Source organism: Paracoccus sediminilitoris (assembly GCF_003259195.1).
GTDB lineage: Bacteria > Pseudomonadota > Alphaproteobacteria > Rhodobacterales > Rhodobacteraceae > Paracoccus > Paracoccus sediminilitoris.
In genome coordinates, this window is sequence record NZ_QJPK01000011.1 from 1 (window position 1) to 57671 (window position 57671).

The 57671-nt window shown below is 65.1% G+C and carries 45 protein-coding genes and 1 tRNA gene (1 of these 46 running past the window's edge); 14 read left to right on the top strand and 32 right to left on the bottom strand.

The window, feature by feature from the left end; all coding sequences use genetic code 11:
- Positions 1-158 precede the first annotated feature (158 nt).
- From DKT70_RS10715 to DKT70_RS10745, 7 genes are all read right to left on the bottom strand, one after another.
- Complete coding sequence (locus DKT70_RS10715; protein WP_111559129.1) at positions 159-1436, bottom strand: NAD(P)/FAD-dependent oxidoreductase; 1278 nt, start codon at positions 1434-1436, stop codon at positions 159-161.
- A gap of 1 nt (position 1437) precedes the next feature.
- Positions 1438-1758 (bottom strand): thiosulfate oxidation carrier complex protein SoxZ, encoded by a 321-nt coding sequence (gene soxZ / locus DKT70_RS10720; protein ID WP_111559130.1) that lies wholly within the window; start codon positions 1756-1758, stop codon positions 1438-1440.
- Positions 1755-2180 (bottom strand): thiosulfate oxidation carrier protein SoxY, encoded by a 426-nt coding sequence (locus DKT70_RS10725; protein WP_111559131.1) that lies wholly within the window; start codon positions 2178-2180, stop codon positions 1755-1757. Before DKT70_RS10725 ends, soxZ begins: the two co-directional genes overlap by 4 nt.
- 122 nt (positions 2181-2302) lie before the next feature.
- Positions 2303-3064: a malonate transporter subunit MadM gene (madM, locus tag DKT70_RS10730; protein ID WP_111559132.1), complete on the bottom strand. Its 762-nt coding sequence runs from the start codon at positions 3062-3064 to the stop codon at positions 2303-2305.
- 3 nt (positions 3065-3067) lie between these two features.
- A complete protein-coding gene (gene madL, locus DKT70_RS10735) occupies positions 3068-3460 on the bottom strand; it encodes a malonate transporter subunit MadL (protein WP_111559133.1) in 393 nt (130 codons plus the stop codon).
- A 66-nt stretch (positions 3461-3526) separates the two neighbouring features.
- Positions 3527-5035, bottom strand: coding sequence for a malonate--CoA ligase (locus DKT70_RS10740; RefSeq protein WP_111559134.1), 1509 nt, complete (start codon positions 5033-5035; stop codon positions 3527-3529).
- A 17-nt stretch (positions 5036-5052) separates the two neighbouring features.
- Positions 5053-6372 carry a malonyl-CoA decarboxylase gene (locus DKT70_RS10745; protein WP_111559135.1) on the bottom strand — a complete coding sequence of 440 codons (1320 nt, stop codon included), beginning with the start codon at positions 6370-6372 and terminating at the stop codon, positions 5053-5055.
- Positions 6373-6491: 119 nt separating this feature from the next.
- Here DKT70_RS10745 and DKT70_RS10750 point away from each other — a divergent pair, with 119 nt between their 5' ends.
- Positions 6492-7160, top strand: a complete 669-nt coding sequence (locus DKT70_RS10750; RefSeq protein ID WP_111559136.1) for a GntR family transcriptional regulator — start codon at positions 6492-6494, stop codon at positions 7158-7160.
- A gap of 10 nt (positions 7161-7170) precedes the next feature.
- Here DKT70_RS10750 and DKT70_RS10755 read toward each other — a convergent pair whose 3' ends face one another.
- The 3 genes from DKT70_RS10755 to DKT70_RS10765 form a co-directional block, all read right to left on the bottom strand.
- The gene (locus tag DKT70_RS10755; RefSeq protein ID WP_111559137.1) at positions 7171-8112 is read right to left on the bottom strand and encodes a DMT family transporter; all 942 of its coding nucleotides are present in this window, start codon (positions 8110-8112) and stop codon (positions 7171-7173) included.
- 168 nt (positions 8113-8280) lie between these two features.
- Positions 8281-9381, bottom strand: coding sequence for a ParB/RepB/Spo0J family partition protein (locus tag DKT70_RS10760; protein WP_111559138.1), 1101 nt, complete (start codon positions 9379-9381; stop codon positions 8281-8283).
- Positions 9378-10682, bottom strand: a complete 1305-nt coding sequence (locus tag DKT70_RS10765) for an AAA family ATPase (RefSeq protein WP_111559139.1) — start codon at positions 10680-10682, stop codon at positions 9378-9380. The genes DKT70_RS10760 and DKT70_RS10765 overlap by 4 nt, the downstream gene beginning before the upstream one ends.
- Before the next feature lie 434 nt (positions 10683-11116).
- Here DKT70_RS10765 and DKT70_RS10770 point away from each other — a divergent pair, with 434 nt between their 5' ends.
- The 4 genes from DKT70_RS10770 to DKT70_RS10785 are packed head-to-tail and all read left to right on the top strand — an operon-like array spanning position 11117 to position 14501.
- Positions 11117-11791, top strand: a complete 675-nt coding sequence (locus DKT70_RS10770; protein ID WP_111559140.1) for a DnaA N-terminal domain-containing protein — start codon at positions 11117-11119, stop codon at positions 11789-11791.
- A gap of 59 nt (positions 11792-11850) precedes the next feature.
- Entirely contained in the window at positions 11851-13071 is a 1221-nt protein-coding gene (locus DKT70_RS10775) for an acyl-CoA dehydrogenase family protein (RefSeq protein ID WP_111559141.1), read from the top strand.
- Positions 13061-14077 (top strand): phosphotransferase family protein, encoded by a 1017-nt coding sequence (locus DKT70_RS10780; protein ID WP_111559223.1) that lies wholly within the window; start codon positions 13061-13063, stop codon positions 14075-14077. The genes DKT70_RS10775 and DKT70_RS10780 overlap by 11 nt, the downstream gene beginning before the upstream one ends.
- Before the next feature lie 58 nt (positions 14078-14135).
- Positions 14136-14501, top strand: coding sequence for a hypothetical protein (locus DKT70_RS10785; protein WP_111559224.1), 366 nt, complete (start codon positions 14136-14138; stop codon positions 14499-14501).
- Here DKT70_RS10785 and DKT70_RS10790 read toward each other — a convergent pair.
- The 3 genes from DKT70_RS10790 to putA all read right to left on the bottom strand — a co-directional run bounded on the left by DKT70_RS10790 (position 14498) and on the right by putA (position 18390).
- Positions 14498-14866, bottom strand: a complete 369-nt coding sequence (locus tag DKT70_RS10790; RefSeq protein ID WP_111559142.1) for a hypothetical protein — start codon at positions 14864-14866, stop codon at positions 14498-14500. The two genes, DKT70_RS10785 and DKT70_RS10790, sit on opposite strands and share 4 nt — an antisense overlap.
- A gap of 21 nt (positions 14867-14887) precedes the next feature.
- Positions 14888-14983: transfer RNA gene (locus DKT70_RS18030), tRNA-Sec, on the bottom strand.
- Between the two features lie 71 nt (positions 14984-15054).
- Positions 15055-18390, bottom strand: coding sequence for a bifunctional proline dehydrogenase/L-glutamate gamma-semialdehyde dehydrogenase PutA (gene putA / locus DKT70_RS10795; RefSeq protein WP_111559143.1), 3336 nt, complete (start codon positions 18388-18390; stop codon positions 15055-15057).
- Between the two features lie 110 nt (positions 18391-18500).
- Between putA and DKT70_RS10800 the strand changes: the two genes are divergently transcribed.
- Entirely contained in the window at positions 18501-18965 is a 465-nt protein-coding gene (locus tag DKT70_RS10800) for an Lrp/AsnC family transcriptional regulator (RefSeq protein WP_111559144.1), read from the top strand.
- Here the strand turns inward: DKT70_RS10800 and selB are convergent.
- From selB to fdnG, 6 genes are read right to left on the bottom strand one after another with little or no spacing between them, the layout of a single operon-like run.
- Positions 18962-20863 (bottom strand): selenocysteine-specific translation elongation factor, encoded by a 1902-nt coding sequence (gene selB / locus DKT70_RS10805; protein WP_111559145.1) that lies wholly within the window; start codon positions 20861-20863, stop codon positions 18962-18964. The two genes, DKT70_RS10800 and selB, sit on opposite strands and share 4 nt — an antisense overlap.
- Positions 20860-22236: an L-seryl-tRNA(Sec) selenium transferase gene (gene selA / locus DKT70_RS10810; protein ID WP_111559225.1), complete on the bottom strand. Its 1377-nt coding sequence runs from the start codon at positions 22234-22236 to the stop codon at positions 20860-20862. The genes selB and selA overlap by 4 nt, the downstream gene beginning before the upstream one ends.
- On the bottom strand, positions 22236-23150 hold the full coding sequence (gene fdhE / locus DKT70_RS10815) for a formate dehydrogenase accessory protein FdhE (RefSeq protein ID WP_111559146.1): 915 nt from the start codon (positions 23148-23150) through the stop codon (positions 22236-22238). The genes selA and fdhE overlap by 1 nt, the downstream gene beginning before the upstream one ends.
- A gap of 53 nt (positions 23151-23203) precedes the next feature.
- A complete protein-coding gene (locus DKT70_RS10820; protein ID WP_111559147.1) occupies positions 23204-23893 on the bottom strand; it encodes a formate dehydrogenase subunit gamma in 690 nt (229 codons plus the stop codon).
- Positions 23893-24879, bottom strand: coding sequence for a formate dehydrogenase subunit beta (gene fdxH / locus DKT70_RS10825; protein ID WP_111559148.1), 987 nt, complete (start codon positions 24877-24879; stop codon positions 23893-23895). Before fdxH ends, DKT70_RS10820 begins: the two co-directional genes overlap by 1 nt.
- Positions 24876-27959, bottom strand: coding sequence for a formate dehydrogenase-N subunit alpha (gene fdnG, locus DKT70_RS10830; protein WP_267895648.1), 3084 nt, complete (start codon positions 27957-27959; stop codon positions 24876-24878). The genes fdxH and fdnG overlap by 4 nt, the downstream gene beginning before the upstream one ends.
- Positions 27960-28284: 325 nt before the next feature.
- On the opposite strand from fdnG, the gene DKT70_RS10835 reads away from it, so the two are divergent.
- From DKT70_RS10835 to DKT70_RS10845, 3 genes are read left to right on the top strand one after another with little or no spacing between them, the layout of a single operon-like run.
- Positions 28285-29151, top strand: coding sequence for a putative selenate ABC transporter substrate-binding protein (locus tag DKT70_RS10835; RefSeq protein WP_111559150.1), 867 nt, complete (start codon positions 28285-28287; stop codon positions 29149-29151).
- Between the two features lie 4 nt (positions 29152-29155).
- Complete coding sequence (locus DKT70_RS10840; RefSeq protein WP_111559151.1) at positions 29156-29815, top strand: ATP-binding cassette domain-containing protein; 660 nt, start codon at positions 29156-29158, stop codon at positions 29813-29815.
- Entirely contained in the window at positions 29805-31313 is a 1509-nt protein-coding gene (locus tag DKT70_RS10845; RefSeq protein ID WP_111559152.1) for a PhnE/PtxC family ABC transporter permease, read from the top strand. The genes DKT70_RS10840 and DKT70_RS10845 overlap by 11 nt, the downstream gene beginning before the upstream one ends.
- A 2-nt stretch (positions 31314-31315) precedes the next feature.
- Here DKT70_RS10845 and DKT70_RS10850 read toward each other — a convergent pair whose 3' ends face one another.
- Together DKT70_RS10850 and DKT70_RS18035 are read right to left on the bottom strand one after the other, a co-directional pair.
- Positions 31316-31939 (bottom strand): acyl-homoserine-lactone synthase, encoded by a 624-nt coding sequence (locus tag DKT70_RS10850; protein WP_111559153.1) that lies wholly within the window; start codon positions 31937-31939, stop codon positions 31316-31318.
- Positions 31940-31948: 9 nt separating this feature from the next.
- Positions 31949-32155, bottom strand: a complete 207-nt coding sequence (locus tag DKT70_RS18035; RefSeq protein ID WP_158530001.1) for a hypothetical protein — start codon at positions 32153-32155, stop codon at positions 31949-31951.
- A 142-nt stretch (positions 32156-32297) separates the two neighbouring features.
- Between DKT70_RS18035 and DKT70_RS10855 the strand changes: the two genes are divergently transcribed.
- Complete coding sequence (locus DKT70_RS10855; protein WP_158530003.1) at positions 32298-32915, top strand: helix-turn-helix transcriptional regulator; 618 nt, start codon at positions 32298-32300, stop codon at positions 32913-32915.
- Here DKT70_RS10855 and xylB read toward each other — a convergent pair.
- The 4 genes from xylB to DKT70_RS10875 all read right to left on the bottom strand — a co-directional run bounded on the left by xylB (position 32906) and on the right by DKT70_RS10875 (position 40642).
- Positions 32906-34357 carry a xylulokinase gene (gene xylB, locus DKT70_RS10860; RefSeq protein ID WP_111559155.1) on the bottom strand — a complete coding sequence of 484 codons (1452 nt, stop codon included), beginning with the start codon at positions 34355-34357 and terminating at the stop codon, positions 32906-32908. The two genes, DKT70_RS10855 and xylB, sit on opposite strands and share 10 nt — an antisense overlap.
- Positions 34358-34470: 113 nt before the next feature.
- Positions 34471-36318 carry a monovalent cation:proton antiporter-2 (CPA2) family protein gene (locus tag DKT70_RS10865; RefSeq protein WP_111559156.1) on the bottom strand — a complete coding sequence of 616 codons (1848 nt, stop codon included), beginning with the start codon at positions 36316-36318 and terminating at the stop codon, positions 34471-34473.
- A 14-nt stretch (positions 36319-36332) separates the two neighbouring features.
- The gene (locus tag DKT70_RS10870) at positions 36333-39512 is read right to left on the bottom strand and encodes an efflux RND transporter permease subunit (protein ID WP_111559157.1); all 3180 of its coding nucleotides are present in this window, start codon (positions 39510-39512) and stop codon (positions 36333-36335) included.
- Positions 39509-40642 (bottom strand): efflux RND transporter periplasmic adaptor subunit, encoded by a 1134-nt coding sequence (locus DKT70_RS10875; protein ID WP_111559158.1) that lies wholly within the window; start codon positions 40640-40642, stop codon positions 39509-39511. The genes DKT70_RS10870 and DKT70_RS10875 overlap by 4 nt, the downstream gene beginning before the upstream one ends.
- A 225-nt stretch (positions 40643-40867) precedes the next feature.
- Between DKT70_RS10875 and DKT70_RS10880 the strand changes: the two genes are divergently transcribed.
- Positions 40868-41341 (top strand): DUF421 domain-containing protein, encoded by a 474-nt coding sequence (locus tag DKT70_RS10880; protein WP_111559159.1) that lies wholly within the window; start codon positions 40868-40870, stop codon positions 41339-41341.
- On the opposite strand, the gene DKT70_RS10885 is transcribed toward DKT70_RS10880, so the two are convergent.
- Genes DKT70_RS10885 through DKT70_RS10910 form a run of 6 tightly spaced genes read right to left on the bottom strand, consistent with a single transcriptional unit; the run spans position 41293 to position 47651 of the window.
- Positions 41293-42747, bottom strand: a complete 1455-nt coding sequence (locus tag DKT70_RS10885; RefSeq protein ID WP_111559160.1) for an amidase — start codon at positions 42745-42747, stop codon at positions 41293-41295. The genes DKT70_RS10880 and DKT70_RS10885 overlap by 49 nt on opposite strands.
- A 28-nt stretch (positions 42748-42775) precedes the next feature.
- Positions 42776-43582, bottom strand: coding sequence for an ATP-binding cassette domain-containing protein (locus DKT70_RS18375; protein ID WP_111559161.1), 807 nt, complete (start codon positions 43580-43582; stop codon positions 42776-42778).
- Positions 43579-44370 carry an ATP-binding cassette domain-containing protein gene (locus DKT70_RS18380; RefSeq protein WP_111559162.1) on the bottom strand — a complete coding sequence of 264 codons (792 nt, stop codon included), beginning with the start codon at positions 44368-44370 and terminating at the stop codon, positions 43579-43581. Before DKT70_RS18380 ends, DKT70_RS18375 begins: the two co-directional genes overlap by 4 nt.
- The gene (locus DKT70_RS10900) at positions 44367-45176 is read right to left on the bottom strand and encodes an ABC transporter permease (RefSeq protein ID WP_199559574.1); all 810 of its coding nucleotides are present in this window, start codon (positions 45174-45176) and stop codon (positions 44367-44369) included. The genes DKT70_RS18380 and DKT70_RS10900 overlap by 4 nt, the downstream gene beginning before the upstream one ends.
- Positions 45177-45181: 5 nt before the next feature.
- Positions 45182-46150, bottom strand: coding sequence for an ABC transporter permease (locus tag DKT70_RS10905; protein WP_233490533.1), 969 nt, complete (start codon positions 46148-46150; stop codon positions 45182-45184).
- A gap of 7 nt (positions 46151-46157) precedes the next feature.
- Positions 46158-47651, bottom strand: a complete 1494-nt coding sequence (locus DKT70_RS10910; protein WP_111559227.1) for an ABC transporter substrate-binding protein — start codon at positions 47649-47651, stop codon at positions 46158-46160.
- A 440-nt stretch (positions 47652-48091) separates the two neighbouring features.
- Between DKT70_RS10910 and DKT70_RS10915 the strand changes: the two genes are divergently transcribed.
- Positions 48092-55072 carry an ExeM/NucH family extracellular endonuclease gene (locus DKT70_RS10915; RefSeq protein WP_111559164.1) on the top strand — a complete coding sequence of 2327 codons (6981 nt, stop codon included), beginning with the start codon at positions 48092-48094 and terminating at the stop codon, positions 55070-55072.
- A gap of 63 nt (positions 55073-55135) precedes the next feature.
- Here DKT70_RS10915 and DKT70_RS10920 read toward each other — a convergent pair whose 3' ends face one another.
- Positions 55136-55795: a GntR family transcriptional regulator gene (locus DKT70_RS10920; protein ID WP_111559228.1), complete on the bottom strand. Its 660-nt coding sequence runs from the start codon at positions 55793-55795 to the stop codon at positions 55136-55138.
- Between the two features lie 213 nt (positions 55796-56008).
- On the opposite strand from DKT70_RS10920, the gene DKT70_RS10925 reads away from it, so the two are divergent.
- Positions 56009-57235 (top strand): NRAMP family divalent metal transporter, encoded by a 1227-nt coding sequence (locus DKT70_RS10925; protein WP_111559165.1) that lies wholly within the window; start codon positions 56009-56011, stop codon positions 57233-57235.
- Positions 57236-57246: 11 nt separating this feature from the next.
- Positions 57247-57671: the 5' portion of a LamB/YcsF family protein gene (locus DKT70_RS10930; protein ID WP_111559166.1), read on the top strand. Its footprint extends 343 nt past the window's final position; only the first 425 of its 768 coding nucleotides appear in the window; it begins with the start codon at positions 57247-57249; its stop codon lies off the right edge, out of view.

Consider the following 57671-nt stretch of genomic DNA (forward strand, 5'->3'; position numbering starts at 1 on the left):
GTGAAGCGGTGTTTAGGCAAACCAACAAACAGACGCAAGCAGGTTTTTGAAAGTTTCATGAAATGAAACCAGACGATCACCGCAATCACCTGAAATCAAACAAAGAATTCATGCAAAAATCTGAAAAACAACAACGCAGACGTACAAGAAATAACGAATCACGCCTCTGATTCACCAAAGAGTTCGGTGGTGATCCCGTCATACCAGGATTCGGCTTCGACCGCGGTGGCCTTTCGACGGTCGTCATCCTCGGACGGTTGGCTGACAAAGTTCTCCGTCGCCACGATCCGCCCATTTTGGGCCACGTATCTTGCCCCGACCCGCACTGCGTCCCCGGGCGCCAGCAGTGACCAGCAGATATTGGCATAGGTCGGCGCGAAAGACGGTGCATCGGTCAACTGGGCTGCAATGCTGTCGGCGACGACCCGCGCCTGTGAATTCGCGGCATAGGCCGATTTCGGCATGTCACCCTGATCTGCGCTGTCACCCAGCACATGGATGTTGGGGTCCGCTAGGGCCGTCATGGTGGTACCGTCAACGGGCGCCCAACCCGTGTCGTTCGTCAACCCTGCAAGATCGGCGATCATGCCCGCCTTTTGTGCCGGGATGACATTGCACAGATCGACTGCTTGCGCCTGTCCATCCACAATGACCTGGCGGTCGGCGGGGCGCAGCTGCAGGTCGGCCCCGCCGAAATCGGGGCCGATGCGTTCAACCATTCCGGGATAATGATGCTGCCAGCCCTCCATGAACAGGGCCTGCTTGGCAAAGGCGGGCTTGGGGTCGAAGATCAGGATCTTGGCCGTCGGATTGTGGCGCGCGAACAGATGGGCGACCATGCTGACCCTTTCATAGGGTCCGGGCGGACAGCGATAGGGATTGGGGGGCGCGACCATCGCGAAAAGGCCACCATGTGGCATGTCGCGAAGCAGGCGCGCCAACAGCTGGGTCTGAGGCCCCGCCCGATAGGCATGTGGCATCGTCTGCGCGTCGTCCATCGTCCAGCCCGGAACCGACCCTTCGACGAAATCGATCCCCGGCGACAAGACCAGCCGGTCATAGGAAAGCCGGGCGCCCCCGGCCAGTGCAAGGACGCGCCGGTCGCGATCGACGGCAATGGCGCGGTCGTGGATCACCTGAACCCCTGCGCCCGACATGCGGTCGTATCCGAACTGCAGGCTGTCGAAGCTGCGCAACCCGCCCAGATAGAGGTTTGAGAAGAAGCAGGTGGTGTAGACCGGCTTCGCCTCGACCAGGGTCACCTGAATGCCGGGGGCGGGGGCCAGCATCCGTGCGACCGAAGCCCCCCCTGCCCCGCCGCCCACGATCACCACCCTGGCGGTCCCTTTCGCAAGCACGGCCGGGGCGGCCAGCAGCGTCGCGGCGCCGGTGGCAAGAAACAGGCGTCGCGATACCGGAACGGCCCTTTGGATCATGTCATATCACCTTCAGATGACGACTGGCACTGTGAACCTCGCCGGATTCGTCATGCCAGTGAAACTGCAGCACGCCCGAACGTTCGGCCACGGCGTCGAATTCGACAAAGGGATCGGCTGAAATCGCAGGCTCGAACGCGATGTCGATGACGGGAATGTCGTCGAGGGTGCAGACAAAGCGGTGGATGATGCGGCGAGGCACTGTCAGGCCTGTCCGATCGAGGCGCAGGCCGGTTTCCATCGGATGGGTGATCAGCGCGCGGATCGTGAAGGCTTGTCCCGCCGGGACAAGATCCGGCATGCGGATGCGGATCCGTGTCATCCCGCGCACCCTGCGACCAGAACCGCGACCGGCGCTGTCGCCTGCATGACCGTCCCGTCGGGGTGGCGGGCCAGCGCCATGATGTCTTGGCTCTCTGCAAGGCGGATGCGCGTTGCCAGACGGGCCGTCCCGCTGGCGGGGCCGAAATCAGCCGTCGCGACCAGAGGCGATTTGCGTGCCAAAGCCAGCAGCATGATGCGAGTCGCCCCTTCGGCCTGGACCTGGACCGGCACCGCGAACCCGTCTGGCGCCTCGGCGGGCAGGGTCAGCAAGATCCCCCGATCGACGGGCACCGCCCCCTGCGCAAAGGCAGTGATCAGATCCTCGACCGACCCCGCCATCACCTGCCCCGGCAGGACCGATGCGACACATCCGGTCAGACCCAACCACAAGGCATCACGGCGCGACAAGGTCACGGTCATGGCTGTCCCTCCTCTGAAGGAAAGCGTAGCGCCCTGTTCCCGCGTCGCGCAACATCCCTGAGGCCGGACCCATCCAAAGGCCGCAGATCGCAACCGCGATCCACGCCCCCCGGACTGGCGCGTCAGTTCCCGAACATCGCCAGCAGCACCAGATAGAAGACCGACGGGCCCATCAGGCAGCCAAGCCCGGTATAGAAGGTCGCCGTCATCGCGCCATAGGGCACCAGACGCTTGTCGGTGGCAGCCAAGCCACCGGCAACCCCGCTGGTCGTGCCCATCAGACCGCCATAGGCCATGGCGGATTTGGCATTGTTCAGCCCGATATAGGGCGCCACGAAGGGCGTGCCGATCATCACCAGAACCGCCTTCAACAGGCCTGCGGCGACCGACAGCGCAATCACCTCGGAACTGGCGCCAAGGGCCGTGCCGGTGACCGGACCCACGATATAGGTCGCGGCCCCGCCGCCGATCGTCGCCATGCTGATCGCATCGGTATAGCCGAAGGCAGCGGCAACCAGCGCACCCACAACGAAGGACACGATGATGCCAAGCGCCAGCGCGGTCGCGCCGGCAAGACCCGCCTTGCGGATCTCTCGCATGTCGACGCCGTAAGCGGTCGAGACGATGGCCAGGTCGCGCAGCATGGAGCCGCCCATCAACCCGATGCCCGAAAACAGCGTCAGATCCGCCAGTCCCTTGGACCCGCCGCTGATCGTGCCGCCCAGCCATGCCAGGAGCAGGCCGATGATGATGGCAATGGCGGACCCATGCAGCCGCCCTGCCGACAGCTTGTCCGACAGCTGATAGGACACCCACATCACCAAGCCGATGACGACGAAGGCAAAGACCAGACCGTTCTTCTCCAGGATTTCGACGATCTCCATGGCTCAGGTCTCCTGCGCGGTCAGGGGCGGCAGGGCTTCGTCCTGTCCGCCGATCCGGGCGACGACGGGAACCAGCGCCATGCAGGCGACGGTCGCACCGACACCGGCGATGATGGCGATGGGCCCGCCGGCCAAGGCAGCGACGACATTCTGCTGGGCTGCCATGGCCACGACGATGGGGATGTACATCGCGCTCCAGAACAGGATGCCCTGTTCGCTGATGGCGGGCAGGCGCCCGGTTCGGCGCATCCAGTCGGTGGCGAAGATCAGCAGCAGCATGGCAAAACCCACGCCGCCGACATTGGACTGGACGCCCAGAAGACTGCCCAGCAGGTCGCCCAGGATGACGCCTGCCAGATGGCAGGCGGCCAGGGCCGCGACTCCGAAGATGATCATGTTTCCTCCCATGTGATCTGTCCCCCCGTCCCGCACCCTCCTCCGGCGCGGGCGGGGGGCTGTAAGTCAGGCGTAGGTGTCGGCGTATTCCTTGCGCAGCTGTGCCTTTTGAACCTTGCCCATGACGTTGCGCGGCAAGGCGTCCGCGACGAAGACGCGCTTGGGCTGCTTGAAGCGGGCCAGGCCGTCGGCCAGCAGGGCGCGGATCGCGTCGGGATCGACGGTCGCACCGGCACGGGGCACGACGATGGCGGTCACGGCCTCGCCCAGATCCGGATGGGGCAGGCCGATCACGGCGCTTTCCAAGACGCCGGGAAGGGCATCGATCGCCTCCTCGACCTCCTTGGGATAGACGTTGTAGCCGCCCGAGATGACCAGATCCTTGTCCCGCCCCACGATGCGCAGATAGCCGTCATCGCCGATCTCCCCCAGATCGCCGGTGATGAAGAAGCCGTCATCGCGGAATTCGGAGGCAGTCTTTTCGGGCATGTTCCAATAGCCTTCGAAGACATTCGGGCCCTTGACCTCGATCAGGCCGATCTGACCCTTCGGCAGGACCGCCCCGCTGTCGCGATCCGCGATGCGTAGCGTGATGCCGGGCAGCGCCATGCCCACGGCGCCGGGAATGCGGTCGCCGTCATAGGGGTTCGACGCGATCATGCAGGTTTCCGTCATGCCATAGCGTTCCAGGATCGCCATGCCGGTGCGTTCCTGGAAGGCACGATGATCCTCGGCCAGCAGCGGTGCCGATCCCGACACGAACAGCCGCATGTTCGCTGTCGCCTGTTCGGTCAGACGGTCCGATTTCAGCAGGCGGGTATAGAAGGTCGGCACCCCCATCAGCACCGTCGCATCCGCCATCAGGTCGATCACCTCGTCGGCGTCGAACCGGGTCAGGAAGATCATCGTGGCGCCGGCCGTCAGCGCCATGTTGGCCGCGACGAACAGACCGTGAGTGTGGAAGATCGGCAGGGCGTGGATCAGCCGGTCGTTTTCAGTGAAGCGCCAGTGGTCCAACAGCGCCTCGGTGTTCGACACCAGGTTGCCGTGGGTCAGGACCGCTCCCTTGGATCGGCCCGTCGTTCCCGAGGTATAGAGGATCGCCGCGCGGTCATCGGGCCCTGCGATATGGCTGTCCGCGCGGGGTGCGGCGCCGGCCGCCTTGTCCATCAATGTGCCGTCACCCGCCGCCCCAAGCGTCTGCACCGTCAGCGCGTCCCCCGCACGATGGGCATGGGTCTGTTCCTGCGCAGGGTCGCAGACGAACAGGCGCGGCGCGGCGTCACCGATGAAATAGTCGATTTCGGGGCCGGTATATGCGGTGTTCAGCGGCAGGAAGATTGCCCCCACCCTCAGCACCGCCAGATAGAGCGCGATGGCCTCGGGCGATTTTTCGACCTGGACGGCCACGCGGTCGCCAGGGGCGACGTCGAGGTCGCCCAAGACCGTGGCCAGTCGCCCGACCAGATCCTGCATGGCGGCAAAGCTGATGTCGGGTTGGCCGGGCCTTATGAAAAGCGGCTTGTCGCCATGCGTGGCAGCGGCCTTGGTGAAATTCTGTTCTATGGTCTGCATCGTCAGGTGCCTTTCCTTCAGCTTTTCAACGCATCGGCCAGCTGGTCGCCATGGGCCACGGTCTGGTCGCGGACGAACGCCTCGTGTCGCGCCTCGATCTGCGTCACTTCGTAAAGATAGTTGATCATCAAGCCATGCGCCGCCTTCATGGCCGAAGGGGCCATGTCACCCGGCCAGTTCAGGCGATGGGCGGATGCGCCGTTGCCAAGGTGGAAGCGGGCCACCGGATCGGCGGGCATGCCCCCCCTGCCCCGCTCGACCACGATATAGCGGGCGGCAAGCGCCAGCACCTCGGGGCGCAAAGCCTCGATCCGGTCGGGATCGTGCTGCCAGTCCGCTGCCTGCAGAGCCTGCGACAGCACGCGGGCGCGTTCGTCGTCTTGCGCCGCCAGCCAGCGGGCAAAGCCCGGCACCGGGGACAGCGTGACGAAGGTCTTCAGCTGCGGCAGCTCGGCCGACAGTTCGGCGACCACCTGCTTGATCAGGAAATTGCCGAAGGACACGCCCTTCAGGCCTGCCAAGCTGTTGTTGATGGAATAGAAGACCGCCGTATCGGCCTGCGCCTGCGCCTCACCCTCGGGTGCGGTCAAGATGGGGGCGATGGCATCGGGAATGCCACGGGTCAATGCGACTTCGACAAAAATCAGCGGCACGTCACCCGTCGCCGGATGAAAGAAGGCGTAAAGTCTGCGATCCGCCGGTGCCAGACGCCGTTTCAGGTCATCCCAACCCTGCATTCGGTGCACGCTTTCATAGCGCATGATTTGTTCCAGGATCGCCGCAGGCGCATTCCAGTCGATCCGTCGCATCGACAGGAACCCGCGATTGAACCACGAGGCCAGCAGATGCGCGAAATCCTGATCGATGGCGGCAAGCGAGGCGTCTTGTTCGATCGCCTGCAACAGGTCGCGACGCATGGCCACCAGTTGTGGCGTGGCACCGGGGGCCAGGTTCAGGCGGCGCAGCAATGTCTGGCGGGCGGGCTCGACCACGCGAAACAGATCGGCCACGGCGGCGGCATCGGGGTTGGCATCCCATGCACCATAGGCTTGGCGGATGCTGTCTGCATCGACACCGTAATCATCGCGAAGCCGCTGGAAGAAACGCAGCTTTTCGTCGGCCTGCAATTCCGCATAGGCCCGCAGCGCCTGTTCCGCGACCGCCACCCGCGCGGCGTCCCCGATGCGACCCATCAGCACCGAACAGGCGGCGGCGATACGTTCGGATGCCGGGCGCGCCAAGGCCTTCAACGTATCGGCCTCATCGCCCGAATTGCGACCGCGGCGGGTCACTGCCTCGACGAAATCGGTCAAAAATGCCAGACGCTGTTTCACCATGTTCCGATCCTCCCCCTCGGTTGATATACACGGTACATGAGTTGATGTATATAACAAGCTGATTGGTGGACTTTTGCTGCGGCGAAGCGTGCAATCGCCGCAGGGAACGGGACGGACACATGACACTTCCGACTGCGGTACGGATCAGGCTGGCCTTGGAAAACGCTATCGTCGACGGGGAATATCACCCCGGTGACCGGATCGACCCCGACCGTATCGCGGCCGATTACGGGTGTTCCCGCACGCCCGTGCGCGAGGCGTTGCAGGCGCTGGAAACGTCGGGCCTGTTGGTCGTCCAACCCAAGCGCGGCACTTTCGTCACCAAGCTCACCGTGACCGAGCTGATGCACCGTTTCGAAGTGATGGCCCAGCAGGAGGCATTCTGTGCAGCTCTTGCCTGTCGCCGCGCCGATGCGGATGATCTTCAAGCCATCCGTACAAGCCTGCAGGCCTGCGAAGAGGCGGCGCAGGCGGGGGACAGCGACGCTTATTACGCGCGGAACACGCAGTTTCACCAAGCCATCTATGCGGCCGCCCACAATCCCTTCCTCAGGGCCGAAACGCTGCGCCTGCAGGCGATGCTGCAGCCTTACCGTCGGCGTCAACTGCAGGCGCGCGGTCGCGTGCAGAGGTCGATGGCCGAACATCGCTCCATTGCCGATGCCATCAGGACGGGCGACAGCGCCGCGGCATCACAGGCGATGACTGATCACGTCCTTGTCCAAGGAGAGAGGTTTCGCGACTTGGTGGCCATGCTGGACAGCCTGTCCTCGCGGCAGGCGGGCTGACCCCCCTGCCCTATCCCGGCGGCGTGCCGGCGCGACGTTGGCGTGTCCGTTCAAGCCCCAGCTTATGTTCACGCCAGATGATCAGAATGCCGGCCAAGATCACCACCGAAGCGCCCCCCAGAACCGTGCTGGACGGCATTTCCCCAAACACCGTCCAGCCTATCAGCACCGCCAGGATCATCGAGGCATAGTCGAAGGGCGCCACCACCGAGGCATCGGCAAACCGATAGGACGATGTCAGCAGGATCTGCCCCAGACCGCCCAGCACCCCGGTCAGGACCAGCATCGCCAGCGTTCCGCCTGTGGGCATCACCCACCCGAAGGGCAATGTGATCAGCGAAAGCAGGGTTGAGGTGATCGAGAACCAGAAGACGATCGCCGAAGTCCGTTCCTGCTGGACCAGCTTGCGCACGAAGATCTGCGCCAGTGCCGCGCATGACGCCCCCATCAGTGCCACTACTGCGCCCAACATATGGGCAGGATCAGACGGCCCTACGCCGGTCAGTTGTGGTGACAGGACAATCAACACGCCCGCCAGCCCCAACGCGACCATTCCAAGTCGGAATGCGCGGACGTCTTCGCCCAGAAACATCCCCGCAAAGATCACCACCAGCAAGGGCGCTGCATAGCCGATCGCCGTCGCTTCGGGGAAGGCCAGCAGGGATAGCGCCCAGAAGTTGAAGCCCATGGCCGCCGTGCCGACGATACCACGATAGAAGTGGCCCATCGGACGAGAGGTGGTCAGCCCGACCCGAAGTTCGGATCGGAAGACCAACCACAGCAGGATGACGGGCAGCGCAAAAAACGAACGAAAGAACACCTGTTGACCGGGCGGAACGGGCACATCCTCGATCGAGGTCGCCTTGACCAGCGCCGCCATGACCGTGAAGACGCTGACACTGGCGCATTTCAGGACGATACCCCGCAAAGGGGCCGCGTTTGTCTGGATCATGGAAATGCCTTTGCTGGGTCGCAGAATTGCTAACGCCAGTTTGCACGATGTGCAACTGCTATCTCGCAGATTCAGGCACGCTCAGCATCGCTATGTTATTGAAATAAATCGTCTATTTTTTTCGCGACACTGGCTCTGTCAAGCGGATCTTCCCCGTGGGGAAGACCGCTACTCTAATTGGTCCAGCATGGATGCCACGGCAATTTCCAGTTTGCGGCGGTCAACGGCAGAGAAATCACGCGGCAAACGGATCTCCAATCGCCCGTTGGCGGCTGTGCACTTGGCGCTGCCCTGGGGTCGCTGCAACTGGAAAGTTGTCTTGGCCTTGGCAGCGGGTGCAGGCCTCTCGAAGCCGGGATCCCGGCTTGGCGCAATTGCATCTTCAGAACCCTGCCCCGCATAGCGGCGCAGCAAATCAACCTCATCCTTGGCGCTTCGCTTATCCCAGCTTTTCAACTCGGCCTTGATGGCCGCGGCTATTCCCGGCACATCTTGAAGGCGCTGCGCCAAGGCGAGACCCAAAGCACGGGATATTTCCTGCGGAAACATCAAGACATCGCCCAGATGCTGAACCAATGGGATAAAATTGCGGATATAGCTACGCTTCTGATATCCTGCCGACTTGAACAGAATTGCGACAGCCTTTTCGGCGTCAGGCTCGGCAGTCTGCGGATCCTGCGCATAACGCAGGGCCAGCTGCGCCATTTCCGCGAACGAGATATCCTTGCGGATCAGGTTCTCGTCGACCATCCGGCGGTACAGCTGTTCCAGCTGGTCGCCGCGAGCAGAGATGCCGGCCGGAATGCGTCCCCATTTATCCACCTGCCCTGACTCATCGCGTAGTTTGCGATAGGCCGACAAACGGCGATACCCTTGGATCAGCTGATATCGTCCGTCACCCGATGGTTCGACCTGAATGGGATTTGACAGCCCGATATCGCGGATCGATGCCATCAGTTCCACCAGTTCAAGATCAGCCTCCGGCTTGCGGTCGCGCACCAGCTTCGAACTGTCGATCAAGTCGAGCTCAATCATGTCGGTGATCAGCCCAGCCCGCTTCAGCCGGACATGCTCCTGCGCAAGCGCATCGTTTTCCGCTCTGATCTGGGCTTCGATGGCGGCGCGATCACGGGTCGATTCAGCAGTCTCAACGATGGCAGTTGCCATGGGCCCCCGGCGCTGGTCGGCCTTTTCCATCTTCCCCGCGGGGAAGTCTGCGTTGTCGTCCTCGGGGATATCGATGTCGAACATGCGGCGTTTGCGGCTCATGCGTTATCCTCCAGCTGATCCCAAGCGGTCAGGACGTGACCCCTGAACTCCTCATAGGCCTGATCGAATGTTGCCCGTGCGCGTCGCCAGGTTCCCCGGGTCATCTCTCGATAGTCGATTTCATAAATTGATGACAGGAAACGACCCGATTGTTCAACCGCCCGCGTCAGTTCAATGGGGTGTTCGGCCATGCGCTCGCCAAAGACCTGTCGGAAAGCGCCCAGCATCGCTTGGTGCAGCTCATTCGACGGTTCGTACCGGGTCATCAGGAAACGAATGTCCGTGAAGGTCTTGGGCAACGTGATCTTCCCCGTGGGGAAGTTTTCGAACCCGTGCGACAAATCCTCGAGCGCCTCGGACAGCTGGCCGATGAAGCTGGTCGTACTGTCATACTCCCAGTATCCGGGGCCGGAGGGCACGTAGAGCATATCGGCCGCAAAGACCGCGTTCATGGATTGGTAGCCAATGGCCGGCGGACAATCGAACAGGATCAGGTCATAGGCATCATCTGCCAGGCTATCCAAAAAGCGCGACACGGCACCAAAGAAAGTCCATTCTGGATTGAGGTGGCGATATTGGGCGCTGGCAAACTCCACGAAGGCGGCATTCGCGCAGCTGGGTACGATGTCGATCGTGGGCCAAGCGGTAGGCTTGATAAAGTCGGCCGGGCGCAGAGTTCCCAATCCCATGTCGCGAATCGAGGCCGGCAACTTTCGTTGGGGCAGGGCGGTCCCTGACTCGGCACCGGCGCTGGCGACGTTCATGCGATCCGTCTCGCGTTCCAGATCGCGGGCCATGATGCCCCAAACCGTGTGATCCTCGCCCACATCCGACAGGCCCATGGAATGCGACAGCGTGGCTTGGGGATCGAAATCGACGACCAGCACGCGATAGCCGTCCAAGGCCGCAGCATGGGCGAAATGCAATGCGACGGTCGATTTGCCCGCGCCGCCCTTGAAATTGGCGATGGCGGCGCGGAAGGCACGCTTGCCCTCGGGGCGCGGGGGCATGAGACTTTTCTTGTTAATCCTGACACGGCGACGCAGTTCGTTCACCTCTTCCAGGCTGAACCAGCGTTGACGACCGTCTTCCTCGACTTCCCCGAGGGGAAGGTTCGGGTCCGCGGCTAACTTGCCTCGGAAGGTCGACTGGTTGATTCGGAAGATCAGTTCGGCGACCTCCCAGCTAGAAAAACGGCGCAACGTCTTCTCATTGGCCGGGCTGAAGGTCTGACGACGGATCCAGCCTTGCATCTTCAAGGATTGCGCTTGCAACCGGGCGAGGTCTTCGTGGGTATACATATTGTGCCTGTCTTCAAGAACGCTAAATGTCTTCATTTCCGCTTTTACGCTTGATTTGCTTTTTTGGCAAAAGACAACTTCACTCAAAGCAGGAAAAAGCGAACTTCAAGCTGGACTGACCGAATCGCCCCAGAAAACGGGAATCGCTAAAAGAACCAGACCCTGCCAGAAGTGGGGGACAGCTTATGGTCGAATGCGCCGAAATAGGGGACATTCGTACCCCAAAAGGGGACACTTACCTTGTCCCCCTATACCATTGAAACCTGTTTTTATCTTGATCAGAAGGCAGCCAGAAAGAACCAGTGACCTACCTGCTTGACAGAATCGTGCTTTAGGACGCAAATGCGGTGAGGATGCGGAAAAACGTTGGGGCGCCCCAAGAACCCGGCCCGCATCCAAGCAGTCAGCCGAGCAATCCGGCAGCAGGAGCGACGATGCAGGTGAACAAACCCGTCGGCCGAGAGGCGGCGGCGCGGAAATACGACATCCTGTCGGCGCTGACGGCGCATGGGCTTGCGGGCGACCAGAACCGGCAACGGCTGGTGCTGCGGCTGATATCGCTGATCACCACCCGCTACAACTGGCAACGCAACGAACTGACTATGGGTCAAAAAGAGATCGCGCGGCTTTGGTGCGTGGATGAGCGCACCGTCAAGCGCGACATGGCGCGGCTGCGCGCGCTTGATTGGATCACCGTCAAGCGCCAAGGTGCACGCGGACGCGTCTCGGTCCTGGGGCTGGACCTGGAACGCATCCTCCTGGATACGCGTCCGGCATGGAAGAATATCGGCGAAGACTATGTCAGCCGCATGACGGATCAACCGGCATCGCCGACAGTGGCCAATGTCGTGCCATTTCGACGCGCCGAGATCGGACCCGCTGAAGGCTGCTGGGCCAAGATGCGTATTTTACTGCAGGCCGAAGACCCTTCGATCTTCGATGCATGGCTGGCGCCCCTGACCGAAGCCGGCCAGGAAAACGACATCCTGCACCTGACCGCCCCGACGAGATTCCACGCGGCCTATGTCCGTTCGCATTTCATGGCTCGGCTGACCGTTGCCGCCAACCGTTCCGAGCCCGGTCTGCGCGGGGTAAGACTTCTGCCATAGCCGCCGACGGCCCAAGGGGAACCGGACAGGACCGAGAGTTCAAGAGAGGAGGGGCCGTCATGGATTTCACCATCACGCCGCAATTGGACGATCTTCGCAGGCGCATCGCCGCCTTTGTCGAAACGCGCATCATTCCGCATGAAGGCGACCGGGCCGCCTATGACGGCCATGGGAATATCAGCGACACGCTGCTGCAGGACCTGCGCATCCAGGCCAAAGCGGCAGGATTGTGGTGCCTGCAACTTCCCGAACGCGATGGCGGGCTGGGGGTCGGCATCCAGGGCATGGCCGTCTGCTATGAAGAAATGAACCGATCGATCTTCGGGCCGGTGGTCTTCAATTCCGCCGCGCCCGATGACGGAAACATGATGGTCCTGTCGAAACTGGCCAGCCCCGAACAGCGCGCCCGCTGGCTGGCGCCCATCGCGGACGGCCGGGTCAGATCGGCCTTCGCCATGACCGAACCTGCACCCGGCGGGGGATCGGACCCGTCGATGATCCGCACCCGTGCGGTGCGGCAGGGCGATCATTATGTCGTCACCGGACGCAAATGGTTCATCACCGGGGCGGAGGGCGCGCAGCACTTCATGCTGCTGGCCCGGACTTCGGACGGACCCAGGGATGCCCTGACGGCGATGATGTTCGACGCCGACCAGCCGGGTTGGCGCATCCTGCGCCGCATCGGCATCATGGGCCCCGAAGAACATGGCGGCCATTGCGAACTGGAATTCGACGGCCTGCAAATCCCTGTTGAAAACGTCATCCTGGCCGAGGGTAAAGGCATGCGCGTGACCCAGACCCGGCTTGCCCCTGCCAGGCTGACCCATTGCATGCGCTGGCTGGGTCTTGCCAAGCGGTGCATGCAGATTGCCCAGGACTATGCCGAAACCCGCGAAGGCTTCGGGATCCGGCTGGCGGATCGCGAAACCGTGCAGGTCGCGACCGGTGATCTGGCCATGCGGATCGAGATCGGCCGCCTGCTGGTCATGCGCGCCGCATGGGAACTGGATCAGGGACGGCGGGCGGGGCCACAAATTTCGATGGCCAAGATCCACGTGGCCAACCTTCTGCACGACGCCGCCGACAGGGCGATCCAGGTGAATGGGGCGCGCGGCTACTCGACCGATACCGTACTCGAATGGATCTATCGCTATGCACGCCAGGCCCGCCTGGTCGACGGCGCGGACGAGGTTCACAAGATGGTGTTGTCCCGTGCCTATGCGGGGCAGGGGGGTGATTTTTGGTCCTGGCCGGTCGCGGGGGCGGATCATGACGTCTGAGAACCGTTTTTCGGGGCTGCAGCCTTGGCTCCACGCGAGGTTCGGTCCTGCAAACTACGACCTGCGCCCAATCGCGGGGGGGCAGTCGAATCCCACCTGCATGGTCGACCACGGTGACAGGCGGATGGTCCTGCGCACGCAGCCCTTGGGTCCGATCCTGAAAGGCGCCCATGCGATCGACCGTGAATATCGCGTCCTGCAGGCCTTGCAGGGGCAGGGCGTGCCGGTTCCCGAGCCGATCCTCTATTGCGCGGATGACGGAGTTATCGGGCGCCCCTTCTATCTGATGCAGCGGTTGGACGGGCGGGTGTTTCACGACAATTCCCTGCCGGGGATCGCGCCTTCCGAACGCGGTGAAATCTTCGCCGAGATGGCCCGCGTGATGGCCGCGCTCCATGCCGTCAACCCGATGCAGGTGGGGCTGGGTGATTTCGGCCGCCCCGAAGGGTATTACCCCCGACAGATCGCACGTTGGTGGCAGCAATGCCAGGATTCGCAGCTTCTGCGGCATGACCCCATCACGGCCTTGGCGCCCTTGCATGACTGGCTGTCGGAAAACCTGCCCGATCAGGACGAACGCGTGTCCATCGCGCATGGCGATTTTCGTCTTGGCAACCTGATCTTCGCCCCCGACGCCCCCCGCGTGATCGGTATTCTGGACTGGGAGCTGTCGACCCTTGGCCCGGCACTGGCCGATCTGGGCTTCGCCTGCATGGCATGGCGTACAAGGCCGGACCAGTTCGGGGGCATCGCCGGCCTGGATCTAAATGCGATGGGGATCCCCGACAGGTACAGCTTCGTGGCGCATTATTACGACCACGCAGCCCCGACGCCCCCGTTGCAGCCCTTCCACGAGGCTTTTGCCCTTTTCCGCTTTGCCGCCATCTTCGTGGGCATCGCCGACCGGGCTGCGGCTGGAAATGCGGCGGGGCAGGGGGCCAGCAATCTTGCGCCCTTGGCCGCGACATTTGCCGAACGGGGCCTGCAGATCGCGACGCAGGCCTGAAAGGGAACCGCTACGCAAGCATGGCGTTTTACCCATGATTCACAAGGAAGGTTCCGCCATGTCCCGCCCGTTCTTTCAGTCTGCAATCGGCATCACGGCCCTGATGATCGGCCTCTCGGGGCCGGTGCTTGCGCAGGACAATCCGGGCAAACCGTCGGCTGTCTCCTCAGTAGCGACGAATGACAGCGCCGAACCCGCCTGCACCGACGAATCCGGCCAGGCCGAACCCGCCACCAATCCCGCCCCCTCCGAGGACGGCACTGCCCCGGAAAACACCGGCACCACGGGTTGGAGCGGCGGCACCGGCGGATCGCAGTTGGGCACGAACACCCAAGGGGCGGTCGAACGGTCGCCCACCTGGCAGCCCCCGACCGCCCGTGGCCTCGATCTGAAGGGTCAGCCCGAAGATACGCAGACCTGCTAAGCGTCGTCGAGGCGCAGGCGCAGACCGTCGCGGTTCAGGAATTCCCCGTCGCGGATCAGGGTCCGATCAGCGTGCATGGCCTTGACCAAGGCGTCCAGCCGGGTCTTGGCCACGTCATCGGCTACGATCCCTTCGCGCCCCGCCCGGAACAAGGCAACCGCATCCCAGGAAACGCCGGCACAGTCCAGGTGCTGCGCCAAGACGGGCCAAGCCAGTTCATCGCCGATGACGTGCAGATGCGCCGACCGTAGCAACGACACCCGCCCATCCGACAATCCGATCAGCACCACGAGCATGGTGAAGCCATCGGAATCGGCCATTGATTTGGCCAGCCATTCGTCGAAATCGGTCGCGTGATCTGTCATGTTTCCCGGCATCGGTCGGATTGGCGGAGAGGAATGGGAGTCGAACCCACCCGGGACAGGCTCGCTGCCCCAACCGGATTTGAAGTCCGGCCGCCCCACCAGAGACGATTCCCCTCCGAAGCCGATCTGATGCACGGCCCGCCCCACATTTGGACCGGGCCGCCCGCCTTGGCAAGGGGAGCATAGGCTCAGCTGGCCAGCAACGCGGCGTTACCACCGGCAGCCGTGGTGTCGACGCAAAGATGCCGTTCATGGCAGACATGGGCGCGGTCTGGCATCGCCGTGATCAGCGCCACGATGGGCCCCTTGCGTTCGGCCAAGGCTTGCGCTTGGGCACGCCCTGTCTCCTCGTCACCCCACCACAGCACTGCCGCCAGATCATCCCTGTGCGTCAGGGCCTCGGCGTCGCCGGTGACGGGCATGCCGCCCAATGCCTCGACGGCAGCCATCTGGTCTTGGACATCCTGTTCACTGGGGCCCAGGCACAGAACCGGACCGCGTGGAAGGATGCTCAGCCGGTTCAACTCGCCCGTCGGGCCGGGCATCAGCTGATCGGTGACCGGCACCGGGATCGAGGCGATATGACCGCGCCCGGCAGGCACGAAGAAGCGGGGCAGATACAGCGGACCGCCCGCCTTGGGACCGGTCCCCGACAGACCCTCGCCGCCAAAGGGCTGGCTGCCGACCGTGGCGCCCACCTGGTTGCGATTGACGTAGATGTTGCCGACATGGATCTTTGCGGTGACCTGTTCGACCCGACTGTCGATGCGGGTGTGCAGCCCAAAGGTCAGGCCATAGCCACGGTCGTTGATCGTCTGCACGACCTTATCCAGATCGCGTGCCTTGTAGGTCGCGACATGCAGGACAGGGCCAAAGATCTCGCGATCCATCTCCTCGATCCCCTTGACGCGCAGCAGGGTGGGGGCGACGAAATGGCCGCCTTCGGGGACGTCCAGACGATGCAGCACCCGGTCGCGATGGGATTCCAGATAGGCGTCGATCTGGTCGCGGGCATCCTGGTCAATGACCGGGCCGACATCGGTGGACAGGTCCCACGGGTCGCCCATCTTCAGCAGGACCATGGCGCCCTTGATCATGCGGATGATCTGGGGTGCAACGTCTTCCTGCACGTAAAGACAGCGCAGGGCCGAACACCGCTGCCCCGCCGACCGGAAGCTGGAGGCGATGATGTCTCGCACGGCCTGTTCCGGCAACGCGCTGCTGTCCACGATCATGGCGTTGAGACCACCCGTTTCGGCCACAAGGGGCGTGCCGGGGGACATGTGCTTGGCCATGCTGGCGGCGATCAGCTGTGCCGTCTCGGTCGAGCCGGTGAAGACCACGCCCGCCACATCGGCGCTGCGCGTTAGGGCCGCCCCGACCGTTCCGCCGTCTCCGGGCAACAGCTGCAGCGCCGATTGCGGTACGCCCGCCTGCAACAGCAGGCGCGTCGCATGGACGGCGATCAGCGAGGTCTGCTCGGCAGGCTTGGCCAACACCGCGTTGCCGGCCATCAGCGCCGCCGCGACCTGGCCCGTGAAAATCGCCAACGGAAAGTTCCACGGGCTGATCGCCACGATGGTGCCGCGCGCCGCATCGGTGCGGCCTTCGCCTTGCTGGGCGTAATAGCGCAGGAAATCGACCGCCTCGCGCAGCTCGGCCACGGCATCGTTCAGCGTCTTGCCCGCCTCGCGGGCCAGCATGCCGAAGAAGGGACCGAACTCGGCCTCGTAAAGGTCGGCGGCGCGGCGCAGCACCGCCGCACGTTCCGCCGCGGGCGCGTCCCATGTCCGGGCATCGGACAGGGCGCGAGCGACGGTGTCCTCATCGGCCATCGTGATCCGGGCCAGCACATCGCCGGTGGCGGGGTTCACCACGGGATGGGCCGTGCCGGTGGGCGGGCTGACCGTCAGGGGGCCGGCATCGGCGATGGCGTCGTCGCGTTCTTGCGCGATGCGTTCCAGCACGTCGCGGGCATTCAGGTCGAAGCCGCGCGAATTGACCCGGCCCGCGCCATAGATCGCCTCGGGCGCCACCAAAGATGCGGGCGGTGTCTCGGTCTTCACCGCATCAAAGGGGTCGTGGGCGACCTCGGCGGGGGTCACGTCCTCATCGACGATCTGGTTTACAAAGCTGCTGTTTGCGCCGTTTTCGAGCAGGCGGCGCACCAGATAGGCCAGCAGATCGTGATGCGCGCCCACGGGGGCATAGATGCGACAGGCGGTGCCATGATCGCGCAGCACGATGTCATGCAGGCGTTCGCCCATGCCGTGCAGGCGCTGGAATTCAAAGGAATGTCCCGCTGCCATGTCCAGAACAGCGGCCACGGAATGCGCGTTATGAGTGGCGAATTGCGGATAGATGCGGTCGTTCATGCCCAAAAGCTTGCGTGCCAGCGCGATATAGCTGACGTCGGTGGCCGATTTGCGCGTGAACAGCGGGAAATCCTCGAACCCCTCGACCTGGGCGCGCTTGATCTCGGTATCCCAATAGGCGCCTTTCACCAGGCGCACCATGATGCGGCGATCCAGCTCGGTCGCCTGCGCGTATAGCCAGTCGATGGCGGCACCGGCGCGCTTGCCATAGGCCTGCACCACCACGCCGAAACCGTCCCATCCCGAAAGCGACGGATCGGCCAGAACCGCGCGGATCACCCGCAGCGACAGCGCCAGCCGGTCCTGTTCTTCGGCGTCGATGTTCAATCCCATTCCGGCAGCCTTGGCGCGCTGCGCCAGATCCAGCACCACCGGGACCAGTTCAGCCATGACACGGCCGGTCTGCGCGACCTCATAGCGGGGATGCAGCGCGGACAGTTTGATCGAGATGCCGGGGTTCTTGCGCACCGAACCCTTGTCGCAGGCGCCTGCGATGGCTTCGATGGCCTTGCGGTATTCGCCAGCATAACGGTCGGCATCGGCCTGCGTCATCGCAGCCTCGCCCAGCATGTCATAGCTGTAGGAATAGCCCTTCTTTTCCTGCCCCTTGGCGCGGGACAGGGCATCGGAAATGGTCTGACCCAGAACGAACTGACGGCCCATCTCGCGCATGGCGCGGGTGACGGCGGTGCGGATGACCGGTTCGCCCACCCGCCGGATCGCGCCGCGCAGCGTGCCCGCAAGGCCCGGCTGTTCGTCATCCAGCACCTTGCCCGTCAGCATCAGCGCCCAAGTCGAGGCGTTCACCATGCTGGACGATGATTCCCCAAGATGGCGCCCCCAATCGGACGGCGCGATCTTGTCCTCGATCAGCGCGTCGATGGTGGCGCGGTCGGGCACGCGCAGCATCGCCTCGGCCAGGCACATCAGGGCGACGCCTTCCTGCGTGGACAGCCCGTATTCCGCCAGCATCAGCTCCATCATCGTGGGATCGGATTCATTGCGGATGCGGGTCACCAGCCGGGCCGCATTCTGGCTGATCCGTACGCGGTCCGCGGCTGACAGCGCCGCCGTGGCGGTCAGCTGTTCCAGAAGCGGGGCTTCCTGTTGGAACTTGGCGGTGGAATCGAATGCGGACAGATCAATCATGGCAGCCCCCTTGGCATTTCACGCATGATACCGTCTCGTGTATGGACGATGTGTCCAAAGGTTGATCAGAACGTGGGCGAGATGACCATAATTAACGGGAAAACAGAACAATGTCCGATCTTCTGGACCCCACGAATCAGCGCATCCTGCGCGAGTTGCTGGCCGACGCCCGCATTCCCATGACCGAACTGGCGCGCAAGGTGGGCCTGTCCAAGACCCCCGTCGCCCTGCGTGTCCGCCAGCTGGAGGATGCGGGCCTGATCACCGGCTATCGCGCCATCCTGTCGCCGCTGAAGCTGGGCCTGAGCCATGTGACCTATATCGAGGTTCGCGTCACCGACACCCGGCAGAAGGCGCTGGAAGCCTTTAACACTGCCGTCCGCGCCATCCCCGAGGTCGAGGAATGCTACATGATCGCCGGCGGCTTCGACTATCTGCTGAAGGTGCGTTCGCGCGACATGGCCCATTACCGCCAGATCATGGCCGAGAGCATCTCGTCGCTGCCCTATGTCCATGCTACCTCCAGCCATGTCGCGATGGAGGCGGTGATCGAACAGGGCGGCGCGACGATCTAGCCGAACAGGTCCAGCCGATGGGGGTTCAGTCGCCGAAGATCGCCCCGCCGCAGCGTGACGCCGTGGCGGTCGAAGAAATCCAGGATCTCGATGGCGACCTTGCGGCCGTTCTGGACGCGGTCACGAAAATCGGCCGCCGTGAACCACCCGTCGGCGGATTGCGCGTCGACGTCGCGCAGGATGGTGACCATTTCCGACGTGGTGCTGCGCGCAAAGAAGTGGTCATGCGCGATCTGATCGGTTCGCCCCAGCTTCTGCGTCAGTTTCAGGACGCGCCGGACCTCCTTTTCATCCACGCCGAAATCGGTGGCGAAATCGCGAACGCGGGGCGGTCGGAATCTCAGAGGGCCCGTCAGTGACGGCGCGATGCGGTCCCACAGCGCCTGATCCTGATCGGTCAGGCGCACCTCGTGTCCCGGCTGGCGAATGAAGGCCCCGTCCAGAACGATGCGCCCGGCCTGCGCCTCGGATTGCAGCAGGACCAGATAGGCTTCCTTGGGCAGGCGCGGCGTCAGCGCCAGTCGCAATTTTTCGCGCCCCAATCCGGCCAGGTCGGGGTTTTCCTCGTGGAATTGCGACAGTTGGACCTGCATGCCATCGCGAAGGGACCCCAGATGCGCCTGTGACAGGGCCATGGCCCCGATGGCGTGCCCCTGGGCATCGTCCAATGCCTGCCGCGCGGTCGCGTCCGCCAGACCACGATCGCGCGCGAAGACCGTCAATTCGACGGGGGCAACCGACAGCATCGCCCGCAGGGCCCGCGCCGGATCGGCATGGCGGGCGGCTTCGATCAGCGCCAGTCGTTCGGGCGCGCGGCGCTTGCGGGCCGGGGGACGCAGATCCAGGAACCGCCCCCCTCCAATGGTCCGCATGGCCGACACGTCGCGCAGGATGAAGCGATCCCCGATCCCCGCCGCGACGGGGCGGTCCAGCACGATCTGCACCGGCCCCTGGGACCCGGGCGCGATCGGATCGCCTAGTGGCACGATGCGGGCACCCAGTTCGGCGGCATGGCTGTGCAGGCGGGCGGGAAACCAGGTGCCGATGGGGGTGGGTTCTGATGGCAGCACGCTGAGCATCGCGTCGATGCGTGTGGTCGGCGCGTGCAGGGCAGGGGCCATGACGACATCGCCGCGATGGATGGCATCCTTGGCGATCTGGTCGCCCGCCAGGTTAAGGGCGCATCGCTGTCCGGCCAGCCCTTGGGTCGCCGCGCGGTTTTGGGCATGAATGCCGCGCACGCGCGCGCTCAGGCCGGACGGTCCGACCATCACCTGATCGCCGACGGCCACTTGGCCCGCGATGATCGTTCCCGTCACCACCGTTCCGGTGCCCGACAGGGTAAAGCTGCGATCCACGGTCATGCGCAGGGGGCCATCGGCATGTCGGGCGGCTGTTTCGGCCTCGGCCTGCGACAGGGCGGCACGCAGGTCGGCGATCCCTTCGCCGGTCACGGTCGATGCCATCAGCACCGGCGCATCGCGCAGCCCCGTCAGAGCGATCAGCTCGCGTATCTGGGCCGCGACGGCGTCGCGCCGCGTCTGATCCGCCAGATCGCATTTGGTCATCACGATCAGCCCGCGTTCCATGCCCAACAGGTCAAGGATCGCCATGTGCTCACGGGTCTGGGGCATCACCCCGTCATCGGCGGCAACCACCAGCAGCGCCATGTCGATGCCGCCCGCGCCCGCCAGCATCGTGTGGATCAGGCGTTCATGCCCCGGAACGTCGACAAATCCGGTGATCTGTCCGCTTCCCAGATCGGCATAGGCGAATCCCAAGTCGATGGTGATGCCACGGGCCTTTTCCTCGGCCAGGCGGTCGGCATCCGTGCCGGTCAGCGCCTTGACCAAGGCGGTCTTGCCGTGGTCGATATGCCCCGCAGTGCCAACGATCATAGGCCGGCCAGCGCCCGCATCAGCGCATCGTCATCATCCAGACAACGCATATCGAGGATCAGCGCACCGTCCCGGATATGCCCGATGATCGGGCGGGGCAGGGCGCGCAGCAGTGACGCCAGCCGGTCCGGCGCATCGCCGCCCGGTCCGGTCAGCCGCAACCCCGCCGAGGGGATGGTGTCGGTCGGCAAGGCCCCCGATCCAATCTGGCTGGCGCAATCAGTCACCGCCGCGTCGAAGCCAAGCGGTGCCAGTCGCGCCCCGACCTGCGGGGCCAGCCGCTGTGCCTGTGCCGCGATCTGGTCGCGCGGACGCGACAGCATGCGCAGAACGGGCATGCGCGCGGTCAGCCTGTCGGGGTCGCGATACAGCCGCAAGGTCGCCTGCAGTGCCGCGATGCGGATCTTGTCCAAACGCAAGGCGCGTTTCAGCGGGTTCCTGTTGATCCGTTCGATCAGGTCGCGCCGCCCGACGATGAAGCCGGCCTGCGGCCCCCCCAACAGCTTGTCGCCCGAAAAGGTGATCAGATCGGCGCCTTCGGCCACGGCCTCGGCCACGGTGGGTTCGCGACGCAGACCGAAATGCGACAGATCGACCAGCGATCCCGCGCCAAGGTCGTTCATCAGCACCACCCCGGCATCGCGCGCGATTTGCGACAGATCCGCTGCGCCAACCTCGGCGGTAAAGCCCTCGATCCGATAATTCGAGGTATGCACCTTGAGTATCAGGGCAGTATCCTCGGTCATGGCGTCTAGATAATCATGGGAATGGGTGCGGTTCGTGGTCCCGACCTCGACCAGGCGCGTGCCTGCGCGCGACATGATGTCGGGCATGCGGAAGGCGCCGCCGATCTCGATCAGTTCCCCACGGGATACGATGGATTCGCGCCCTTGGCCAAGGCTGTTCAGCGCGATCAGCACGGCGGCGGCGTTGTTGTTGACGACGGTCGCGTCTTCTGCACCCGTCAGTTCGCACAACAGTCCGCGCAGATGATCGTCGCGCTGCCCGCGCCCGCCCGTGGTCAGATCGAATTCCAGCGCCAGCGGCGAGGCCATGGCATCGGTCGCCGCCGCAATCGCCTCATCGGACAGGATCGCGCGGCCAAGGTTGGTGTGCAGCACCGTCCCCGTCAGGTTCAGAATCGGGCGCAGGTCGGTCTGCGCCATCCCCGCCAGATCCGCCGCCAGCAGATGCGGCAGCCGCGCGGCCTGCACCGCGCCATCCGCCCCATTCCGAATGGCCGCCCGCGCAGCATCCAGCGCGGCGCGCGCCGTCGCTGTCACCAGCTGTCGGCCATGCGCATCGATCAGCTGAGCGACGCTGTCCGTCTGCAGCAGCTGATCGACCGAGGGGAGGGCGCGGAAGCCGTTCATCAATAGCCGATCAGGAAGGGGTTGAAGCCGCCGCGCGTCTTGTCGGTGTCCTTCATCATCAGGTCCAGCCCCAGGCTGGCGACATCATCGGCGATGGGTTCAAGGCTGTGGTTCCTGTTCTGGTACAGCACCTTGACCCAGTAATCGCATTCCGAACAGACCTCGGCGCGGACGGTGGCCTCGATCGTCTCGACGCTGCGATAGCTGATGCCCTTGGTCGACCCGCAGCACAGGCAGGTCAGGCGCACCTCGTTCCATTGCGTGGTGCAGCAGGAACAGGTGGCATAGCGCGCCCCGTCCAGCGCCCCGATGCCGACGACGCTGGAGGTCGCGGGCCGCCCCCCGCAGGACGGGCAGATGCCGGTCCGGATCGGAACCAGCTTGTCGGCGGGCAGCGTCGCGGCGATGCGCGACAGATGCAGTTGGACGGCGGCTGCGACAAACAGATGGGCGGCGGCGCTGTCATCGGGAATGCGGTCGGCCAGCACATTCTCCAGCAGCCAGTGGCGATCCGCGATGGGTGCGGCCTTGACGGCCTGCAAGGCGATGCGGGCGGGTTCGGGCATCTCGATCTGAGCGGCCAAGTCCAGGAACCTGTCCAGCGTCGCGTAAAGCCCGGCATCCGTGGCCATCTCGGCCCGGTCGATGGGGGGCATGCGGTGCGCGCGGGCGGTTTCGATGCGGTCGGCGGGCAGGGGATCGGCCGCGGGCAATTCACCCGCCAGCCGCGCCTGGATCCCCGTCAGCGCCCCAAGAAAGCGCAGATAAGGCGCGACGTTGCCGCCGTGATCGGCCAGGAAATCGAACCGCTCGGCCCGGGTCGCGAACAGTTTCGCGGGGCTGGGCAAAAAGGCAAGCGGCGCCTTGGGGACGCCGCCGATGGCCGATGGATCGGGTTGGATCTGAGTGTTCATTGTCTTCTCCGGGCCGACCGGCCACAGGGGGTCGGCGATGAAGCCTCGGCAGATTACTCTGCCGGGCCTTTTGTGTCGCGGCTGGCGATCTCGCGCAACCATTTCCGGTGGTGACGCCATGCCCAGCCACCTGTGACGGTGCCGCGGGTCATGGCGCGCAGGGTGCCACGGGTCCAAACCGCCGCATAGACATGCAGGATGAAGACCAGCAGGATCGCCACGGCCGCCAGCGCATGCAGAAGAACCGCGATGCGGCGCATGGGAACCGGAACGTAATGGGCAAAGAATTGCTGCCAGATCATCACGCCGGTGACGATCAACAACAGGATCAGCCCGGTCATCGCCCAGAAGACGAATTTCTGCCCGGCATTGTACTTGCCAAGTTCGGGCAGTTTGTCCTCATTGCCCTTGACCACGTCGCCGATGCGGGTGGTCCAGGTGACATCCTCGGGCTTGGGCATGTTCAGGCGCCACAGCTGCACGAACATCAGCAGGAAGCTGAAGAACAGCACAACACCCATGATCGGGTGCAGCCAGCGCGTGATCTGACCGCCGCCGAACAATCCCGTCAGGAAATAGAGCGAGGGGTGGAACAGGGCCAGACCCGAAATCGCCAGCAGAATCAGCGTCGCCGCCGTGATCCAGTGGTTGATGCGGGTGAACCCCCGGTAACGGCTGACCGTCACCGGGGTCTTGCTGTCGATATGATCGCCGCGTTCGGAATAATAGGGACGTGGCGCCATCAGACATGACCTCCGTTTTCAGGGTCGCGATGTTCGACAACCAGCGTCTTGGCGGCCTCGTCGTCATGATCGTCGGGGCGGTTGCCCCGACTGAACAGGCCGTGCAGCGTCGCCCCAAGGGCCGCAAGCCCCACGACCGCCAGACCGGCGGTCTTGGTCACACCCTTCCAACCTTCCACCAGCGGAGAGATCCGCGGGTTTTCCGCAAGGTTGTTGTAGATGCCCGGCTTGTCGGCGTGGTGCAGCACATACATCACATGCGTGCCGCCGACGCCCTGCGGATCGTAAAGTCCGGCATTGTCATAGCCGCGCGACTTCAGATCCTCGATCCGGGTTGCGGCATGGGCCTTCATGTCTTCCTTGGTGCCAAAGACGATGGCCTGGGTGGGACATGCCTTGGCGCAGGCCGGGCCCTGGCCCACGGCGATCCGGTCGGAACACAGGGTGCATTTATAGCTCTTGTGATCGACCTGGCTGATCCGCGGGATGTTGAACGGACAGCCGGTGACGCAATAACCGCAGCCGATGCAGTTGTCGTGGATGAAATCGACGATGCCGTTGGAATATTGCACGATCGCGCCGGGCGCCGGGCAGGCCTTCAGGCAGCCCGGATCCTCGCAATGCATGCAGCCGTCCTTGCGGATCAGCCATTCCAGGTTGTCGGTCTCGGGGTTCTCCCATTCGCTGAAGCGCATCAGGGTGAACATGTTCGGGGTCAAGTCGTGGGGGTTTTCATAGACCCCCACGTTCTCCTCGATCTCGGGCTTGGTGTCGTTCCACTCGATGCAGGCGGATTGGCAGGCCTTGCAACCGATGCATTTGGACACATCGATCAGCTTGGCCAGCTTTTCCAGCTGGCGATCGGGTTGCGGAACGTCCCGCGTGGCCGAGATGCGGACGATGTCGGACGTATCGAAATACGCCTTCATCGGCTGCACGGGCGGGTTCGACACCGCGGTGGTGGGGCCGGCGACTGTATCCTTCATGCGACCGGCTCCTCTGCTGCGGGTTCGATGTTGACAAGGAAGGCCTTGAATTCGGGCGTATCCGTATTGGCGTCACCGACGAACGGCGTCAGGCTGTTCGGCCCGAAACCCTTCTTGGCGGCCCCCATGAAGCCCCAATGCAGCGGAATGCCCACCACATGGACCTGCTTGCCGTCGCAGATCAAGGGACGCAGGCGCTTGGTCACGACGGCTTTCGCCCAGACCTCGCCCCGTTTGCCCCAGACCCGTACGCGGCCACCCTTCTTGATGCCCCGTTCGGCGGCCAGTTCCTCGCTGATCTCCACGAAGAACTCGGGCTGCAGCGCGGCGTTCACCACGTTGTGCTTGGTCCAATAGTGGAAATGCTCGGTCAGGCGGTACGAGGTCGCCACGAAGGGGAACTCGTCGCTGGTGCCAAGACGCGCGGCATCGCTTTCGAAGATGCGCGCCACCGGATTGCCGCGCATCTTCGGGTTGAAGACGTTGGCCATAGGGCTTTCGAACGGCTCCATATGCGTCGGGAAAGGCCCGTCGCGCATCATGCCCCGGGTGAACAGGCGCGACACGCCTTCCTGGTTCATGATGAAGGGGCCGACCTCGGAGGGTTTGGCAGTGGGCGAGATGTCGGGCACGTCGTATCCCACCCATTTCTCGCCGTTCCACTCGATCAGCTTGCGGGACGGATCCCACGGCTTGCCCTCCATGTCGGCCGAGGCGCGGTTATACAGGATCCGCCGATTGGCCGGCCATGCGAAGGACCAGTTCAGGAACATACCGGTATCGTCGGGATCGGAATTGTCCCGCCGCGCCATCATGTTGCCTTCCTCGGTCCAGCTGCCGGAATAGATCCAGCAACCCGCCATGGTCGATCCGTCATCCCGAAGCTGGCCAAAGCCCGAAAGCTGCTTGCCGGCCTCGGCCACCACCTTGGTATCGTCGGCGGGATCATAGACGGCGGACAGGGCCTTGCCGTTCATTTCCCGTGCCAGTTCCTCGGGGGTGGGTTCGTTCGGATCGGCATAGTTCCAGGTCAGGTTCAGGATCGGATCGGCAAAAGCGCCGCCCTCCTCCTGATACAGATTGCGCACCCGCTGGAAGATCTGCGCCATGATCCAGGTGTCGTGCTTGGCCTGACCCGGAGGCGTCGCCCCCGCCCAGTGCCATTGCAGCCAGCGTCCCGAATTGACCAGCGCGCCTTCGTCTTCGGCAAAGCAGGTCGTGGGCAGTTGATAGACCTGGGTCTGGATGGACGCGGTATCCACGTCGTTGTGGATGCCGTGGTTCTGCCAGAAATTGGAGGTTTCCGTTTCCAGCGGGTCCATGACGACCAGCGTCTTCAGCTTGGACAGCGCCGTCGTGATCTTGCCCCGGTGGGGAAAGGACAGCATCGGGTTGAAGCCCTGGCAGAAATACAGGTTCACCCGGCCCTGGTCCATCAGCTCGAACATGCGCAGGATGTCGTATGACGGCACGTCCAGCTTGGGCAGATATTGGAAGGCCCAATCGTTTTCCGGCGTCGCGGCATCACCCCACATCGCCTTCATGAAGCTGACCATGAACTTGGAATAGTTCTGCCAGTAGCTTGTCTGACCCGGCTGCAACGGCTTGAAGTTGCGCGTCGACATGTAGGTCTGCCAGTCGGGCTCCTTTTCCGTCGGGATGTTCAGATATCCCGGGATCAGGTTCGACATCAGGCCCAGATCGGTCAGGCCCTGGATGTTGGAATGCCCGCGAAGCGCGTTCATGCCGCCACCGCGCACGCCGATATTGCCCAGGATCAGCTGAAGCATCGCCATGCCGCGGATGTTTTGGCCACCCTTGGAATGCTGGGTCCAGCCAAGCGCGTACATCGAGGTCATCGTCCGGTCGGGCGCGCTGCATTCGCCGATCATCTGGCAGATGGTCAGGAACTTGTCGCGCGGCGTGCCGGTGATGTTTTCCACGAATTCGGGCGTATAGACGTCAACATGCTTCTTCAGCATCTGCCAGACGCAGCGGGGGTCCTGCAGGGTCGGGTCGGTCAGCGCAAAGCCGTCCTCGCCAATCTGGTAATCCCAGCTGGACTTGTCGTAATCGCGCTTTTCCTCGTCATAGCCGGTGAAAAGACCGTCGTTCCAGCCGAATTCATCCTTTACCAGGAATGCGGCGTTGGTGAAGTTCTTGACGTATTCCCACTGGACCTTGTCGTTTTCCATGCACCAGCGGATCGCACCCATCAGGAACGCGATGTCGCTGCCCGGACGGATGGGCGCATAATAATCCGCGACCGAGGCGGTGCGCGTATAGCGCGGGTCGACCACGATCAGCTTGGCACCCCGATGCGCTTTGGCTTCGGTCACCCATTTGAAGCCGCACGGATGCGCTTCGGCGGCATTGCCGCCCATCACGACCACAAGGTCGGTATTCTTAATGTCGGTCCACGCGTTGGTCATCGCGCCACGGCCAAATGTTGGGCCCAAACTGGACACCGTAGGGCCGTGTCAGACGCGTGCCTGATTATCGAAGCCGACTATCCCCATGGACCGGACCGTCTTGTAGGTCAGCCATGCGGTTTCATTGGTGGTTGCGGAGGCGGCCAGGAAACCTGCGGTCGTCCAGCGGTTGACGGTGACGCCTGCATCGTTCGTGGCGATGAAGTTCTGGTCACGGTCGTCCTTGATCGCGCGTGCGATGCCGTCCAGCGCCTCTTCCCAAGAAATCTCCTCGAACCGGTCGGAACCGGGACGGCGGACGCGGGGCTGCGTCAGGCGGGTCGGTGCCAGGACGAAATCCTTCAGCGCCGCGCCCTTGGGGCACAGCGTTCCGCGGTTCGTCGGATGGTCGACATCGCCTTCGATATGCAGAAGCTCGGCTGTTTCGCCGGCCTTCACGTCGCCTTTGGAATACATGATGATCCCGCAGGCCACCGAGCAGTAGGGGCAGGTGTTGCGCGTTTCAGTTGTCGTGGCCAGCTTGAAGGCGCGCACATGCGCGGCCTCGGCTGCCTCGGCTTCGCCGAAGCCCAAGGCTCCTAGCGACGTTGCCGCAACCCCCGCACCCGCCAGCCTCAGAAAGCCGCGGCGCGAAAGGTCAATGTTCATGGGACCCTCCATCTGCCTGTCATCATTGATAGGTACCCTTTTATTGTCCGCCCCGGTTGCACCCAAGTCAAGGGGAGTTGACCTGCGCGTGAGGTCGCAGGGGGGCTGTTCACGATCTCTTGCGCCGGGACGGGCGGACTTGCTAAGAGGGCGCTGGAAAGCCAATGCGCCGTGTGCGCTTGGGCCCTGTGGCTTCACCGCGTGGCGGTGGCTTGACGACACGGTGCGCGACCCGGCCAGCCATTGCGCGAGGGTCCGCCGTTTATCCCCCCTTTCGCCGTGTTTCGCCACCCGCAGTCCCCTGCCACCCTGAGGATTTCCGCCCATGTTCCTGTCGCGCCTGACCGCCCTGGCCGTCACCGCCTGCCTGTCGCTTGCCGGCATCGCCCATGCCAAGGACACGCTCTATTTCTCGGCCATTCCCGACGATGATGAAACGCGCCTTGCCGAGCGCTTTGGCGCGGTCGCCGATTATCTGTCGCAGGAACTGGACGTGCCGGTCGAATTCGTCCCGGTGAAATCCTATCCGGCCGCCGTCACGGCCTTTCGCAACGATCAGGTCCAACTGGCCTGGTTCGGCGGCCTTTCGGGCGTGCAGGCGCGGCTGCTGGTTCCCGATGCCCGCGCCATCGCGCAGGGCGACGAGGATCAGAGCTTCGTCACCTATTTCATCGCCAACACCGAAACCGGCCTGACCGAATCCGAAGGTTTCCCCGAAGAGGCCCGCGGCATGTCCTTCACCTTCGGTGCCAAGACCTCGACCTCGGGGCGGTTGATGCCAGAATACCAGATCCGCGAACAGACCGGCGAGGCCCCCGAGGAGTTCTTCGGTCGCGTCGGGTTCTCGGGCGATCACGCGCAGACCCTGCGTCTGGTCGCATCGGGCGCCTGGCAGGTCGGTGCGCTGAACTTCACGGTCTATGACCAGGCCGTGACCGAAGGCGCCCCCGAGGTCGAGACCGCCAAGGTCATCTGGAAGACGCCGCCCTATCCGGATTACAACTGGACCATCCGCGGCGATGTCGATGCCCGTTGGGGCGAGGGTTTCGCCGACCGCGTCCAGGCCGCCCTGGTCGGCATGACCGACCCGGCGCTGCTGGCCGCCTTCCCGCGCAACGCCTTCGTGCCCGCCGCCAACGAGGATTACGCCCCGATCGAAACGGTCGGACGCCAGCTGGACCTGCTGGAGTAATCGCTTGCAATTGCTGGACGGGGTCGATCTCGGCTATGACGGCGCCCCGGTGCTGCGCGACCTGCGCCTGGCCATCACCCCCGGCCAGCGGGTCGCGCTGCTGGGGCGCAGCGGGTCGGGAAAATCCACGCTGCTGAGCGCGCTGCGCGACAGCCTGCTGGCCCGCGACCTGCGGGTGGCGCTGGTCCCCCAGGATCACGCGCTGGTCCCTCAGCTTTCGGCCCTGCGCAACGTGCTGATGGGGCGGCTGGACGATCACGGCGCGCTGCGCAACCTGCGCACGCTGATCCGCCCGTCGCGCACCGACCGCGCCGCGGCCCTGTCCGATTTGTCCCGCGTCGGCCTGTCCGATCTGGCCGATCGCGCGGTCGAGACCCTGTCGGGCGGCCAGCAGCAGCGCGTCGCACTTGCGCGTGCGCTGCATCGCGGCGGCGACGTGATCGTCGGGGATGAACCGCTGTCCGCCGTGGATCCGCGTCAGGCGCTGGCCTTGGCGCACCAGATCCGCGATGCCTTTCCGACCGCCATCCTGGCCCTGCATGACGTGGCCATCGCCCGCGCCTTCGCGACCCGCATCATCGGGTTGAAGGATGGCCGGGTTCTGTTCGACCTGCCCGCCGATCGGCTGGACCCTGCCCTGACCGAGGCGCTCTATGCCCGCTAGCGTGTCGCGTGGCGGTGTCGTGGCTCTGTTTCTGGGCCTTGCCCTGATCTGCCTGCCCTTCGCCGATTTCGCCACCGCCGGCCATGACCCCTGGGCCGAGCTGGGCCGCATGGCCCGTGGTTTCCTGGCCCCCGATTTCACGGCGGTCGAACAGATCGGATGGGCGGTCGCGCTGACCATCGCCTTCGCCGTGGCGGGGGTGGCGCTTGGCGGTGCGGCGGGGCTGGTCTTGGCGCCCTTCTATCGGCTGCGGCCGGTGCGCTGGCTGGCCATCGCCCTAAGGTCCGTGCACGAACTGTTCTGGGCGCTTCTGCTGCTGCAGGTCTTCGGCATCAGCGTCTGGTCTGGCCTTCTGGCCATCGCGCTGCCCTATGCGGGGATCTTCTCCAAGGTCCTGTCCGAGATTCTGGACGAGGCCGATCCCCGGCCCTCGCGCTGGCTGGGGGCAGGGATCGATCCGCTGACGCGGTTCCTCTGGGCGCGCGCGCCCTTGGCGCGGCCGCAGATGGTCAGCTATGCGCTTTATCGGCTGGAATGCGGGCTGCGGTCTTCGGCGGTCTTGGGCTTCGTGGGGCTGCCGACGCTTGGCTATCAGTTGGACAGCTTTTTCAAGCAGGGCGATTACGGCGCGGCGGGTGCGGTCATGGCGATCTATATCCTGCTGATCGCGACCGTGCGGCAATGGATGCGCCCGCGACTGGCGCTGGCCTGGCTGTCGCTGGCGGTCGGAGTGCTGACGCAGGTCTCATCACCCCCGATGGGGCAGGGCGCGCTGCGGCGGTTCCTGAGCCAGGACATCATTCCGGCCCCCTTGCGCGCGGGTGATCCGGCGGGGCTGTGGCCTTGGCTCTGGGACCTGGCCACGGGGTCGATCCTGCCGGGGCTGGGGGCGACGCTGGTCGTCGCGCAGCTGTCGCTGATCCTGGCGGGGGGGCTGGCCTTCGTGGGCCAGGCGCTGATCGTGCCGCGCGTCAGCGGGCGGGTCGGAGCCTGGCTGGGGCATCTGGTGCTGGTGCTGCTGCGGTCCTTTCCCGAATACATGCTGGCCTATCTGTTCCTGCAGGTCTTCGGGCCATCCATGCTGCCCGCCGTCCTGGCGCTTGGGCTGCATAACGGGGCGATCATCGGCCATCTGCTGGGACGGCAGGCGCGCGACCTGACCTTGCGTCCTGACGCGGCGCGGGGTCTGACGCTGTGGGGGTGGGAAATCGTGCCGCGCCTGTTCGGCAGCTTCGTCGCGCTCTGCCTCTATCGGTGGGAGATCATCATCCGCGAAAGCGCCATCCTGGGTCTTCTGGGGGTGGCGACGCTTGGGTTCTATCTGGACGACGCCATCGTCGCGCTGCGCATGGACCGCGCAGTCGTCATCCTGGTCGCCACCGCGCTGGTGACGATCCTGATCGATGCCCTGTCGCGGGGCATCCGTGCCCGCATCGGGGCGGGGTCCTTGCGTCGCAGAGACGCCTTGCCGGGCCGACCGGCCCGGCAGGCGAGCTGACCTTAGACGGTCATTGCCGCCGCAGGGCCGCGCACGGCGCAGGCGAAGGCCAGGAACTTGCCATCGTCATTCGACACCAGATCCCCCATCGGGCGCGGGGTCCAGCCAAGCCGCGCGGCCATGCGCAGGAAGGCAGGCGGCCCCAGGAACAGGCAATCGCTGGCGCCCACCGCGTGAAGATGCGTGTTCGCAGCCTCCAGGATGCTCTCCGCAAGGCCGGGCAGGGGCAGGGCCGCAAAGCGCGTCAGCTCCCACGCTCCGGCATCGACAGGGGGGTCTTCGTGGCACAGGTTGGTGGGCATGCCGGGCAGAAGACCCAGATGGGCGTCGCGGATCATGTAGGAATAGACAACCTTGCCCGCGCCGAAACTGGTGTCGGTGCGCTTCAGCCTGGCACCGCCCACGGCCTGCCCATCGCGATGGGCGATGACATAGACGGTGTCGAAGGTGTCGTATTGCTCGAACTCGATCCCTTCGGCGTGGTGCAGGGGCCAGGCCATCCGGTCCACGAAGATCTGCTTGCGCAGCTTGAAGAAGCTGGTGACCAGATCGAACCGCGCCATGTCGCGCGGCAGGCAGATCAGTTCAACGGTGATGTCGGCGGCGGGGGTGCGTGTCATGGTCATGCCCCCCCCTTACTGCCGGATGCCGTCGGGCAGCTTGGCAAGCCCCAGGAACTGGCGCCCGCCCGTCACCTTGTTGGGCAGCCACAACCCCCACGAGGTCACTTCGACCTGCAGCACGCCGCCATCGGCATAGGCGTCGAAATAGGTCAGCATGGTCTCGACCATGTCGCGGCTGAACTCGGCGGTGGCCAGTTTGGGTTCCTTGATATGTGCCATCATCGCATGTCTCCTTTTGGGCGTGATCAACGCCGGAAAGGGTGCGCGTCAAAGATGTGTCTGTCTTGTGAAAACAGCACGACCTGCCTTTTCAGTATGTCCGAAAAGGCATATCCTGCAGGTCACGCAACTTGGGCATGCCATGCTGAACGACCTGATACCGAATTTCGACGATGAGATCGCCCAGATGCACGCGCTGGCGCCAAGCGGCTGGATCATGGGTTTCAATTTGACCTATCGGGGGCCGGAACATCTGTTCAACGCCTATCCGGACGCCTGGCGCAAGATATACGAGGACCGCAACTATTTCTTCGGCGATCCGATCGCGATGTGGACGATGACCCACGACGGCGCCGCCCGCTGGTCCGAGGTGCGCATCCCCGACCTGCGCGGCGTCATGTCGGCGGCCAAGAAGTTCAGGCTGAATCACGGCGTGGCGATTTCCCGCAAGGTGGCCGGCAAGCGGTCATTCCTGACCCTGTCCCATCCCGAACGCGAATTCAGCGATGACGAGATCGCGCGCTGTTCGGCCAAGTTCCACCTGTGGACGGACATGGTGCTGAACCGCGCCGCGCTGACCACGGCGGAACTGGACGTGCTGCGCTGTTTTCGCGACGGTCAGGGCCAGCAGGAAACGGCGGCGCTGCTGGGGATCGCGGAATCCACCGTCAAGCAGCGCGCCTTGAAGGCCTGCGCCAAGCTGGGTGCGAAAAGCCGCACCCAGGCCGTGGCCATCGCGGTGGCGCGCAATTACCTCTGAGCGGTCAGGATCGCCGGATAGGCGGCCCGAAAGCCCTGATAGGCATCGTCGAAGGCCCCGCGCAGGGCGGGGTCGGGCGCCACGCGGTCGGTGATCTGCGGGGGCGTCATCACCTGCGCCACATCGCCCGCGCCCGATGCGACCATCGCCAGCCGGGCCGCCCCCAGGGCCGCGCCGAATTCCCCGCCCGCGGGCAGGTCCAGCGTGACATCCAGCGCGGTCGCGATCACCTGCAACCAGTAACGCGACCGTGCGCCGCCGCCGATCGCCATCAGGCTGTCGGGACGGGCGCCCGTGGCGCGCAGGGCCTCGAGGCTGTCGCGCAGGCCGAAGGCCACACCCTCCAGCACGGCGCGGGTCATGTCGTCGCGGTCGGTGGCCAAAGCCAGGCCGGTAAAGCTGCCCCTGATGCGCGGATCATTGTGGGGCGTCCTTTCGCCCGACAGATAGGGCAGGAATCGCACCGGGCCCGGCGCCCGCAGATCGCCCAGTCCGGCGGTCAGGTCGGCCGGCGTCGCGCCGGTGATGCGGGCCAGCCAGTTCAGGCAATCGGTGGCCGATAGCATGACGCCCATCTGGTACCAGGTGTCCGGAACCGCGTGGCAGAAGCTGTGCAGCGCGGTTTCGGGCGCGGGGCGATAGCCGTCGCGGGCCATCAGCAACACCCCCGAAGTGCCAAGCGACACGAACCCCGCGCCTTCGGTCATGGCCCCGATCCCGCAGGCGGCGGCGGCATTGTCGCCCGCGCCGCCTGCCACCGTCACGGGGTTGCGCAGTCCCCATTCGGCGGCAAGCTCTGCGCGCAGCTGGCCGGCGGGTTCGCTGCCCTCGACCAGACGGGGCATCTCGGTGCGGTCCAGGCCCGTACGGCCCAGCAGGTCGTCCGACCAGTCGCGCGCGGCCGTGTCCAGCCAGCTGGTGCCCGAGGCGTCCGACAGATCACCGACATGGTCCCCTGTCAGCCACAGGTTCAGATAAGCGGCCGGCAGCAGCACATGGGCAACCTTGGCGCGCAATTCGGGTTCCTGGGCGGCCATCCAGTCCAGCTTGGGCGCGGTAAAGCCTGGAAAGACGATGTTGCCGGTCAGGGCGCGAAACTCGGGCTGCGCGTCTAGCGATGCAGCTTGGACGTGGCTGCGCGTGTCGTTCCACAGAATGCAGGGCCGCAGCACCTGATCATCGGCCCCCAGAACCGTGGCCCCGTGCATGTGACCCGCGACCGCGATGCCGCGCAGGTCGCTGAATTCGGGGTGACGGTCGCGCAATTGGCCGACCGCGTCGCGAAAGGCCGTGATCCAATCCGCAGGGTCCTGTTCTGACCAGCCAGGATGGGGGTTGCGCGCGTGGTAATGGCTTTCGGCCGCGCCCACGGGCTGGCCGTCATCACCGACCAGCAGGGCCCGCAGTCCGGATGTGCCCAGATCGATTCCAAGATAGCTCATGTCGTCATTCCCCCCAGATCGACCTTTGTGCCGTTTGTGGCCCAGCACCTGCCCCGCGTCAAACCGGGTGGGCGATATTTTCCGACAAAGGGAAAAAACTGCACCGCCGCGCGTCAGAAATCGCCGTCCACTTGGGATGCGCCGCGGGCGCGCAGCTGGGCGGTCTGTTCCTCCATCAGCTCGCGCGCGCGTTTCAGATAGGCGGCGTTGTGCTGGGGCGGGGTGTCGGGGTCGTGCAGCTCGGCCAGTTCACGGATGGTGCGCTGGTTGTGCGCGACAAAGCTGCGGGCGGTCTGTTCGGCCTGATCCTTGGGGACGCCAAGCGCCTCATAGACGGAACGGCCCGCGCGCACGGCGCTGTCGAACGTCTCGCGGATGACATCGCGGCATCCTGCGGCCCACAACTCATAGACATGGCTCTGGTCGCGGGCGCGGGCGGTGATGTGGACATGGGGATAGGTTTGGCGGACATAGCGGACCATCTCGGTCACCTGGTCGCGGTTGTCGATGGCGATGACCAGCACGGTCGCCGTTTCCAACCCTGCCGCGCGCAGCAGGTCGGGACGGGTGGCGTCGCCGTAAAAGGCCCGCACCCCGAAGGCGCGCAGCATTTCCAGCTGGGCCGAGGAATGGTCCAGCACCGTCGTTTCATGGCCCGCGCTCAGCAGCATGCGGTTGATGATGCCGCCGAAACGCCCGTGCCCGGCGATGATGATATGGCTGGGCGCGGTGATCCGGTCGGCCTCGGTAGGTTCGGCAAAGCGGTATCGGGGCAGGATGACCCGGTCATAGAGGATGAACATCAGCGGCGTCAGCATCATCGACAGCGTCACGATCAGCGTCAGGCGCGGCGCGATGGAGTCGGGCAGGACCGCGTTGGCCGTCGCGAAGGAGATCAGGACGAAGCCGAATTCCCCCGCCTGCGCCAGCCCGATGCCGAACAGCCAGCCCTGTTCGTCACGCACCCCGAAAAGCCGCGCCAAGGCCAGCAGCACCGCCGCTTTGACGGCCATGACGCCAAGTGCCAGCCCGATGATGACCAGGGGTTCGCGGGCCAGCAGGCCGAAATCGATGGCCGCGCCGACGGTCATGAAGAACAGCCCCAGCAGCAGCCCGCGGAAGGGGTCGATATCGCTTTCCAATTCGTGCCGGTATTCGCTGTTGGCCAGCACCACCCCGGCCAGGAAGGTGCCAAGCGCCGGCGACAGGCCGACCAGCGACATCAGAAGTGCCGTGCCGATCACGAAGGTCAGGGCGGCGGCAATGAAGATCTCGCGCAGGTTGGCCTGGGCGATGAAGCGGAAGGCGGGGCGCGTCAGGTAGGTGCCGCCCAGGATCACCAGGCCGATGGCCAGCAGCGTGACGATGCCGGTTTGCCACCCCTCCAGCCCCGCGACCAGCGAGATGCCGCCCTCGTGACCCGCATCCGGCGCATGATCGCCGCCACCGGAAACCGCCAGCAGCGGCAGCAGGGCCAGCATCGGGATGACGGCGATGTCCTGGAACAGCAGCACCGAAAACCCCGCCTGCCCGCCATCGCTTTTCATCAGCCCCTTTTCGGTCAGCGTCTGCAGCACGATCGCGGTCGATGACAGCGCAAAGATCAGCCCGACCGCCAGCGCCGTGGGCCAAGCCAGCCCCAGAAGGATCCCGGCCCCCGCGATCAGGCCGGCGCTGAGCGTGACCTGCAGCCCGCCCAGACCCAGCAGGCGCATCCGCATGTCCCACAGCAGCTTCGGCTCCAGTTCCAGCCCGACCAGGAACAGCATCATCACGACGCCGAATTCCGCGAAATGCTGGATCGACAGGACGTCCACATTCAGCCCCGCCAAGACCGGGCTGAGGATGATCCCCGCGATCAGGTAACCCAGCACCGATCCGAGCCCAAGCCGCGACGCGATGGGCACCGACACCACGCCCGCGATCAGGAACAGGAAGGCCAGAAGCAGCACGTCCGTCATGGGTCAGGCCTTTGTCAGCGGGGCAGGTCTTGGGACAATCGGCCCGGGCCGCGGCGATTGTCCAGCCCCTTGCGGCTCTGGCGCGCCTCTTTGCGCCTGCGCCGCCATGCGCCTGCGCGTTCGGCCAGCATCAGCATGGCGGGCGTCACGATCAGCGTCAGGGCGGTGGCCACCATCAGCCCCCCTGCGATCGCGGCGCTGAGTTCCGTCCACCATTGTGTCGAGGGCGCGCCATAGATGATCTCGCGCCGGAAGAAATCGATGCTGACGCCGATGACCATGGGCATCAGACCAAGGGCCGTCGTGACCGATGTCAGCATGACGGGGCGCAGGCGTTGGGCGCCGGTGCGCAATGCGGCCTCGGGCGGGGACATGCCCGTCTTGCGCAGGTCGTTATAGGTGTCGATCAACACGATGTTGTTGTTCACCACGATCCCCGCCAGCGCGATGACCCCGATGCCGCCCATGACGATACCGAAGGGTCGCCCGGTGATCAGCAGGCCCAGCAGCACCCCAGCCACCGAAAAGATGATCGCCGTCATGACGACGAAGGCCTGGAAGAAGCTGTTGAACTGCACCACCAGGATCACGATCATCATGCCGATGGCCGCCGCGAAGGCCCCCACCAGAAAGATCATCGCGTCCTGCTGATCCTCGGCCTCGCCGGCAAAGGACCAAGTGACGCCATCGGGCAGGTCCATCTGCGTCAGCGCCGTGCGCAGGGCCACAATCTGATCGTTCACCAGCAGGCCCGGCGCGACATTGGCGGCGATGGTCGTCACGCGCCGTTCATCGACCCGCTTGATGGTGCCGCTGCGCGGGGCGGGGCTGAAGGTGACGAAATTGGTGACCGGCACCAGCCCCGAGCTGGTCGGCACGCGCAGGCTTTCCAGTTCCGCCAGCGTGCGGTCGCCCGCCGGGAAACGGACGCGGATGTCGACGGTGCCCTCGGCATCGTCGGGACGGTATTCGGCCACCGTGATGCCTTGGGTCAGCAGTTGAACGGCCTGGCCCAGCAGGGCGACGTCGGCGCCAAAGCGCGCGGCCTCGGACCGATCCAGCGTGATCGCCCATTCGACGCCGGGCAGGGGGCGCGTGTCGGTGACGTCGGTGAAGCCGCCGATCCGGTCCATGCGGTCGCGGATGGCGGTGACCGCCTGCGCCTGCAGGTCGCGGTCGCGCGCGGCGATCTCCAGGCTGATGGGCTTGCCTGCGGCGGGGCCGCCCGATTGTGTCTGGACCTGGACGTCGATGCCGGGGATCTGCGCCATGTCGCGCCGGATGCGGTCGGCGATCTGTTCGGCGGGAGGGCGGGTGTCCCATTCGGTCAGTTCCAGCTGGATGGTGCCGATGACCTCCTCATCGGCCTGCTGGCTGGATCCGCTGCGCGCATAGACGCTGTGGATGGCGTCATAGGACAGCAGGCGGTCCTCGACCCGCCTGACCAGGGCGTCCTTTTCATAGATCGAGAAATTGTCGCGCGCCCGCACCTCGACCTGCGCGAAATCGGGTTCGATCGAGGGAAAGAAGTTGATGCCGTTGCCGAACTGCCCGTAGGCCAGAAACGCACCCACCAGCAGCATCACCGAAAACGCCAGCGTCCGCCCCGGACGCAGGATGGCCCATTCCAGTGCGCGGACATAGGCCCCCGCGGCCCCCGTCATGTCGCGCGGATCGCCGGTTTCGGCGGCGGTGATCTGGCGCTTCTGGCGGGCCGATTGCGGCTGGCGGCGGCCGATGACGCCGCCCACGGCGGGGATGAAGATCAGCGCCATGAAAAGCGATGCCGTCAGGGTCAGGATCACGGTGATGGGCAGGAACTTCATGAATTCGCCCACCGTCCCCGACCAGAACAGCAGCGGAAAGAACACGCTGAGCGTCGTCGCGGTGGATGCGATGATGGGCCAGGACATGCGCTTGGCGGCGCGGGCATAGGCGGCCTTGGGCGACAGGCCCTCGTGCAGCAGCCGGTCGGCCAGTTCCACCGTGACGATCGCGCCGTCGACCAGCATTCCCACCACCAGGATCAGGCTGAACAGCACCACGATGTTCATGGTCAGCCCCATGAAGTAAAGCGCCGAGACCCCCGCAAGGAAAGCCCCCGGAATGGCGAGGCCCACCAGGATCGAGGATCGCAGCCCAAGCGCCCAGACAATCACGATCATCACCAGCAGCACGGCGGCGATGACGTTGGATTCCAGGTCCGACAGCATGGTCTGGACCTGTTCGCTTTCGTCCTGCATGTCGTTGATGCGCACGCTGTCGGGCCATTCGGCCTGCGCGGCTTCGATTTCGGTGCGGATGGCGGCGACGGTTTCGATGATGTTCGCACCGACGCGCTTCTTGATTTCCAGCGCCAGGGCGGGCTGGCCGTTGATGCGGGCAAAACCCGACGGATCCTCATAGGTGCGCCTGACGGTGGCCACATCGGCAAAGGTCACGACCGTGTCGCCACGCACCTTGACGGGCAGTTCCATCAGATCGGTCAGGTCCTCGATCAGGCCGGGCACCTTCAGCACGATGCGGCCCGCGCCGTTTTCGATGGCGCCCGCCGCGATCAGGCGGTTGTTGCGGTTGATCTGGCCGATCAGTTCGTCGAACGAGATGTCATAGGTCTCGAAGACGGTGGGGTCGATCAGCACTTCCAACAGCTCGACCCTTTCGCCGCCGATATCGACCTCGAGGACGCCGGGAACGCCTTCCAGCCGGTCCTTCAGATCATCGGCCAGCGCGTTCAGCGTGCGTTCGGGGACGGGGCCGGACAGGATGGTGGTCAGGATCGGGAAGAGGGCGGTGTTGATTTCCGTGACGACGGGATCGGTCGCATCTTCGGGCAGTTCGTTGCTGGCGCGGTCGACGGCCTCGCGGACCTTGTCCAAGGCCGCATCGGCATCGAAGCCCGGCTCGAATTCCAATTGTACGCTGGCATAGCCTTCGGCGGCGGTGGCAGTGATCCCTTCAAGCCCGGTCAGGGCCGAGAGTTCGGTTTCCAGCGGTTCCACCAGCAGGCGTTCGGCATCCTCGGGGGCGATGCCCTCCAACGAGGTCGAGACATAGACGGTGGGGATCGGGATCTCGGGCGAGCTTTCCTTGGGGATCGCCACATAGGTCAGCGCGCCGACCGCCAGGATCAGCACCAGAGCCATGACGACCACCCGCGCGCGGTCGAAGGCGGCGTCGATCAACCCGTTCATCCGGCGTCCCCTTCGGCGTCCTCGGGGGTGGGCACGACCGGTTCGCCGGCGCTGACGAAGCCCTGCCCGATGGTGATGATCCGCGCCTGTTCCGGCAGGCCGCTGACCCAGACCCCGTCGGTCTGCGCCTGTTCGACCACCACCGGATGAAACGCCACCGTGTCGTCATCCTGAACCGTCTTGACGCCCAGCTGCCCATCCGTCCCAAGCGACAGGATCGCCGGAGAGATGAAATGCGCCGACATCTGGCCCGTGGGGATCGTCACCGTCACCGACAGCCCCGAGGCGATCCTGCCATCGGGGTTCGGGACGCGGATCTCGGCGCGGAAGGTACGGGTTTCGGTGACGGCATCCTTGCTGACATATTCGACGGTTCCTTCGATTTCCTGCCCGGTGATGAACCGGACCGTCGCGCTGCCGCCTTCGCGGATGCGCGACAGGGCCTGCTGGGGAACCTGGATGACGATCTTGAGCGGGTCGATGTCCAGCATCGTGCCGATCTCGGTCCCGGCGGGGACATAGGCGCCTTCCTCCAGGTCCAGCGCGTCAAGCCGTCCGTCGAAGGGCGCGCGGATGACGGCGGCATCGATCCCTTCTTCGGCCCGCGTCAGTTCCGATTGCGCCCGCGCCAGCGCCGCTCGCGCCTGCGACACGCGGTCGGTGGTGGCCACCCCGCGTTCCAGCAGCGTCTCGGCATTGTCGAAATCGCGCTGCGCGGCCGCCAGTTCCTGCCGGGCGCGATCCACGTCGGCCTCCTGCTCGCGGGTGCCAAGGCGGGCGATGATGTCGCCTTGCGCCAGGTATTTCCCACGGCGCGCCGACAGCACCGCGACGTCGCCGTCGATTTCGGCCCGCAGGATCGACCGGCGGTCGGGCTGTGCCTGGCCTTCGGCGGTGAAGACCTGGGTCACGTCCTCGGCGCGGCTGTCGCGCACGGCCACGGTGATCGCCTCGACCCGGTCCACGGGGGCATCGGTCTCCTGCGGCGGGGCGGGCAGGATAAAGCCGCTGCCCATCCACGCCGTCAGCACCAGCGCCAGGATGCCCGCCACCCATTTGGACCGCGACGCCCCCTTTTCATCCGCGAAATGCAGGGGCTGGGGGGAATGGGGATCACGAAGTTCGTTCATCGGTCACTGGGTCCTTGGGGCGGCTGCGGGCGCGCGCATGGGCGACGGTCTTGGGCAAGGGTGCCGCGTGCCACCTTGCGACATTCCGCCCCTGCGGCCAAGCGCGCAAGGCCCGACGATCCCGACCTTGCGCCAATAGGTCGCGATGGGCGGGTTGGCGCACGGAACGATGGGCGCTGGTGTCGGTTGGGTCGGGTAGCGACCATTGCGGGAAAGGACCCCGGCATGAGCGATCCGATATTCTTTGACAACTGGTCCGGGCTTTGGCGCGTGCTGATCGTGGGCATCTTCGCCTATGTCGGGCTGGTAGTGATGCTGCGCGTGTCGGGCAAACGCACCCTCAGCAAGATGAACGCCTTCGACCTGGTAGTGACGGTGGCCTTGGGGTCCACCTTGGCGACAGTCCTTCTCAGTGACAGCGTCGCCTTGGCCGAGGGAATGGTGGCCTTGGCGCTGCTGATCTGCATGCAATACCTGATCACAGTGGTCTCGGTTCGGTCGCAGCGCTTCCGCGACCTGATCAAGTCGGAACCCTCTCTGCTGGTCCATCGCGGCCAATACCTCGAGGCAACCATGCGCCGTCAACGCATATCCCCCGAGGAGGTCCGGTCCGCCCTGCGCCAGGCGGGCCATGACGACGAGGCTTGGGTTCAGGCGGTGGTTCTGGAAACCGACGGATCGCTCTCTGTCGTGGCATGACCGTCATGGCGCGGCCAGCCCGTGACGGGACCGCGCCATGCCTCGAAGGCGCGGGCAAGGGCCATCACCCTCAGGTCGTGGAACCGAGGCGCGACGATCTGAAGCCCGATGGGAATCCCGGTCGTCGACAGGCCGCAATGGATCGAACAGGCAGGCTGTTCGCCCATGTTCCACGGCACGGTAAAACAGATATGTTCAAAGGGTCGCGCGGGATCGTTCGTCGGTGAGGCCTGATCCGCCGGATAGGAAATGTCGGGGTTGACCGGCGACAGGATCGCATCGACCTGTTGAAAGGCCTGCGCCGTGGCGCGCCGCATCGCAAAGATCTGGTCAAAGCCTCGGGCTACCTGCTGGGGCGTCGCCAGCGCCCCTTTTGCCGCCCAATCATGGATATAGGGTAGGATCACCGCGCGCCTGTCCTCTGGCAAAGCCTCGATCATCGACCAGAACCGCGCACGCCAGGCATGGTCCAACCCGTCCAGCATCTGCCGGGTCAGCACCGGGGCGATCGGGATGACCGTCGCGCCGTGATCCTGGAACAGGCTGGCGGCGCGGCTGACGGCTTGGACGACCTGCGGATCGGGTGCATTGCCGCAGCCCGCATCCAGCATCAGCCCGATGCGCATTCCGCGAATGTCCGCGGGCGGGACATCCCAGTCCAGCGCCTGATAGGGCAGGGCCGTCGCATCGCGCCAGTCGGGGCGGGTGATCGTGTGCATCAGCAGCGCCGCATCATCGACGGTGGGCGTCATCGGTCCGGCGCAGCGCCCGGTATAGTAAGGATCGATCGGCACCCGCCCCTGCGTCGGTTTGAACCCGAACAGCCCTGTCCACCCTGCCGGCAGGCGGACCGATCCGCCGATATCGGTGCCCACATGCAGCGGTCCATAGCCCGCGGCCCCGGCCGCCGCCGCCCCGGCGCTGGACCCGCCGGGGTTCTGCGAAAGGTCCCAGGGGTTACGCGTCAGAGGGTGAAAGGACGACAGGCCCGAAGACAGCATGCCGTAATCGGGGCAGGTCGTCTTGGCAAAGATGATGGCGCCGTCCTCGTGCAGGCGGGCGGCGGTGGGGGCGTTTTCGGGGGCGGGAACCAGGTCGATGGCGGCGGTTCCCATGGGCACCGGGTCGCCCTTGGTAGCAATCAGTTCCTTGACCGTCACGGGCATCCCGTCCAGCGGCCCCATCGGCGCGCCCTTGGCATAGCGCTCCTGCGCCGCCCGTGCCTGTTGCAGGGCGCGTTCGGGGCGGAACAGGTACAGCGCGCCCACCTTCTGCTCCGACGCCTCGACCCGCGCGATCAGGGCCGTCATATAATCGACCGGCGACAGGCTGCGGTTGCGGAAATCGGTCAGGATGCTGCGGGCGGGGCGGTCCAGCATGTCGGATTGCCTGGTGAATAGGGGCATGGGACTGACCTTTCCGGGTTGACGGAGTTCACGATGGCTTGGGGCGTACCTTGCGCCCGATCACGTCCAGGCGCGGCTCGGCCTCCAGCAGGCGGCGGGTATAGGGTTCGGCGGGGTGGTCCATGACCTGGCGCATCGGCCCGCTTTCCACGATGCGACCGTCTTTCATGACCGCGACGCTGTCGCAGATCTGGTCCACGACGCCCAGATTGTGGGTGATGAACAGGACCCCGATGCCATGTTCGTCGCGCAGGTCCAGGATTAGCCGCAGGATCTGTTTCTGCACTGTCAGGTCCAGCGCCGAGGTCGCCTCGTCCGCGACCAGCAGGCGCGGCTTGGTGATCAGGGCGCGGGCGATGGCAATGCGCTGGCGCTGTCCGCCGCTGAATTCATGCGGAAAGCGGTCCTGATCGGCCGCGTCCAGACCCACGTCCCGCAGCAATCGGCCGACCAGGTCGCGTCGGTCGCGGCCCTTGGGGGCGGTGGTGTCCAGATGCAAAGGCTCGGCGATGATGCGGCCCACGCGGTGGCGCGGGTCCAGCGAGCCATAGGGGTCCTGGAACACCATCTGAAAATCCCGCCGCGCCTGACGCAGGTGCCGCGGCGACAGGGCGAAGATATCCCGCCCCGCGATCCGCACGCTGCCCGATGTCGGGCGGTCCAGCCCCATGACAATCCGCGCAAGCGTCGATTTTCCCGACCCCGATTCCCCCACCACCCCCAGGATCTGCTCCGGCATCAGGGTCAGCGACACGTCGTCCAGCGCCCTGACCATGCCCTGACCCAAAGGGAAATGCCGCGACAGGCGGCTGACCTGCAACAAGGGCTGCGTCATGGGGCGTCCCTCAGCGTGGCACGGACGCGTGGGGGCAGCGCGTCCAGCAACGTGCGGGTATAGTCGTGACCGGGGCGGCGCAGGACGCGTTCGGTCGGGCCCTGTTCGATCAGCGTCCCGCGATACAGGACCAGCGTGTCATCCGCGATCCGCGCGATCACCCCCAGATCATGCGAGATCAGCATCAGCGCGATACCAAGTTCGGCAACCAGATCGTCCAGAATGTCCAAAATCTGGGCCTGGACGGTGACATCCAGCGCCGTGGTGGGTTCATCCGCGATCAGCAGGTCGGGCGTCAGCGCCAGCGCAATGGCGATCCCCACGCGCTGGCGTTGCCCGCCTGACAGTTCATGCGGGAAACTGTCGATGCGTTCGGCGGCGCGCGGGATGCGGACCATGTCCAGCAGATGCATCACCTTGGCGCGGGCGTCGCGGCGCGACAGTCCCTGGTGCAGGATCAGCCCTTCGGCGATCTGCGCCCCGATCCGCATCGCGGGGTTCAAAGCGGTCATCGGTTCCTGAAAGATCATCCCGATCCGGTTGCCGCGCAGCGCGCACAGGTCGCGTTCGGGCATGGTCAGGATGTCGCGCCCGTCAAAGCCGATGCGCCCCGTGGCGCGGGCGGTCCGGGGCAGCAGGCCCATCACGGCCAAGGCCATCACGGATTTCCCCGACCCGGATTCGCCCACGACCCCAAGCGTCCGGCCGCGTGCCAGCGACAGGTCGATGCCGTTCAGCGCCGGCCTTTCGCCGAAGGTTACGCGCAGATTGCGGATACTCAGCATCATCCGGCCTGCCCCCGTCGCGGATCGGTCAGGTCGCGCAGCCCGTCACCCAAAAGGTTCAGCCCCAGCACCGTGACCGCAATGGCCAGCCCCGGCGCCAGCACCAGATGCGGCGCCGCGGCCAGATAGGTCTGGCTTTCCGACAGCATCCGGCCCCAGCTGGGGGTGGGGGGCGACACACCCATGCCCAGGAAGGACAGGCCCGCCTCGGACAGGATGGCAAGACCGGTCTGGATGGCCAGCTGCACGATGATCTGCGGCAGGATGTTCGGCAGCACATGTTCCGCCGTGATGCGTATGTCGTTCTTGCCGGCCATGCGGGCGGCGCTGATATAATCGCGCGCCCAGATCTGGATCGCGGCGGCGCGGCTGATGCGGGCAAAGACCGGCACCATGAAGACCCCGATCGCGGTGATCGCGGTCACCGCGCCCGGTCCCATCAGCGCCCCCAGAAGGATCGCCGACAGGATCGGCGGAAAGGCGAACAGCACGCCGTTGAAACCCATGACCAGCCGTTCCGCCCGCCCGCCCCTGGCCGCCGCCGTCACCCCCAGCAGCGTGCCCGCCGCGCCGCCGATGGCCGTTGCCAGCATCGCGATGCCAAGCGACGTCCAGGCCCCCGCCATGATGATCGACAGGACGTCGCGGCCGATCGGGTCGGTCCCGAACCAATGCGCCGCATCCGGGGCCTGCAGGCGGGCCACGATGTTCATCGCCGTGGGGTCGGCGGGCGTCCAGACGCGGCTCAGCACCGCCGCCCCCACCATGATGGCGGTGATCGCCGCGCCCAGGATCAGCGATTTCGGCAGGCGCATCACTGGCGCGCCTTCAGCCGGGGGTCCAGCCGGGCATAAAGCGCGTCGGTCCCGGCATTGACCGCCAGGACGATCGCCGCGAACAGCAGCACGACATTCTGAACCACGATCAGGTCGCGTTGCGAGAGGGCCTGATAGGCCAGCGTGCCGATGCCCGGCAGGCTGAAGACGTTTTCCACCAGCACCGCGCCGGAAATCAGGAAGGGGATCTGCAGGCCCAGCATCGTCACCACCGGCAGCAGGGCATTGGGCACCGTGTGACGCCACAGCGCGCGGTGGCGCGACAGGCCCTTGGCGCGGGCGGTGCGGATGAAATCCTCGGCCGCGACATCAAGGACCGCGGCGCGGGTGACGCGGGTCAGGACCGCCGCCTGCGGGATGGCCAGCGCCACGGCGGGCAGGATCAGCGCCGATATCGCCCCCCAACCCGCGTCGCCCCAACCCGCGTCGCCCCAGCCCGGAAACCCGCCCACCGGAAACCAGCCCAGCTTCAGCGCGAAGACCAGGATCAGCAGCAGACCGATCCAGAAATTCGGCACCGCGATCCCCATCTGGGCAAAGACCGTGGCCAGCCCGTCGCCCGCCCGGCCCTGACGCGCCGCCGCCATCACCCCAAGCGGAACCGACACGCCCACCGCCAGCAGCGTCGCCATCAGCGTCAGCGGCAGCGTGACCAGCATGCGTTCCGCGATCAGCCCCGCGACCGGCACGCCATAGGTATAGGACTGTCCCATATTCCCGGTGACCACGCCGCCCAGCCAGGCCAGGTATCGCACCATCAGTGGGCGATCCAGGCCCAGCTGGTCGCGCAGGGCGGCCAGCGTATCCGCCTGCGCCGAGGTGCCCAGCATGATCTCGGCCGGATCGCCAGGCGCGGCCTCGATCAGCAGGAAGATCACCAGCGAGGTGACCAGCAGCATCAGCGCGGCCCCCGCCAGCCGGCGGATGCGGGAAGGGGACGGGGTCATCGGCGGATCACTGGGACCAGCGGATATCGGTCATGTCATTGGCGGGCACCGGCCCGTTTTCCCAGACACCCTCCAGGCCCGCCTTCCAGACGCCCAGCTTGGGATAGGAAAACAGGAACAGCGCGGGCAGATCGCGGGCCAGCATGTCCTGCGCGGCCTGATAGCCCGCCGCCCGCTCTTCCTCAGAGGTGGCGGCGGCGATGGTGGCCATCTGGTCGCGGAAGGCGGGGCTGTCATAGTTGAAGTAATAGGGATCGCGGGCATAGATGCCGATATCCAGCGGCTCGGCATGGCCGATGATGGTCATGTCGTAATTCCTGTCCGTGAACACGTCCTGGATCCAGGCGGCCGGAAAATCCGAGGTCTGGATATTGGCCGTCACGCCCACCTGCGCAAAGAAGGCCTGCAGGATCTCGGCCGAGCGTTGGGCATAGTCGCGGTTTGGCACCTTGAAATCAAAGCTGAAGCCCTCGGCATGCCCCGCCTCGGCCAGCAGCGCCTTGGCCTTTTCGGGGTCATAGGGAAACAGCGCGGTCAGGTCTTGGTAGAACGGGTTGGCGGGCGAAAAATGCGACCCGATCGGCGTGCCCTGGCCGGCGCTGACGACCTGGACCAAGTCGGGCCGGTCGATGGCCATCATCAACGCCTGACGGACGCGCGGATCGTCAAAGGGGGGGCGGTCGTTGTTCATGCCGGCCACCACCTCCATCTCTCCGGCGCCCGCGACGGCGGTGAAGGCGGGGTCGGTCGTGAACTGGTCGAAGAGTTCGGGCGCGCTGAGGTCGCCGACGATGTCCACCTGCCCCGATTGCAGGGCCGCCGCCTGCGCCTGCGCATCTCCGATGAAACGGGCCGTCACCCGCGATATCGCCGGTGCTTCGCCCCAGTAACCGTCCCATGCCGACATGATGACCCGGTCGCCCTTGCGCCATTCATCGACCTTGAAGGGACCGGTGCCGACGGGGGCGGTTCCGTTCGTTTCGGCGCTGGAGGGTTCGACCATGACGGCGGCCGGATGGCCCAGCCAATAAAGCAGGTCGGCATTGCGTTCCGACAGCGTCAGGATCAACGTCGCCGGATCGGGGGCCTGCACATCGGCGATGGCGGTGTAATTGGCCTTCTGGCCGTTGGTCGAGGTTTCGGACAGGATGCGCTCGATGGTGAATTTCGCGGTGGCGCTGTCGAAGGCCTTGCCGTTCTGGAAGATGACGCCGTCGCGCAGCGTGAAGGTATAGGTCAGCCCGTCATCCGCGATGGCCCATTCCGTGGCCAGTTGCGGCACGATCCGGCCGTCACGGTCCATGGCGACCAGCCCCTCGAAGACGTTCTGCCAAGTGACCTGCCCCGCCGCCACCGGCGATGAAACCGTCGGGTCCAGACCCTGAGGTTCGACCGATTGGGCGAATGTCACCGCATCCGCGTCCTGCGCCCTGGCGGGCGCGGTGGCCGACAGAATGATGGCAAGGCAGGCGCCGGCCAGCGGTCGATGGGGTATGGTCATCATGTTATCCCTGTCCGAGGACACGAAGGGTCCGCTTCGGTTCGTTCCAATGTGACCAAACTGGACATGCAGGCAACCGTCTTGTGGAACGGCATGCGCGGTCACGGTGCTGCGAAAACCCTGACATCGCCACAAGGCGCGTGCAACCGCAAGCATCCGACCGAACCCGGGGACCGTGCTATCGACGTCGCCGCATCTTGGCGCGGTGGGTCTGCCGGTCGCCGTCATGTCCCACCGCCCACGCGACAAGAGACTTGCCGACACAACGGGCAGTTGACCATCCTTCGGACATTTTTTCGTCAAAATGCCGTTACGAAACTTCGTTAACCATGTTGGCAAAAGCTGGCCCGGCCAGTGCCATCGTCTTTCCGCTGATGTCTGCGGGGCCCTGCGATCAGGCGTCCTGCGGCATGCCTGCCCCATCACAGTAAGGCTCTCCGATGACCGCGATCTTCATCAACGAATTCCACTATGACAATGCCGGCGCCGACGAGGGAGAGTTCATCGAGATCGCAGGACCCGCGGGCACCGACCTGACGGGGTGGAGCGTCGCTCTCTATAACGGCAACAACGGCGCGATGTATGGCACGCTGCCGCTGTCGGGCGTGCTGTCGGATATGGGGCAGGGTTATGGCACGCTGACGGTCGCAGCGCCGGGCATCCAGAACGGATCGCCCGATGCCATTGCGCTGGTCGATGGCGCGGGCGCGGTCGTGCAGTTCCTGGGATATGAAGGCATCATGACGGCGGTGGACGGCCCCGCGATGGGCATGACCTCGGTCGATGTGGGCGTGGCCGAGGATGGCGGCACGGGCATCGGCATGTCGCTGCAGCTGACCGGGTCGGGTTCGCAGGCAAGCGATTTCACCTGGGCGGCCTCGGCGGATGCGACCCCCGGTGCGGCCAATGCGGGGCAGGATTTCGTGTCGGGTCCCTCCGTCACCACCTATGCCATTGCAGACGTGCAGATTGCCGAGGGTGACGACGGCATCGCCCAGATGGTCTTCACCGTCACCCGCAGCGACGGCGCGGGCGCCGCCAGCCTTGATTTCGCGACCGCGGACGGCACCGCCACCGCAGGCAGTGACTATGCCGCCGCGTCGGGCACGGTCGATTTCGCCGATGGCCAGACCAGCGCCACCATCCAGATCGCCATCACCGGCGATACCGATCCCGAATTGCCCGAAACCTTCAGCGTCACCCTGACCGACCCCACCGGCACCCTGTCGATCACCCAGGCCACCGCCCTAGGTACGATCCTGAATGACGAGGTCACGTTGATTTCCACCATCCAAGGGAATGCCGAAACACAGGGCGCGAACCCGGCTGGCGCATATGACAACCAAGATGCCAGCCCGCTGGTCGGGCAGGTCGTGACCGTCGATGCCATCGTCGTGGGTGATTTCCAAGATGGCGACGGCGACCAGGGGCGCAGCTTGGGCGGTTTCTATCTGCAGGAACAGGATGCGGATGCCGACGGCGATGCGGGGACGTCCGAAGGGATCTTCGTCTTCGACGGCGGCTTTGGCACCGATGTTCAGATCGGTGACCGCGTGCGCGTCACCGGCACGGTCGGCGAATATTTCGGCCAGACCCAGATCGGCAGCGTCACCGACGTGCAGGTCCTGTCGCAGGGCAACCCGATGCCGACGGCGGCGGTGCTGCAACTGGGCGGCGATGTCTCGCGCGATCAGTCGGGTGGCTATCAGGCCGATCTGGAGGCGCATGAGGGGATGTTGGTCACCGTGCCCGACACGCTGACCATCACCGAACAGTTCCAGCTGGACCGCTTCAACGAGATCACGCTGTTCGACACCAACGGCTTTGAGCAGACCGGCCCGGGCGATACGACCATCACCGGCGAACGCCCCTTCACCTACAGCCAGTTCAATACCCCCGATGCCGCCGGGAACGACGCCTATCTGCAGGAGGTCGGCAGCCGTCAGGTCGTCTATGATGACGGTCTGAACCAGCAGAACCAGCCGATCGGCAATCTGGACGGGTTCCAGGGATATTCCGACGCGACCGCACCCTCGATGGGTGACACGGTCACGAACCTGACGGGCGTTCTGGATTACCAATGGGCGGGCAGCGCAACCTCGGGGGCGACCTGGCGCATCCGGGCGACGCAGGACGGGCAGAACACGTTCGAGGACACGAACCCCCGTCCCGACGCCATCGCCGAGGTGGCAGGCGACATCAAGATCGCCAGCATGAACGTGCTGAACTTCTTCACCTCGATCGATGGGTCGGGCAACGAAGGCGTGGGGCCGGGTCTTGACCAGCAGGGTCGCGGCGCCGACAGCGTCGAGGAATACGACCGCCAGCTGGACAAGCTGACCACCGCCATCGAGGGCACGGGCGCCCATGTCATCGGGCTGGTCGAACTGGAAAACGATTTCCTTGACCCCGGCATGGCCCCGGGGGCGAACGGCGCGCAGGGCGACCGGGGCCTGCCCATCGCGGCCATCGTCGCATCGCTGAACGAAAGCGCTGGCGCACAGATCTGGGCCTGGGTCGATCCGGGCAGCGAATTCGTGGGCGACGACGCCATCGCCGGCGGCCTGATCTATCGCGCCGACATGGTGCAGGTGGCACCGGGCACCGCGCCCGCCTTCCTGACCGACGCGCAGGTCGATCCGGCGCTGCTGGCGCAGAGCAGCACGGGCAGCATCTTCGACGGTCCCTCGACCAGCCGCGCGTCGCTGGCGACCACTTTCGAGACGCTGTCGGGCGGCGACCAGATGACCGTCGTGGTCAACCATTTCAAATCCAAGGGCGGCACCGGCGACGGCGCGGATGCCGATGCGGGCGACGGTGCGGGCAACTTCAACAACCAGCGCCTGCTGGCCGCGCAGGCGCTGGACGACTGGCTGGGGACGAACCCGACCGGGTCCGACACGCCGAACATGCTGTTGCTGGGCGACCTGAATTCCTATGCGTCCGAAGATCCGCTGGCCTATCTGATAGACACGGCGGGCTTCGTCGATCTGGCCGCCGAATTCGTGGAACTGGGCTATTCCTACCTGTTCGACGCGATGCTGGGGGGGCTGGACTATGCCCTGGCCTCGCTCGAGATGTTCAACCACATCGTCGATGCGATCGAATGGAACATCAATTCGGACGAAGCCGACGCGCTGGATTACAACCTTGATTTCGGTCGCGATCCTTCGATTTTTGACGGCGACACGCCCTATCGCGCCTCGGACCACGACCCGATCGTGGTGGGCATCGATTTCGACCAGGATGACAGCCCCGTCACGCCCGAAATCTATGACGGCGCAACCTTCGAAGGCGATACCGCCCCCACCGGCGCGCTGACCCTGGATCACAAGGGGTCCTTCGACCTGGCCGGGGCCGAGATCGCCGCCCATACGGGCGGGCGTCTTTACGTGACCGCATCCTCAGGCCTGCAGATCGTGGACATCACCGACCCCGTGGCCCCGGTTCTGGCCAAGTCCATCGACTTCACTGGGACGGATTACGGGTTCGCGACGACCGACATCACCTCGGTCGCGACGAACGGCAACCTTGTGGCGGTGGCGCTGCCCGCCGACCCCAAGACCGATCCCGGGCAGGTGGTCATCCTGGATCTGGACGGCAATCTAGTCACCAGCTTCGACGTCGGCGCGCTGCCCGACATGCTGACCTTCACCCCCGACGGCACCAAGCTGCTGGTCGCCAATGAAGGCGAGCCCACCGACCTGTCGCTGTCGAACCCCAAGGGTGGCGTTTCCGTTATCGACCTTGCGACGGGCACCGTCACCCAGGTCGACTTCACCGCCTTCGATGGTCAGGAAAATGCCCTGCGCCAAGCCGGCGTGCGGATTTTCGACGGCCAAAGCGTATCCGACGATCTGGAACCGGAATATATCGCCGTTTCTGCCGACGGGCTGACCGCGATGGTCACCCTGCAAGAGGCGAATGCCGTCGCGGTCCTGGACCTGACCACCAACAGCTTCGACCGCATCGTGCCGCTTGGCGGCAAGGATTTCGCGGGGCTCCTGGCCGATTTCTCGGACCGTGACGACGGGATCAACCTGACGACCGGCAATCCGGTGATCGGGCAGTTCATGCCGGACGCGATCTCCTCCTATACCGGTGCGGATGGGCGCGACTATTATGTCATCGCCAATGAAGGCGACGACCGCGACGATTTCGTCCCCGAAGGCGACAGCACGCGCCTGCAGGACGTCGTCCTTGACCCGACCGCATTCCCCGATGCTGAAAGCCTGCAGGCCGACGGCAATCTGGGTCGTCTGAACGTGTCGGGATCGTCGCTGCTGGACGGCGACATCGACGGCGATGGCGATATTGACCAGATCCTGACCTATGGCGGGCGGTCCTTCTCGATCCTGGATCTGGACGGCCGGATGGTCTTTGACAGCGGCGATGCGCTGGAACGCATCCTGGCCGAACAGTATCCCGATCTGTGGGATGACGGTCGGTCGGACAACAAGGGGCCAGAACCCGAAGGCGTGACCATCGGCCAGATCGGCGACAGCACCTATGCCTTCGTCGGGCTGGAACGCGCCAACACCACGATGATCTTTGACATCACCGATACCGCCAATGTCAGCTTTGTCACCGCAGCCGGACAGGCCGGCGATACCGCCCCCGAAGGCACGCTGTTCATCCCCGCCGAGGACAGCCCGACCGGCGAGGCGCTGTATATCGTCACGAACGAGGGTTCCGCGACGATCGGCATCTATGGGGTCGAGGAGACGCAGGCCCCGGTTTCGGAAACCTTCACGCTGGAACTGCTGCATTTCTCGGACCAGGAGGGATCGACCGGCGCGCTGGCCGACGCCCCGAACCTGTCGGCGGTGCTGAACGGGCTGCGCGGCCAGGATCTGGGCGGCGACGGCATTGCCGACAACACGCTGACACTGTCCTCGGGCGATGCCTTCATTGGCTCGCCCTTCTATGACGCATCGCAGGCGGTTTTCGGGTCCAAGGGCATCGGCGACATCCAGATCCAGAACGAACTGGGCGTGCAGGCCATGTCGCTTGGCAATCATGAATTCGATTTCGGCACCGCCAACCTGGCGGGCCTGATCAGCGGCGATGCACCGGGCGACATTCTGGGCGCGGATTTTGCGGGCGCGATGTTCCCCTATCTGTCGGCGAACCTGGATTTCTCGACCGATCCCAACCTTGCGGGGCTGGAGGTCGCGGGCGGTCAGGCGCCGCAGGCGGGCACCATCACCTCGTCGGTCGTGATGTCGATGGACAGCGAACAGACCGGCCAGACGGAACTGGTGGGCATCGTCGGGGCCACCACGCCCACCTTGGCGCGGATCGCGTCCTCGGGGTCGGTGGGCATTGCGCCGGGTGCGTTCGACAACAACCCGACCCCCGAGCAGCTGGACGCTTTGGCCGCTGAAATCCAGGCCGAGGTCGACGCCCTGCTGGCTGCCAATCCCGGCATGGACAAAGTCATCCTGCTGGCCCACATGCAGGTCCTGGGCATCGAGGAACAGCTGGCGCCGCGCCTGTCGGGCGTCGATGTCATCGTGGCGGGCGGTTCGAACACCCGCCTTCTGGACGAGGATGACCGCCCGCGCGACGGCGACAGCGTGCAGGGCCGGTACCCGATCTTCACCACCGATGCCGATGGCAACCCGATCGCAGTCGTGAACACCGATGGCAGCTATAAATATGTCGGCCGGCTGGTCGTCGATTTCGACGCTGACGGGCATATCATTCCCGAAAGCTATGACGCGGCAGTGTCGGGTGCCTATGCGACCGACAACCAGAGCGTCGCCGATCTGGGCGCCGAGGATCTGGTCGATCCCGAGATCCAGGCGATCGTCGATCAGCTGGAGGATCAGATCGTCGCCACCCAGTCCAACGTCTTCGGCTATTCCAACGTCTTCCTGAACGGCAACCGCACGGGCACCGCGATAGCGACCGATCCGGACGGTGTGCGCACGCAGGAAACCAACCTGGGCAACCTGACCGCGATGGCCAACCTGGATTACGCCAGGGATTATGACAGCAGCGTCATGGTCTCGATCAAGAATGGCGGCGGGATCCGCGCCTCGATCGGCGAAACGGTAGTGCCCGCCGGTGCCACGGCGCCCATCCGCCTGCCCAATGGCGAACTGATCGATGGCGAGGGCAACGTGATCAAGCCTGCGGGTGCGATCTCGCAGAACGACATCGCTTCGGCGCTGGCCTTCAACAACGGGCTGTCGTTGGTCACCATGTCCCCGGCCGAACTGCTGCAGGTTCTGGAACATGCGGCAGCCTCGGCGGGGGGCGGCGCCTTCGGGCAATTCGCGGGCATCAGCTTCAGCTTCGATCCCGACCTGCCTGCCGGGGAGCGCGTGACGCAGGCCGATATCGTCGATGAAAACGGCGCCTCGGTCCTGGCGCTGGTGCGCAACGGCGATCTGGTCGCCAACCCCGATCTTGCGATCCGCACCGTGACGCTGAACTTCCTGATCCCGAATGGCGACGGTTATCCCTTCGATCTGGCCAATCCCGATCGGGTGGACCTGTTCGATCTGGACAATGACGGCACCTCCGACGGGCTGCGCGAAGGGGTGGCCGATTTCGCCGATAACGGCACCGAGCAGGATGCCTTCGCGGAATATCTGGCGGCCAAACATGGCACCGCGCAGACGGCCTATGCCGAGGCCGACACGGGCCGCGACCAGGATCTTGGCATCACCAATCTGGACTTCGTCACCCAGATGGTGCGCATGGATCAGGCCGGGACGGCGGACTGGTCGCAGATCACCCGGACCTTCGACGGAAACGGCACGCTGCGCGAACGTGTCATCGACGGCGATGATGGCACGATCACGACGCTCCGCTATGCCGCCGATGGGACCAAGCTGACCGTCACCACCGCCGATGCCGCCGACCTGACGCCGCGCGCCACCAGCACCGATATCTTCGATGCCGAGGGCAACCTGTCGCGCCGCGAGGTCCTGCTGGATGACGGCCGCACCAAGACAGCCATCTTCGAGGGCGGAGAGCGGATCGGCCAGCTGATCGAGGATGCGGACGGGTCCTCGATCGCCCGCAGCTTCCAGGACGGCGTCCTGACCCAGACCCGCTGGACGGCTGCCGATGGCGACCAGAACGTCCGTGCCGAAGCCGGCGATGACATCGTCTTCGGTGGCATGGGCGATGACAAGCTGACTGGCGGCGCCGGGGACGACACCTTCGTCTTCTTCGAAGCGGGCTTTGGACAGGATCGCATCGCGGATTTCGACCTGGGCGGCGACGACCTGCTGGACCTGACCGGTCTGGGCATCCAGTCGCTGGCCGATCTGCAGGCCCTTGGAACGGTCCGCCAGCAGGGTGCGGATGTCGTCATCCAGTTCGACGAAGACAGCATCACGCTGACGGGCAACCAGCTGAGCGATCTGAACGATCAGGACTTCTTCGTGCTGAACCTGGCCTGATCCCCTGTCCCTTGCTGGATGCGTAACCCGCGCCCGCAGCCCCCTGAAAGGGCTGCGGGCGTTCTATTGTCCGTCGATGCGCGCAAAAGCGGCCATGACCACCCGTTCCGACTGGTCCAAATAGGTCGCCAGCCGTTCGCTGGCAGCCTGGGGCTGGCCCTGTTGCAGCAGATCGACGATCTGCCGGTTGGCCTCGATGAAGGGGGCGTGCAGCAATTCGGGCGTGTCCATCAACCCGAAGGCCAGGCGCAGTTCGGCGGTGATCTGGGCAAAGAACCCCGCCAGCCGGGGGCTGTCGGTCAGATCCACGATTGCCGCGTGAAAGGCCATGTTCGCGCTGCCGACGCCCAGCCAGTCGTCGCGGTCGCGGCATTGCAGCGCCTCCGCCACGGCCTGCGCCATCCGGCCTACCGCGGCATGGCGGGGCCAGGCCTGGGCCAGTGCCGGGATCTCGATCAGGCGGCGGATGCGATAGATGTCCAGGATCGTCCCCATCGACGGCACCGCCACCGACATGCCGCGATTGGGCAGATGGGTCAGCAGCCCTTCGCGGGTCAGCAGGCGAAAGACCTCGCGCAGAGTGTTGCGCGACACCTCCAGCTCGGCTGCCAGCCGGGCCTCCGACAGGCGCTCGCCGGGGTGCAACTTACCCGATACCAGTCTGGCGCGCAGTCGGCTGGCTGTTTCCTCGGCCAATCCCGGAGTGGTTGTCTGGCTTGTCATGGTCTGTCCCTGTTTGCGCCCCAGATTGATCGAATCGCCGCCCAATGAACAAGAGCCGAGGACGGAATGCCTGATTTATCGGCAATGATGCGGCGAAAGAGGACTTATTGTTCAACAAAGCACTGCATATCGTCATAAAAAAGTTGACCGATCATGGGTGCGGCGGGCAGCCTGTGAGCAATCAAGACATCAGATCCAGGGAGGATCCCGCCCATGCACGTTTCCGAACGGCCCGACACTGCAGCCCTGCGCGGAGGCCTGATCGCCGCGATCTTCCTGATGGCGACATCGGCCATCGGGCCGGGTTTCATCACCCAGACCGCCACCTTCACGGCCCGCATGGGATCGGCCTTCGCCTTTGCGATCCTGGTGTCGGTGATCATCGATTTCGTGGTCCAGCTGAACATCTGGCGCATCACCGCGCTGACCGGGCGGCGGGCCTCGCAGACGGCGAACATGGCGATCCCCGGGGCGGGCTTCCTGCTTGCGGTGCTGGTCATCATCGGCGGTCTGGCCTTCAACGTCGGCAACATCGCGGGCGCGGGCCTTGGCCTGAACGCGATGCTGGGGCTGGACCCCAAGATCGGCGGCGCCCTGTCGGCGGTGCTGGCCATCGCCATCTTCCTGTCGCACCGCGCGGGCCTGCTGCTGGACCGGATGATCGTGGGGCTGGGGCTGGTGATGATCGTGTTGACGATCTTTGTCGCGCTGGTGTCGAACCCGCCCGTCGGCGAGGCGCTGCGTCAGGCGGTCTTCCCGGACTTCATCGATTTCGCCACCATCACCACCATCGTCGGCGGCACGGTCGGCGGCTATATCACCTATTCCGGCGCGCATCGCCTGCTGGACAAAGGCCTGACCGGGCCCGAGAACCTGTCCGCCGTGACCCGCGCCGCCCTGACCGGCATCGCGGTGACGGGCGTCATGCGCTTCATCCTGTTCCTGGCCATCCTGGGCGTGGTCGCATCCGGCGTGACGCTGGACCTGTCGGGCCAGGCGGCCAATCCGGCTGCACAGGCCTTTTCGGTCGCGGCGGGCGAATGGGGCATGCGCGTCTTTGGCATCGTCTTGTGGGCGGCGGCGCTGACCTCGGTCATCGGGGCGGCCTATACCTCGGTCAGCTTTCTCGACGTCTTCGGCGTTCGGTCCGAACGCGCGCGCAGCTTGGCCACCGTCGCCTTCATCGCCTTTTCGCTGGCAGTCTATGTCGCGATGGGGACGGCACCGGCGGCGATCCTGGTCTTCGTCGGTGGCTTCAACGGGTTGATCCTGCCCATCGGTCTGACGATCTTTACCTATATCGGCTTCGCACGCAGCGACCTGATGGGCGGGCACCGTTACAACCGCATCCTGCTGTGGGCCAGCGCCATCACCTGCGCGTTGACTTGGTACATGGGGGCGGTTTCGGTCAGCAGCATCTTTGCCTTCCTGGGCCAATAAGGGGGAACACCATGACGACGATCGACCTGAACAGCGACCTTGGCGAAGGCTATGGCGCCTGGCAGATGGGCGATGACGCCGCGATGCTGGACATCGTCAGTTCGGCCAACGTGGCCTGCGGGTTTCACGCGGGCGATCCGCGAGGGCTGATGGCGACGCTGGAACAGGCCGCCGCGCGCGGTGTGGCGGTGGGGGCGCATGTCTCCTATCCCGACCGCGTGGGGTTCGGTCGTCGCAACATGGATGTGGCCCCCGTCGAGCTGTGCGCCGATGTGATCTATCAGATCGGCGCGCTGCAGGGCTTGGCGCGGGCGGCGGGCACGCGCGTCACCTATGTCAAGCCGCATGGTGCGCTCTATAACACCATCGCGCAGGATGCGGGGCAGGGGGACGCGGTCATCGCGGCGATCCGCGCCATCGACCCGGATCTGGTGCT

What these genes read in the sequence shown, in the direction of transcription:
- DKT70_RS10745 (WP_111559135.1), bottom strand. Translation starts at nt 6,372, where the DNA reads ATGGTGAAACAGCGTCTGGCATTTTTGACCGATTTCGTCGAGGCAGTG.
- DKT70_RS10760 (WP_111559138.1), bottom strand. Translation starts at nt 9,381, where the DNA reads ATGAGCCGCAAACGCCGCATGTTCGACATCGATATCCCCGAGGACGAC.
- DKT70_RS10790 (WP_111559142.1), bottom strand. Translation starts at nt 14,866, where the DNA reads ATGACAGATCACGCGACCGATTTCGACGAATGGCTGGCCAAATCAATG.
- DKT70_RS10800 (WP_111559144.1), top strand. Translation starts at nt 18,501, where the DNA reads ATGTCCGATCTTCTGGACCCCACGAATCAGCGCATCCTGCGCGAGTTG.
- DKT70_RS10905 (WP_233490533.1), bottom strand. Translation starts at nt 46,150, where the DNA reads ATGACCCCGTCCCCTTCCCGCATCCGCCGGCTGGCGGGGGCCGCGCTG.
- DKT70_RS10845 (WP_111559152.1), top strand. Translation starts at nt 29,805, where the DNA reads ATGCCCGCTAGCGTGTCGCGTGGCGGTGTCGTGGCTCTGTTTCTGGGC.
- DKT70_RS10770 (WP_111559140.1), top strand. Translation starts at nt 11,117, where the DNA reads ATGCAGGTGAACAAACCCGTCGGCCGAGAGGCGGCGGCGCGGAAATAC.
- selB (WP_111559145.1), bottom strand. Translation starts at nt 20,863, where the DNA reads ATGATCGTTGGCACTGCGGGGCATATCGACCACGGCAAGACCGCCTTG.
- DKT70_RS10915 (WP_111559164.1), top strand. Translation starts at nt 48,092, where the DNA reads ATGACCGCGATCTTCATCAACGAATTCCACTATGACAATGCCGGCGCC.
- soxZ (WP_111559130.1), bottom strand. Translation starts at nt 1,758, where the DNA reads ATGACACGGATCCGCATCCGCATGCCGGATCTTGTCCCGGCGGGACAA.
- DKT70_RS10920 (WP_111559228.1), bottom strand. Translation starts at nt 55,795, where the DNA reads ATGACAAGCCAGACAACCACTCCGGGATTGGCCGAGGAAACAGCCAGC.
- DKT70_RS10820 (WP_111559147.1), bottom strand. Translation starts at nt 23,893, where the DNA reads ATGGCGCCACGTCCCTATTATTCCGAACGCGGCGATCATATCGACAGC.
- DKT70_RS10880 (WP_111559159.1), top strand. Translation starts at nt 40,868, where the DNA reads ATGAGCGATCCGATATTCTTTGACAACTGGTCCGGGCTTTGGCGCGTG.
- selA (WP_111559225.1), bottom strand. Translation starts at nt 22,236, where the DNA reads ATGAACGGCTTCCGCGCCCTCCCCTCGGTCGATCAGCTGCTGCAGACG.
- DKT70_RS10755 (WP_111559137.1), bottom strand. Translation starts at nt 8,112, where the DNA reads ATGATCCAGACAAACGCGGCCCCTTTGCGGGGTATCGTCCTGAAATGC.
- DKT70_RS10835 (WP_111559150.1), top strand. Translation starts at nt 28,285, where the DNA reads ATGTTCCTGTCGCGCCTGACCGCCCTGGCCGTCACCGCCTGCCTGTCG.
- DKT70_RS10850 (WP_111559153.1), bottom strand. Translation starts at nt 31,939, where the DNA reads ATGACCATGACACGCACCCCCGCCGCCGACATCACCGTTGAACTGATC.
- DKT70_RS10855 (WP_158530003.1), top strand. Translation starts at nt 32,298, where the DNA reads ATGCTGAACGACCTGATACCGAATTTCGACGATGAGATCGCCCAGATG.
- DKT70_RS10780 (WP_111559223.1), top strand. Translation starts at nt 13,061, where the DNA reads ATGACGTCTGAGAACCGTTTTTCGGGGCTGCAGCCTTGGCTCCACGCG.
- DKT70_RS18380 (WP_111559162.1), bottom strand. Translation starts at nt 44,370, where the DNA reads ATGATGCTGAGTATCCGCAATCTGCGCGTAACCTTCGGCGAAAGGCCG.
- DKT70_RS10775 (WP_111559141.1), top strand. Translation starts at nt 11,851, where the DNA reads ATGGATTTCACCATCACGCCGCAATTGGACGATCTTCGCAGGCGCATC.
- DKT70_RS10870 (WP_111559157.1), bottom strand. Translation starts at nt 39,512, where the DNA reads ATGAACGGGTTGATCGACGCCGCCTTCGACCGCGCGCGGGTGGTCGTC.
- DKT70_RS18375 (WP_111559161.1), bottom strand. Translation starts at nt 43,582, where the DNA reads ATGACGCAGCCCTTGTTGCAGGTCAGCCGCCTGTCGCGGCATTTCCCT.
- DKT70_RS10765 (WP_111559139.1), bottom strand. Translation starts at nt 10,682, where the DNA reads ATGTATACCCACGAAGACCTCGCCCGGTTGCAAGCGCAATCCTTGAAG.
- DKT70_RS10725 (WP_111559131.1), bottom strand. Translation starts at nt 2,180, where the DNA reads ATGACCGTGACCTTGTCGCGCCGTGATGCCTTGTGGTTGGGTCTGACC.
- DKT70_RS10875 (WP_111559158.1), bottom strand. Translation starts at nt 40,642, where the DNA reads ATGAACGAACTTCGTGATCCCCATTCCCCCCAGCCCCTGCATTTCGCG.
- madL (WP_111559133.1), bottom strand. Translation starts at nt 3,460, where the DNA reads ATGATCATCTTCGGAGTCGCGGCCCTGGCCGCCTGCCATCTGGCAGGC.
- putA (WP_111559143.1), bottom strand. Translation starts at nt 18,390, where the DNA reads ATGATTGATCTGTCCGCATTCGATTCCACCGCCAAGTTCCAACAGGAA.
- DKT70_RS10910 (WP_111559227.1), bottom strand. Translation starts at nt 47,651, where the DNA reads ATGACCATACCCCATCGACCGCTGGCCGGCGCCTGCCTTGCCATCATT.
- DKT70_RS18035 (WP_158530001.1), bottom strand. Translation starts at nt 32,155, where the DNA reads ATGGCACATATCAAGGAACCCAAACTGGCCACCGCCGAGTTCAGCCGC.
- DKT70_RS10715 (WP_111559129.1), bottom strand. Translation starts at nt 1,436, where the DNA reads ATGATCCAAAGGGCCGTTCCGGTATCGCGACGCCTGTTTCTTGCCACC.
- DKT70_RS10740 (WP_111559134.1), bottom strand. Translation starts at nt 5,035, where the DNA reads ATGCAGACCATAGAACAGAATTTCACCAAGGCCGCTGCCACGCATGGC.
- DKT70_RS10865 (WP_111559156.1), bottom strand. Translation starts at nt 36,318, where the DNA reads ATGACGGACGTGCTGCTTCTGGCCTTCCTGTTCCTGATCGCGGGCGTG.
- xylB (WP_111559155.1), bottom strand. Translation starts at nt 34,357, where the DNA reads ATGAGCTATCTTGGAATCGATCTGGGCACATCCGGACTGCGGGCCCTG.
- madM (WP_111559132.1), bottom strand. Translation starts at nt 3,064, where the DNA reads ATGGAGATCGTCGAAATCCTGGAGAAGAACGGTCTGGTCTTTGCCTTC.
- DKT70_RS10925 (WP_111559165.1), top strand. Translation starts at nt 56,009, where the DNA reads ATGCACGTTTCCGAACGGCCCGACACTGCAGCCCTGCGCGGAGGCCTG.
- fdxH (WP_111559148.1), bottom strand. Translation starts at nt 24,879, where the DNA reads ATGAAGGATACAGTCGCCGGCCCCACCACCGCGGTGTCGAACCCGCCC.
- DKT70_RS10750 (WP_111559136.1), top strand. Translation starts at nt 6,492, where the DNA reads ATGACACTTCCGACTGCGGTACGGATCAGGCTGGCCTTGGAAAACGCT.
- DKT70_RS10785 (WP_111559224.1), top strand. Translation starts at nt 14,136, where the DNA reads ATGTCCCGCCCGTTCTTTCAGTCTGCAATCGGCATCACGGCCCTGATG.
- fdhE (WP_111559146.1), bottom strand. Translation starts at nt 23,150, where the DNA reads ATGAACACTCAGATCCAACCCGATCCATCGGCCATCGGCGGCGTCCCC.
- DKT70_RS10885 (WP_111559160.1), bottom strand. Translation starts at nt 42,747, where the DNA reads ATGCCCCTATTCACCAGGCAATCCGACATGCTGGACCGCCCCGCCCGC.